Below are 57671 nucleotides of genomic sequence, written 5' to 3'. Positions count from 1 at the left end.
TTGAGTTTTTGCTCAGGTGCAACTCTGGCGTAAACTTTTATATTTTCCACTCTTTTTTCAAATTCCTCTAAGCTTAATTCTTCTAATTCCCTTCCTGTTATTAAAATTTCAGAAAGATTATCTCCTTCTTCCACAATTCCAAGCTCTTTGCCTATAGTAAGAGCTGTTAAAGGATGATCTCCTGTAATCATTACAACTTTTATACCAGCTGTTTTACAAAGTTTTATAGCCTCTTTAACTCCTTCTCTTGGAGGATCCATCATTCCGCAAAAACCAAGAAAAGTTAAATCCTTTTCTAGATCCTTAGGATCAGAAAAATTTTTGATCTTTTTATAAGAAAAGGCTAAAATTCTCATGCCTTCTAAAGCAAATTTTTCTGCCTCCTTTAGAATTTCTTTTTTAAGTTCTTCAGTTAGAGGTTTTATATCATCTTCTATTTCAACAAAGGTTGATTTTTCAAGAAGAACTTCTAAAGCACCTTTAGTAAAAACTAAAAATTCTTTTTCTGCTTTATGTACTGTAGTCATACATTTTCTAACAGAATTAAAGGGTATTTCAGCGATTCTTGGAAAAATTTTTTCAATTTCTTTTTTATCAAAACCCTGTTTTTTAGCGTATAGATAAAGAGCTATTTCTGTTGGATCTCCTGTAAATTGATTATCCTTAGTTATTTCTACATCATTATTTAGAGCTATATTAAGAAAAATTTTTTCTGAATCTTTTCCAGAGGAAAAGATTTTTCTTACAGTCATTTTATTTTGAGTAAGAGTTCCTGTTTTATCTGTGCATATATAGGTTACAGATCCAAGGGTTTCAACAGCTGGTAAATTTCTGACCAAAGCATTTTGCTTAACCATTTTTTTAGCACCAAGAGCAAGGGTTATGGTAACTACTGCAGGGAGAGCTTCAGGAACAGCGGCTACTGCCAGGGCAACCGCAGTAAGAAGCATTAATAAAGGTTCCTCTCCTCTTATTATTCCTAAAAGAAAAATAACTACGCAAATAATTATAGTTGCAATACCAAGCTTTTTCCCGAAGTCTGCGAGTCTTTTTTGAAGAGGGGTTTTACTTTCCTCTTCCTGAACCATCTGAGCAATTTTACCAAGCTCAGTTTCCATTCCTGTAGCAACAACCACTCCTTTTCCTCTACCATAAACCACTAAAGTGCCTTTAAAAGCCATATTTTTCCTGTCACCAATGGGAAGGTTATCTTCTGGAATGGGTCTTGTGTGTTTTAAAACAGGGACAGATTCTCCTGTAAGAGGTGATTCATCAATTTTTAGATCATAAGTTTCTATTAATCTTAAATCTGCAGGAACAATTTTACCTGCTTCAAGAATTACTATATCTCCTGGCACAAGTTCTTCAGAAGAAATATTTTTAACTTTTCCTTCTCTAATAACTGTAGTATATGGAGAAGCAAGTTTTTTAAGAGCCTCCATAGCTTTTTCAGCTCTGTATTCCTGAATAAAACCAATAACTGCATTGAGCAAAAGAATAACAACTATGGTAATGGTATCTGTAATTTCTCCTATAAAACCAGATATAATGGCAGCTATAATAAGAATTAAAATAAGAAAATCTTTAAACTGGGATAAAAAAATTTGAAGAGAAGTTTTTTTCTTTTTCTCTTTTAAGATATTATACCCATAAAGACTGAGCCTCTTCTTAACTTCTTCCTCAGAAAGCCCATTATATGAAGTTTTTAGAAATTTTAAAGTTTCTTCTACATTTTTTTGATAATAATTCATCTAAGTTAAGTTTGATTTTTCAAAAATTTTTTAAATTCTCTATAAATTTCTGGAAGTTTGGCAAATATAACAGCTGCTTTCCTCCAGATACTGGCTTTAATAGCAGGGATTCCTGCTACTTCTGCTCCTGCTGGTATTTTTCCTACTACTCCAGATTTAGCTGCAACTTTAGCACCCTTCCCTATTTGAGAATAAGGAGCAATCCCTACTTGACCAGCAAGCATAACATAATCCTCTAAAACCGCACTTCCTCCTATAGCAGTATGAGAAACAAGAATATTTTGCTTTCCTACTTTTACATTATGACCAACTTGCACCAGATTGTCAATTTTTGTGCCTTCTCCTATAATGGTTTCTCCAAAAACAGCTCTGTCAATGGTAGAATTTGCTCCGATTTCTACCTCATCCTCAATTTTCACACTTCCGAAGTGGTAAATTTTAATATTTTGGTAGCCATCTTCATAAGGCTCTTGAGCAAAACCAAAGCCATCTGCTCCTATAACTACCCCTGCATGGACAATACAGTTTTTCCCAATCTTGGTATAAGGATAAATCACTGCGTTTGGGAAAATAATTGTGTTTTCTCCTATTTCAGCATGAGCTCCTATAAAAACTCCAGGGAAAAGCACAGCCTCTTTTTTAATAACTGCTCCTTTCTGGATATAAACCCACGGATAAATAGCACAGGGTTCTTCTATCTTTACCCCCTCTTCTATAAAAGCCTGAGAACTTATACCCCAGAGAGGTTCTATTTCTTTTTTGAAAATTTCAGAAATTCTGGCAAAAGCTACTCTTACATCTTTTACTTCTATAACCGATTTGTCAGGAAAGTGGATTGCAAAACCTTCAGGACAAAGAATAGCTTTTGCTTTTGCTTTCTGAGCTTCGGCTACCCTTTTTAGTGAATCCACAAAAATAAGCTCTTTTTCCTTAGCTAAAGGAATAGCATTTATTCCTTCTATTTCAAAATCCTCTCCTATAAGATTCCCTTTTATTATCTTTGCAAGTTCTGAAATTTTGATTTTTTTCATATTTTAAACCCCAAAAATCGGCTTCACTTTATTGATTGTTTCTATTTTCTGGAGAGTAATTTTTCAAATTTTTTAATTTTAGTTATAAATGATTTCAAAAAGCCTGTAAAAATTTATGCTTTGTTTTCAAACTCCTTTACAAACTCCTCCAATTCATCAGGTTTCATATGCTTTCTTTCTTCTGTTTTCCTAATTTTTACTTCAACCTCTCCTGTTTTTTCAAAGGTTTTGCCTAAGATAATTTGTAAAGGTATTCCAACAAGATCTAAATCTTTAAATTTTACTCCTGGTCTTTCGTCTCTATCATCTAAAATCACATCCCAATTTTTAGAAAGCTGCTGATAGATTTTTTCTGCTTCTTCTTTAATTTTATCTTTTAAATAAACCACACCTATTTGATAAGGGGCAATCTGCCAGGGAAAAATAATTCCGTTTTCATCATGATTCTGCTCAATAGTAGCAGCAAGAATACGACTTACTCCTATTCCATAACATCCCATTATAAAAGGCTTCATTTTTCCATCTTTATCTAAAAACATAGCTTTCATTGGAAGACTGTATTTGGTTCCAAGCTTAAAAATATGTCCTACTTCTATGCCACGGATAAAACTTAAAGGGGTTCCGCACTTAGGACAAAGATCTCCTGGACAGGCTTTTCTTATATCTACTACTATGTCAGGTATAAAATCACGTCCCATATTAGCATTAATATAATGATACTCGTCTTCATTTGCTCCTATAACAAAATTTGGATAACCCTCCAGAGCCTTATCAACAACTATCTTTAATTTAAGTCCTTTAGGTCCGATAAATCCAGGGCTTGCCCCTACAATTCTTTTTATTTCATCTTCTCGTGCCATTCTTATTGATTTTTCTGGAAAAAGTTTTTCAAGTTTTACTTCATTTACTTCATGGTCTCCTCTTATACATACAGCAACAGCCTCTTTTTCATCCAGAATATAGATTAAAGTCTTAGTGATTTTGGAAACAGGAAGTCCCAAAAAATCAGCTACTTCCTGAGCAGTTTTAACTCCGGGAGTATAAACTTTTTCAAGAGGTTTTTCCGGCTCAGAAGGGTATTTTTCTCCTGAAATTGCAGGAGTAAGTTCTACATTGGAAGCATATCCACACTTTTCACAAAAAGCAAGCACATCCTCTCCGGTTTCAGCAAGCACCATGAATTCATGAGAAACATCCCCTCCAATGGCTCCTGTATGAGCCTCAACTGCTTTGAATCTGAGACCACATTTGGTAAAAATACTCACATATGTTTCATACATAAGATTATAACTATTATCAAGTCCCTCCCAATCTGCATCAAAGCTATAAGCATCTTTCATAATAAACTCTCTTGCTCTCATAATACCAAACCTTGGACGTATCTCATCTCTGAATTTGGTAGCGATTTGATACAGAATCAAAGGCAGATCTTTATAAGATTTGACATCTCTTCTTACCATATCAGTGATCACTTCTTCATGAGTAGGACCAAGACAAAAATCATGATCTTTTCTATCTTTAAAACGCAACAGTTCTTTCCCATAAGCATCCCAGCGCCCGGTTTCTTGCCATAGCTCAGCAGGTTGAACAATAGGCATAAGAACTTCCTGAGCACCAGCTTTATTCATTTCAGTTCTAACTACATTTTCTATCTTCCTCAAAGCTTTTAATCCAAGAGGTAAAAAGTTATAAATTCCTGAAGCAAGTTTTCTAATCATTCCAGCTCTAAGTAAAAGCTTATGGCTGATGGTTTCTGCTTCAGCAGGATCCTCTCTTAAAGTAGGAATAAAAGCTTTACTCCAGCGCATAAAAAACCTCCTATTTAAAAAACTATCCTTTCATGTTCTTTAGTCTTTAAATCCAAAATTACAAAGCTTGGAGCACCTTCTTTTCCTAAAATTTCTCCAGGATTTATTACTAAGGTTTTACCAATCTCTTTTATCTCATAAACATGAGTATGTCCACAAAAAACAAAATCATATTCCCCGGTTACTGCAAAGGCATAAGCTATTTTAGGATAATGCACCATAGCAATTTTATAATTTTTAATATCCAAAAATGCCTGTTCTCCATGAAACTTTATGTGAGGATATTTCTTTAAATGTTCCATCATTAAATACACATCTCCACGGTTATTTCCTAAAATCAAATGTGTCTCTTTTCCAAATTTTGCTAACACAGGTATCATAAAAGGAGAAATTAGGTCTCCACAATGAAAAAGCACTTCAGCCCCTTTGGTTAAAGCTAACTCTATAGCTTTTTCCAAATTAGGAATAGAATCATGGCTGTCGCTCATTATAGCCACTTTCATAAAATTTTTACCTCCTTTTTAAAAGCTCTTCTATTTTAAGTTTTTTCCAGATTTTATCAATTTTAGACTTAACCTCTGGACTCATCACTGCTTCCTCAGGCCATTCTCTCTGATATCCTTCTTCTTTCCATTTTCTTGTAGCGTCAATGCACATTTTAGAGCCAAAAGCAGGCTTAGGGCTTGCATGATCTAAAGCATCAACAGGACCTTTTACTACCATTATATCTCGCTCTGGATCCACATTTCCACTCATATAAAATAAAGCCTCGCTTATATTCTGAACATCAACCTCTTTATCAAATACTACTATTATTTTGGTAAACATCATCTGCCCAAGTCCCCAAAGAGCAGAAGCCACTTTAAAGGCATGCCCAGGATACCTCTTATCTATGGAAACAAAAGCTAAATTGTGAAAAACCCCTTCCCAAGGAAGATTTATATCTATCACTTCAGGTAAAATTTTCTTAATAAGAGGTAAAAAAAGCCTTTCTGTAACCTTTCCAAGAAAGCAGTCTTCCTGAGGGGGTTTTCCTACAATAGTTGCTGGATAAATAGCATCCTTTCGCATGGTAATACAAGTAACTTTAAAAACAGGATAATAATCAGGAGGAGTATAATAACCAGTGTGATCTCCAAAAGGTCCTTCTAAAGCTCTTTCATAAGGTTCTACATAACCTTCTAAAACAATCTGACTTTCAGCAGGGACTTCAAGAGGAACAGTTAAACATTTTACAAGCTCAACTGGCTTTCCCCTTAAAAAACCTGCAAGTAAAAGTTCATCAATATCTTCAGGTAAAGGGGCGGTTGCAGAGTAAATAACCGCAGGATCAGGTCCTATAGCTACCGCTACAGGAAGTTTTTGCCCGAGTTTTTCAGCTTTTCTATAGTGCTTTGCCCCTACTTTGTGAATCTGCCAGTGCATTCCTGTAGTATTTTTACTAAAAACCTGCATTCTATACATTCCTATATTTCTTACACCGGTTTCAGGATCTTTAGTAATTACGCAGGGAAGAGTAATAAAAGGCCCTCCATCCTTAGGCCAGCATTTTAAAATTGGAAATTTATAAAGATCTACCTTCTCACCTTTCCAGACTATCTCCTGACAAGGAGCTTTTTCAACCAGCTTAGGAAAGACATTTTTAGCTTTTAAAAGTTTGGGAACAAGTTTTAGCTTTTCAAGAAAGCCCTCTGCCTGCTTTATCTCCATAAACTCTATAAGCTCAGAGGCAAGCTCATCAAGGCTCTTTACTCCAAAAGTAAGAAAAATTCTTTTATAGCTTCCAAAAAGATTGGTTACTACAGGGATTTTGTGCCCTTTTACCTTTTCAAAAAAAAGAGCAGGCCCTTGAAGTTTGCAGACTCTGTCTGTAATTTCTGTAATCTCAAGCTCTGCTGAAACTTCAGTGCTTATTCTACAGAGCTCACCCTCTTTTTCCAGAACCTCAATAAATTCCTGCAAATTTTTATATGCTTTCATTTGCAATCATTTTACCATGCAATTAGTTTTATTTCAATTTTTATGGAAATTGTTTAGTCTCTCTGTTGATCAAAAGGACTTATCTCTCCGGTGACGCGCTTTTCCACTATATGAGTATAAATCATGGTGGTTTTCACGCTTTTGTGTCCCAGAAGCTCTTGAATAGTTCTTATATCGTATCCGGCTTTTAAGAGATGAGTAGCAATGAAATTGTATAAGGACTAGTTTTTCTTTTTTCCACACTTTATAAGAAACTTTCTAAGTTTTTTCCACATATTTCAGTTAACTAATATTACTATTGTAAGTGATTTCTTTTTGAGAATTAAATTTATGACTAAATAAAAAACAACACAAATTAAAGGAATTATTAAAAATCACTTGATTTTTAAAAATAAATATAAATTTTAAAATTTATTTAAGTTAATTTAAAAATAATTATTATTTTTAAAATTTGACATCTTAAAAATTTAATTATACAAGTAATTTTTATTAAATCTTACAATTTAAAAACAGCTCATCAGTTGAAAATATATGTTAGTTTTGAGATGGAGGATAAAATGTCTTCTGATATCGTGCCCGCTCCTGCAGTAGAATTAGTAGAAAGTTCAGAAGTTCCTTCATTGTTAGACAAGATCAGACCAGCGTGGAAGTCTAAAAATTTAATACAAAGGGTTAGAAGATTAATACATGTAGATCCAAGCAGTGCATGTCAAAGGATATTTAATGCAGCCATTCACGATTTAAGAGAAAAAATTATAATCGCTGGCATAGATATTGCGGCTGAAGCAGCGAAACAATACAAGTTACCACCTATAACCTCTAAAGAAGATATTGAGCGATATCCAACATCTAAAATTATAGATTTAGCATATCGCATAGGAATATTAACTCGTCCAGAGTGGAGAAGGTTGTGTCGTTGTTATGAAATAAGAAGAGATTTAGAACATGAAGATAACGAATATGAAGCCGGAATTGAAGATTGTGTGTATATATTTCAAACATGTATCAACGTTGTATTGGAAAAGGATCCTATTGACTTAATTCGAGTAACGGATGTAAAAAACTTAATTGAACAACCTGAACCAGCTATCCCATCTGCAAGTTTATTAGAAGACTATGAACGAGCGCCTCAACCTAGACAAGAAGAAATTTTAAAATTTTTAATATCGGTAGCATTAAATGAAAAACATCCAGAATTAGTAAGACAAAATGCCTTTACTTTTTTAAAATTTTTATCTGAACGTACTCAAAATTCAGTTAAACTTAATATTGCTCAATTTATACAAGAAAAAATTAAAAAGAAGGGAATATCCCTAACAATTATGAGAATAGCTTATGTAGCTGGTATTTTTCCCTATTTAAAACGCGCTTATTTAAAAGACTTCTTTCTGTCATTCTTTAAAAGAATGCAACAAGTTGGGTATAGATGGACTTCTTATCCTCACCATGGAACATTACTTAGGTCCTTAAAGGAAGTTGGAGGGTTATTATTTATACCTAAAGAAATTAGATATTTAATTCTTAAATGGCTTGTATTAGCGTACTTAGGAGAACCAGGGGGAGTAACTTCATGGGGTACTATAAGACATGTTTTTTATAGTGATACAGCTACTCCTATTATTGAAGAATTAATATCAGATGCGGCAGATATTATTAGAGAAGATTTTCAGAAATTAGAAAAAGACAAAGATATTAAAAGATCCATGATAAATGAACATATTCAACGCAGATTTGATAAGTTATTAGATCTTATTCAAAAATAAAACAACTAACAAACCTCTCCAGCGGACGGCGTTATACGCCGCCGCTGAGTTTAGACGTTAAAAAGGACAAACAAATGTTAATACCACTTGATATTTCATATGATAAATTTATAACAGATATTTTAAAAGAATTAGGTTTTACTCGAATTAGATATCTTGTAACTCTGACAGGTTCGTCTGGTTTAAGATACAAATTTAGTGCGATTGCCTTCAATGAAGAATTAAATCATTACTTGCTTGTAATGCCAGTTTATTCTAGTTTTTTAAGTGCCGAATCAGAACTAAAAGATATCTTATTGCCTTTATTAGATATTGGTGCCAGTTTTAAAGCAGATAATAAAAATTTAAGTTTTTTGATATACAATCCCATCTTTTATCTTAAAAAAACTGACAAAAATTATGACTTTGAGGAACATAGTAATTTTAATAAACTATGCAATGAATTAATGCAGTTGCCTGAATATGTTGAATGTAAAGAATTATTAAATCTCTTTTTAAAAGAAGAAGCTCATAGTCTTATTAAAGATTTTTATAGACCTTTTTTTATTTTAAATAATGCAATATTTTCTATAACCAATGACGGTGCTATGGCTATGAGTATATCACCTTATTATTTTTCTGAACAGTTGAGAATTTTTAAGCAATTTATTTATAATTGGGGTGGATTAATAATAGATGTCAATCATATTCCAAAGCAAAGCATAAAGAATTTTATTCAAAATCAGTGTGATAAAAAAACTTTTATTAAAGATAATTTGATTGACAGATATTTTTTTCCGCCAGTAGATGAGTTTTTACTAGCTTATAAGATTAAGTATAATATTAGTAAAAAGAAAGAATTAGAACAAGCTATAGATGTAGCCCAGCTATTAGGGCATAAAATTAGTCAACCATCAACCATAATGTCATCACAAGAAGAAATTATTAATGATCTTCTAAAACCGTCATTGTTCAAAAAGATTGTTGCACAATTTCAAATTCAAAATGTAGGTCACATAAAAAATGGTCAAATAAATATTGAATGGGATTGTACACTTAGAGCTTTAATCAACAAAGTTCATAAATTTATGGATATGATTAAGAAAATTAAATCGCTTAAGTTTTAACTTTTAACTAATCATCTTGACGTTTTTGATAACTAATTATTGAATAATTATGTTTCTAACAACTCTCTTCAGCGGACCGGCGATACCGTCGGCCGCTGAGTTTGGGCATTAGCCGCGCGAAGCGAAAGACATGCACCTACTTGTAGATGGCGCCCTGCTGAGGAGTGGCTGGTAGAGAGGTGAGTATAATGAGACAAGGAATCTCAAAAGCTGCAAATCCATGGCGGTTTTTTGCCCTTGCTCTTGGTATTTCATGGTTTTTCTGGATGTGGGTTATATTGATAGGCTGGAATGTTTTTACATTCCCAGCAATAATTCTCGGTGCCCTTGGATTGTTCGGCCCTGCAATTGCGGAAATCATCCTAATCTCTCACACTCACGATAAAGAAGAATGGCGAGATTACTGGCAGCGTGTATTTGACATCAGGCGGATTGGTAAAAAATGGCATCTGGTTATCTGGCTCACATTTCCTGTGCTGAATACTCTTGCCCTTCTGTTAAGCGTCCTTACCGGCTCCCCGTGGCCAGAGTTTGAAACAGCCAGAAATCTGCTGTCTGAACCCTGGAGAATTCTTCCTTTTGCCGTTTTTATCCTGCTCTATAGCCCATTACCGGAAGAACTGGACTGGCGTGGTTATGCTCTGGATGGGCTACAGGCGAGATATAATGCCTTTTTCTCAAGCGTTATCTTGGGCGTGGTATGGGCATTGTGGCATCTTCCTCTTTTCTTCATGAAAGGACAATAGCAGCACGACGTGTTAAAATTTGGCACATCGGATTTCTGGACGTTTATTTTTAGCCCAATCTTTCTTTCAATTCTATTCACTTGGATTTACAACAACACCAACCGCAGCACCTTGTCCGCTATCCTCTTCCATTTCATGTGCAATTTCAGTGGGAATTTCATTCCATTGACAAAGCAAGGCAGGCTATATAGTCTGATTTTGATTATTATCTTATCAATGGTAGTAACACTCATTTTTGGACCGAAAACTTTGACCCAGAATAGAAGAGGCTACCAAATGAGATCAGCAGAGAAAGGGATCCTAAGGCGTTTTTTCGGTAAGGGGATTTATCCATCTCAAATATCCTTCTGGTTGGATTTTCCTTTACGGAGACTTATTCTTTCTCCCCAGAAGCTGGCTGATAGGCTTCATCTCAAAGAAAATTTAAAAGTGCTTGAGATAGGTGCGGGTTCGGGTTATTTCAGCGTTGAAGTTGCACGCCGTATTCCACAGGGACATCTAGAATTGTTCGATATACAGCAAGAGATGCTTGAAAAAGCCCGTCGGAAACTTGAAGCAGCAGGATTGCATAATGTAGGATTTACTCTTGGAGATGCTATCAATCTTCCCTTTGGTGAGAATGAGTTCGATGTTGTTTTTCTCGTCGCCGTTTTAGGTGAGGTGTCAGATCCAGAAGCGTGCCTTCAGGGCATCTACAAAATTCTCCGACCATCAGGTCTTCTCTCCATTACCGAACAACCAGGAGATCCCGACTTCTTACCTCTACCGGTTGTCCGTTCGTTGGCTGAAAAACAGGGGTTTGAATTCGTCAAGAACTACGGCAAGAAAAAGAATTACACCGCAAACTTCAGAAAGCCTATTCGAATTAGGCAGGACCCTCATCAGGTTAGAAGTGGATGTCTTACTGACCGAGGATAGAGAAGATGCACGGCTAACATCGCTTGCAGCCGACCCCGCTCCGCTCGGTCGCTACGTTCTCTCGCTTCGCGGGGCGGTTGAAGCATATCGTTAGGAAAATAAAATCTTGACATTTTCTAAATTTTCAGGTTAGATTTTTAGATAAGAGATTTTAAGAAATCAAGGAAAATCTTATGCGTGTTATTTTAAAAGTTGAGAACAATAGAGAAGAAAGAGCCTTAATAAATTTTTTTAAACAATTACCTTTTGTTAAAATACGAGAAGCACAAAAATCTAAAAAAAACTAAAGTTTGAAGGAATCTTTTGTTTTTGAAAAAAATATTACAAAAAAAATTGAGAGAGAAAGCACGGAGAATGTAGAGATTATATGTGATACAGATATAAACTATAAAATATTTGAAAGGCAATAAAACTACTAAAAAGTTTTTTGATAAATTAAAAGAAAAAATATTGGATTAAGTGCCATTACACTAATGAAATTATTTTATGAGAGGGTGTCCACCCAATTGTGTAAATTTTTAAAAGTAGTTAAAGCAAACAAAAAGGAGATAAAGTTATAGATTTAGTTTTAAAAGGTAACCTTACTTTTGAAGAAGTTAAAAATCTTCCTTTATATTCACAGGTAAAATCTATAGATCTTACCCAAATTAATAAATTAGATACCTTTGGAGCAACTTATATTATAAAACTTTTAAAAATAAATCATCTTACTTTAGCTCAAGTTAAAGCTTCAGAAAAGCACCTTAAGTTTCTTGAAAGCCTTTGGAAGATTTATCCTGAAGATAAAAAAAGAGAAGTTAAAAAGTTCTCCTTAGATTTTATTTATCAACGCTTTCTAAGTTTTATCTACTTTTGCGAATACCTTGGACTTATTCTTATAGATAGTTTTAGAAATTTTAGACAGTTTGAATGGTCCTCTTTTTTTAAAGACTTACAAAGTTCAGGGCTTGGTAGCCTTGGAATATTGGGTTTGCTTTCTTTTTTAATAGGAATAGTAATCGGATATCAAAGTGCAGTACAATTAAAAACTTTTGGAGCTAATATTTATATTGTTAATTTAATTGGAATTTCAACTTTTAGAGAACTTGCCCCTCTTATTACCGGCATAATACTTGCCGGTAGAGTAAGTAGCGGTTATACTGCTAATATAGGATTAAGAAAAGTAAGCGAAGAAGTTGATGCTTTAAAGGTATTAGGGCTTTCTCCTGTAGTTCTTCTGACCCTACCACGTCTTATTTCTGCCACTTTCTTTACTCCTTTTTTAACTCTTTTTTCTGCCTTAACCATGCTTTTAGGAGGTGCTCTTGTTTCAGATATTATTCTTGATATAAATATTAGAGATTTCTTTTTTAGACTTTCTGAAATAGTGGCTAATAAACATTTTTTGGCAGGAATGATAAAAACTCCTTTTTTTGGATTTTACATTGCTATCATAGGAACTTTCTATGGTTTTATGACAGAAAAAAGACCAGAAAGTCTTGGCTATAGTGTTATGAAAAGTGTAGTTTCAAGTATAGCAGGAATAATTTTAATAGATGCCATTTTTTCTATAATTTTTATGTGGATAAAGCTATGACACCTATAATTGAGTTTAAAAATGTAGTTTCTAAATATGGAACTAAAGTTATTCATAAAAATCTTACTTTTAAAATTGAACCAGGAGAAATTGTAGCTTTAGTTGGAGGAAGTGGTTCAGGAAAAACTACAGTTATTAAGCTTATTTTGCTTTTATTAAAGCCAGCCTCTGGTAAAATCTACTTTAAAGGAAAGGATACTTCTCATCTTACACCTCAAGAAGAGCAGGAGATGAGAGATAGAATGGGGGTAGTTTTCCAATTTTCAGCTCTTTTTGCCTCTATGACAGTGGGAGAAAATATAATGTATCCCGTAATAAAAAGAAGAAAAATTTATAATGAGCTTATTAAAGAAAATGCTTTTTTAAAGCTAAAGCTTGCAGGCTTGGATGAGGAAGTTTTTTATATGTATCCTGAAGAATTATCAGGAGGAATGAAGAAAAAGGCTGCTCTTGCCAGAGCGCTTGCTCTTGATCCAGAATTACTTATTCTTGATGAACCAACCTCAGGTCTTGATCCTATTAGTGCTGAAGAATTTGATCATACTATAAAAACTTTAAGAGATCTTATGGGGATTACAGTCCTTATGGTAACACATGATTTATCTTCTTTAAGAATTGCAGATAAACTGCTGGTTCTTTCCAAAGGAGAAATAGCTTTTTACGGACATCCTAAGGAACTTTCTAAAGCCAGGGATGAATGGATTCAACAATTAATTTCAACAAGTAGAGGAGAATTTCTAAATGCTTGAGGGAAGAGTAAACTATATTTTAGTAGGTCTTTTTATTTTATTGATGGTAGTGGTTTCTGTTCTAACCATATATATTTTCACTAAATTTGGAGAGAAGGGTGAATATAAAAAATATCTTATTATAACCACGGAGTCTATCTCAGGACTCAAAGAAGGAGCAGGAGTTTATTATAAAGGTGTTCAGGTAGGAAAAGTAGAAAAAATCAGCATAGATCCTAAAGATCAAAATACTGTAAAAATAAAAGTTCTTATTGATAAAAAACTTAAAGTTATTGATGGAATGGTAGCTACTCTTGGAATTCAAGGTATAACAGGCCTTTCTTATATAAATATTGAGAAAAAAACAGGCTTTAAACTTGGTTATGATAAAAAAGAGAAACTTACAATTATACCCATGAAACCTTCTCAATTACAAAAAATAACAAGTTCTCTTCCAGAAGTTATAGAAAATGCTAATAGAGTTCTTTTAAGAATTCAGGAAATTTTAAGTCCCAAAAATACAAAAAAAATAGACCAGCTTATATTTAAAGCTGATAAGTTATTGGCTGAATTAAATCAGGCAGTTATTGAGACCCAAAAGTTTATTACTGAAGGAAAAAAGTTGGTTAAAGTAACTCAAAATAAAATCGAAACCTTAGATGTAGAAAAAATAAATGTTACCGTAGAAAAATATCAAAAAGTAGCTAAAGCTTTAGAAAAATTAATCTCTCAATTAAAAATTTTAACACAAAATGCTAATTATGAAACTTTGCCAAGACTGAACTCACTTTTAGAAAAGCTTAAAGAAACTTCTCAAGAATTAAGAGATCTTTCTCATAAACTTAGCACCGAGCCTTATTCTTTAATTAATATCAAAGAAAGCAAGCCCCATCCTCTGGAGGAAAGAAAATGAAAAAATTTTTTTGGTTAATTATTATTTTTATGCTTTCTGCCTGTACTTTAAAAACCACTCCTTATGAAACTATGCATCTTTTGGAAATTGGATCTACTTATAATCTTTCCTGTAACATAAGACTTTCTGAAATCAAAGTAGCTGATTATTTAAATACCGAAAAAATGGTTTACAGAGATGCTAAAGGAATGCATTATTTTGCCTTAAATAAATGGGCTTGTTCCTTTTCTTGTATAATTAAACAGGCACTTATAAACAGTTTTCCTTCTATTTATCAAAACCAGGGAAAAGATTTAAGTATTTATATTCTCTCCTTTGAACCTTATTTCAAAAATGAAAAGAAAGGAGAAATTAGATTTAAAGCTATAGTAAAACTTGAAAATAATGTAAAAACCTTTTATATAGAACATCATTTTGATGTCCAGAATTTTGAAGAACTTGTGTTTCGTATGAATAAAACTTTAGACCAGTTTTTAAGAGATTTGTATTTCTGGATTGAAGAAAATTGCTAAAAATTATAATAAAATCTATATTCCCAGCCAAGTAATTTTGCAAAAGCTAAAGATTTGGATTTCTTTATAAAAGAACTTATTTCTGGAGAGCTTATCAAAAATTATAGAAAAAAATAACATGGAATAAATACGAGAAAAATTTTAATAAAGAATTACAAATTAATTTTGATGAAACGTGCCTTTTGTGTAGTAAAGATAATCCAGACCGTTGCCATAGACGTTTAATAGCTGAATTTCTTAAAAAAATTTTTCTTAACAAATCTCTCTATCGGACGGGTTATAAAGCCCTTGGTGTTAAATCAGCATTACACCTCAGCAATGTTTTTTCTAAAGCTAAAATCTACCTCTACTGGATATTCTCCTGTAAAGCAGGCTAAACACACTTTATTCCTTAAATCTCCTATTGCATCAAGAAGTCCTTCAATACTTAAATAATAAAGTGTATTTATATCCAGATATTTTCTGATTTCTTCTACAGAATGTTTAGCCGCAATAAGCTCTGAAGAAGAAGGAAAATCTATACCAAAGAAACAGGGGAATTTAAGAGGTGGACAGGAAAGAAGAAAATGAATTTTCTTAGCACCAGCTTCTTTTATACTTTTAAGTCTATTTCTGCTGGTAGTGCCTCTTACTAAAGAATCATCTATAACAATAACTTCTTTTCCCTTAATAATTTCTTTAACAGGATTAAGCTTCATTTTTACTGAAATATCTCTTAATCTTTGAGAAGGTTGAATAAAAGTTCTTCCTACATAGTGATTCCTTATCATACAAAGTTCTAAAGGTAACCCACTTGCTTGAGAATAACCTATAGCCGCGTAATTTCCAGAATCTGGGAAAGGCATAACAAAATCTGCTTCCAAAGGACATTCTTTATAAAGATTTTTTCCTAAATTTTTGCGAACAGGATATACACTTTTTTGAAAAATATAGCTATCAGGTCTTGCAAAATAGATAAACTCAAAAATACAGAAGCTTTTATTAATTTTTTCCTTTTTAAAGGGATAATAAGAAGTCAGACCATCTTTATTTATTACTAAAATTTCTCCTGGTTCAATATCTCTTAAATACTGAACTCCAATGAGATCAAAAGCACAGGTTTCAGAAGCCAGCACATAGCCTCCATTGAGCATACCCAAAGCCAAAGGTCTAAATCCCCATGGATCTCTAAAAGCTATTAATATATCATCATATAGAAGAAGAACAGAATAAGCACCTTTTATTTGCTTCATGGTTTCTGCAATAGCTTCAACTAATCCTTTTTTGAGATTTCTAACTATAAGATGAACAATTACCTCACTATCCATAGTAGTCTGAAAAATATGCCCTTCTTCTTCCAAATTACAGCGGATAGAATAAGCATTAACCAGATTTCCATTATGAACAATAGCCATAGTTTTTTTAGCAAAATTAATACAAAAAGGCTGAACATTTTGAAGAATAGCAGACCCAGTAGTAGAGTATCTAACATGTCCTATAGCAATTTCTCCAGGGAGATTTTTTAAAATTTCCTCATTAAAAACTTCGTTTACTAAACCTATATTTTTCCATTCTTTAATTTTTTTCCCATTATAAACTGCTATACCTGCACTTTCTTGACCCCTATGCTGTAAAGAATAAAGTCCAAAGTAAGTATAATTAGCAGCTTCTTTTACTCCAAAAATTCCAAAAAGTCCACACATTTTACTCCTCCTTAACTTTCTAAGACTCCACCTACTGTAATTTCAGGTATTCTAAGAGTGGGTTGGGCATCTGAAACTGGAACCCCTTGTCCATCTTTTCCACATATACCAGGCTCAAAATGCAGGTCATTTCCTACCATATCAATTATTTCTAAAACCTTTGGACCATTACCTACTAAAGTAGCTCCTTTTATAGGATAGGCTATTTCTCCTTTATCTATATAATATCCCTCTCTAACCTCAAAAACAAAATCTCCTGTTAAAGGATTAACCTCTCCTCCTCCCATTTTTTTAACCAGAAGACCTTTATCTATACTTTTTAAAATATCTTCTGGTTTACAAAAACCTCTATCTATATAAGTATTACCCATTCTTGGGAGGGGAATATACCTATAACTTTGCCTTCTTCCATGTCCATTAGATTTTTTTCCATACTTAAGAGAAAAAAACTTATCATAAAGAAAATTTTTAAGAATTCCTTTTTCTATTAAAACTACAGGTTGAGAAGGTATTCCTTCATCATCATATTTATAATATCCATATAAAGTTTCCAAAGTAGCATCATCAATTACTGTGATAAGCTCACTTGCTACTTTTTCTCCTATTTTCCCAGAATATACAGATAATCCTTCTTCAGCATGATCTGCTTCTAATCCATGACCTACAGCCTCATGAATCATAGTTCCTCCTGCTTCACCTGAAAGAATAACAGGCATAACCCCTGCAGGAGCTTTTTTAGCTGAAAGCATTTTAAGGGCAAGCTCACTTGCTTTTTCAGAAAGATTTAAAAACTCGGGAAGTTCTTTGGCTTTTTCAAAAGCTAAGGTTCTTCCAGCTACTTCATAACCTCTCTCCAATCTTCCCTCTTTTTCTGCAACTACTATTACTCCAACTCTAAAATAAGGTCTTATTTCTTCTACCCATGTTTCCTCTGAATTTAAAATTATTATCTCTTTTTTTATCTCTGTTAAACCAATTTTATAATGTTTAATTTCTTTTAAATTTTTTATTCTTTTTTTTAAATTTTCTAAAAAATTAATCCTTGATTTTAAAATTTCAGAAATTTTAAAAAATGTAGAAACCTCAGAAATTTTTATAGATTTTGTTTGAAAAAATGTATTTTCTAAAGCTGTCTTTTTAATAACTCCTTTAGCAAGATCCTCTAAATAGGTTTCATCAAAATTATTTGAAAAAGAAAAGATATTTTGAAAATCCGATGTGATTTTCCTTAAAGCTATCCCTTTCTCTTCTCCCCAATTTATCTCATCTATTCTCTCTGGTTCCAAAACCAAACGTAAAGTTTGAGTATATTCTAAATAAATATCTGAAAATAAAGAATCCTCAGAAAGGATTTTTAATAACTTTTCTAAATTTTTAGGAAGTTCTTTTTTTAAGTCCATAAATTATTAATCCAGAATTAAGTTAATCTTATTTTAACAAATTTATATAATTTTGAAACTCCTTTTGATTTAAGCAACCCTTTCTTCCATAATCTCTAAGACTTAAAGCTGCTGAATACAGTCCTAATTTTAGAACTTTTTCATCTTCCAATCTCATTTTTATACCTGCCAAAATACCAGCATTAAAATAATCTCCTGCACCTGTATTATCTATAATTTTTTCTACTTTATATACAGGTAATTTTAAACTTTTATTTTTAGAGTAAAAAGCTGCTCCTTTTTTTCCTTTTTTTAAAAAAATTTTTTCTATACCCAGTTCATATAAGTTATCTAAGGAAATCCTTAGTTTTTGAAGTTCATATTCAGTTATAAATAAATACTGAGTGGCTTTTAGCCATGGAATTAAAAAATCTTTACCAAGATTAACATAAATTTCTCCAGGATCAAAAGAAATCCTTAGATTATATTTATTTAAAATAATTTTTTGAAATTTTTGTCCGGCTTTACTTGCAAAAGAAGAAAAATGAAAAAAACTTTTTATAGGTCTTTTTGGAATATTATCTAATAAAAATTTTTCGCTGTTTCCGGGACTTACTGCTATAAATCTATCTTTGTTTTTATCAAGTAAAATAAGAGCAAGACTTGTTTCCCCTTTTTTTAAAATATTTTCTGTATTTAAATTTACTTTTTCAAATTCTTCTAAAATATTTTTACCAAAATTATCCTCTCCTACAGCTCCTATGAAAGCTGTTTTAAACCCCCATAAAGACAAGGCATAAATAGTATTAGCAGAAGATCCTCCTCCACAGGCAAAAAGAAATTTTCCATTTTTTTCTAAAAAATCTAAGAATTTTAAAAACTGATCTCTCTCAAGAGATGTTTCTCTTCCAGGAATAATATCAATATCTTGGAACTTTATAGTTTGAAGATCTTCCACTTCAAAAAAAATATCCCAATTTAAAGCACCGCATCCAATAAAATCTAAATTTCCTCTTGACATTCTTTGGTCCAACAAACTCGGTTTCTACCCTCGGATTTAGCTTTATAAAGCATGGCATCAACTCTATCTATCAATGTTTCTATATCATCTTCTTCGCAATACCCTGCTACACCAAAACTAACAGTAATATGTTCTACTATTGGAAATTTATAAAGCTCGATTCTTTCTCTCAAATCTTCTGCCAGGTGAATAGCTTGATGAATAAAAGTATCAGGTAAAAGAATTATAAATTCTTCTCCACCCCAACGAGCAAAAATATCTGTTTTTCTAATTCTCTGTTTTACCATGTCTACCAGTGTTTTTAAAATTAAGTCTCCTACATTATGTCCAAATTTATCATTTACAGATTTGAAATGATCAATATCAAACATTATTAAAGAAAATTTACTCTTTTTTCTCTCCACCTTATCTATTTCTTCTTTTAATCTTTCTATAAAATAGCGTCGATTATAAATATGTGTTAGAGGATCAGTGATAGAAAGATGATATAATTCTTTTTCCTTAGATAAATCACGATAAACGCAATATAACAATTTTTTACCTTGATAAATAATAGGAGTTAAAGAAACTTCTACATAAAAATCTTCTCCTGTTTTTTTACGATGAATCCACTCAAATCTGTTATATCCCTTTTCAAAAGCTATACGGATCATCTCATTGGCTTTTTCATAGGAATCTCTTCCATCAAATTGAACAGGTGGACTGAGTTCTGAAGGATGAGGTCTTTTTTGTAGTAATTCTTCTCTGGAATTATACCCAAACAATTTAGCTGTACTATCATTAGATTCTATTATGGTATAAAATTCATCAATTAATAAAATAGGATCTTCTGATTTATACATTATATCTTTAAATCTTTTTTCACTTATCTCCAGTTCTTTTAAAAGATTTTTTTGTTCGGTAACATCTTTCAGAACAATCAAAATGTATATTTCACTATTTAGTTTGTTTAATTTTTTACAAAAAATCTCTATATATTTATTCTTTCCATCTTTCTCTATGATTTTAGATTCAGAAAGAATTTCATTCACATCTTTGTAATTTTTATACAATTGTACCCAAAAAGGATCTTTTCCCCATATTTTATTTTTTTGTAAATCCAACAATTTTTTAGCTTTTGTGTTATAAAACACAATTTCTCCAGATTCATTGAAAATAACAATAGCATCCCTAAGAGAATTTAAAGCAACTTCCAATAGTTTTTCTTTTTTTATCATAATTTTAATTTTAACTGATTTTGTGAAAAAATTCAAATATTAATTTTTATTAGCTTATTTTTATATATATTTTATACATTTTATATCTTTTATTTTTAGTAAAATTTAAAAAAATCTTATTAAGAAAATTTCAGAAAAATTTAAAGATTGGCAAAAATTAAAAATAGGATAAAATTTTTTAAAAGCTTGAAAAAAAGGAGGTAAAAAATTGAATCCTAAAATAGTATTTTTTGATACCACCTTAAGAGATGGAGAACAATCTCCAGGAGTTTCCTTAGATTTAAAACAAAAAGTGGAAATTGGTAAAGCTTTGGTTGAACTTGGAATAGATGTTATTGAGGCTGGTTTTCCTGTAACCTCTCCTGGTGATTTTGAAGCAGTAAAAACCTTGGCTAAGAAAGTAAAAGGAGCAACTATAGCTGCTTTAGCAAGGGCTAATAAAAAGGATATAGAGGTAGCTTATGAAGCCTTAAAAGAAGCTGAATCTCCAAGAATTCATACCTTTATTGCAACTTCAGATATTCATTTAACCTATAAATTGAAAAAAAATAGAGAACAGGTATTAGAGCTCGCCAGAGAAGCTGTGAAATATGCTTGTTCTCTTTGTCCTGATGTGGAATTTTCAGCAGAAGATGCTACCCGTAGTGATTGGGAATATTTAACTCAGGTAGTCTTAGAAGCTGTTAAAGCTGGAGCAAGAACTATCAATATTCCTGACACTGTAGGTTATACTGTTCCTCAAGAATATTATGATTTAATAAAATTTCTTATTGATAAATTAATAGAAGCTGGATACGAAGAAGATTTAAAAGCTGGCAATTTGCGTCTCTCAGTTCATTGCCATAATGATTTAGGATTAGCAGTTGCTAATTCTCTTTCTGCAATTTTAGCAGGTGCAACTCAAATTGAAGGAACTATTAATGGAATAGGAGAAAGAGCTGGAAATGCAGCTTTGGAAGAAATTATAATGACTCTTAAAACCAGAAAGGATTTTTTTGAAAAAAAACTGGGTTATCCTTTACAAGTAGATATAAATACCAGAAAAATAGTTCCTATCAGCCAATTAGTTTCTAAATATACTGGTATGATTGTTCAGCCAAATAAAGCTATAGTTGGAGCTAATGCCTTTGCTCATGAATCAGGAATTCATCAACATGGAGTTATTTGTGAAAGAACAACTTATGAAATAATTGATCCAGCAGAGGTGGGTTGGACAGGTTCTGCTATTGTTCTCGGTAAACACTCTGGAAGACATGCTATTGGTTTTAAATTAAAAAGTAGAGGATGGCAGTTTGATGATCAGGTTTTAAATTTAGTTTTTGAAAAATTTAGAACAGAAATTAAAGATGTGCTTAAGAAAATAGATGAAGAGTATGTTGAGGGAATCCTTCTTGATATATTCTTAGAAAAAAAATATAGATATTATTTAATTTCTTCTCAAGTTATCAGTGTATGTAGTGGATCTTTAAAACCCATAGCTCAAGTTGAAATAGAGGATAAAAAAGAAGGTAAAAAAGTTTCTGTAGGTTTAGGAGTTGGACCTATAGATGCAGCTTACAAAGCTACTGCAGAAGCTTTAGGTTATACTTTTAAAAAAGATACTAATAAGAAACATCTTAAGCTAATTGAGTTTAACATAAGTGCACTTACTGGTGGAACCTCAGCAGAGGGCGTATGTGGAGTTATTATTGAAAATGAAAAAGGTTTTAGAACAGCAGGACTTGGAAGAGATGGAGATATTGTAATTGCAAGCATTAAAGCCTTTTTAAAGGCCTTGAATCGCTTGGAAGCTTTTGAAGAAAAAGGAGAATATTTAAAAAATCAAATCTTATCTTTAAGAGAAAAATAACATAAAAGGAAACTTTAAAAGCTTCCTTTTATGAATTAGAAGACATTTTTTCTAAAAAATAGATCTTTTCTGTAGCTTTATTAGCCCATTCAGATTCTGGAGCTAAATAAATTATAGATTGCCAGATCTCTTTAGCAAATTCAGAATTACCTTCTCTAAAGTAAATTTCTCCTAAATAATATCTTGCCTCCCCAGAAATTTTATCTAATTTTAAAGACTGTTTAAAATAAAATTTAGCTGATTTTAAATCCCCCTCCTTAAAATAAATGAGTCCTAAATAGTTTAAAACTCTTGGATAACGAGGATTTTCTCTCATAGCATCTAAAAGAACATTAATAGCTTTCTTTTTTTCACCTAATTGATAATAAGCCCATCCTAAGTTAGTTTTAGCAATATAAGCATTTGTATAATATGGGTTTTGTAAGGCTTTTTTAAAATATTTTATGGCTTCTATGTATCTTTTTTGAAGCATCATCAATGAACCTAAATTATTATAAGCTTCTGAAAAATTAGGATCTAACCTTATAGCTTCTTTTAAATTTTCTTCAGCTTTATTAAATTCATATTTTCCCATGTAAACTACACCAAGAAGATTATATATTTCTGGATCACATTTATCAGTCTGTTTAGCTAATTTTAATTCTTCCAAAGCTTCTGTATATTTATTCTCTTGAATATAGATCTCAGCTATTTCTTTGTGAGATTTTGTTTTTTCTATATTGTATCTTTTTTCTGAAGCACAACTATACAGAAAAAAGCTTATTAATAAATACACTAAAATTTTGTATCTCATAATTTATCCTTTAATAAATTTTACATAAACCTTTCTTGTTCTGGGACCATCATATTCTGCAAAGAAGATCTTTTGCCAAGTTCCTAAAACAGGTTTTCCTTTTTCAACAATTAATACTATTGAAGGGCCTGTAAGACTTGATTTTACATGTCCTGGGGAATTTCCTTCTAAGTGCTGATAATCCAGATTTTCAGGGGCTATTAAATCAAACACTTTTAAAATATCATATTTGACTGCAGGATCAGCTCCTTCATTTACTATTATACCAGCTGTAGTATGTGGCACATAAATTATACAAATACCATCTTCTGGAGGAAGAACCTTAGCAACTTCCTGAGTAATATCTATAAGTTCTGTTTTTTTATTTGTTTTTATTGTAATTACTTCCATACAGATTTATAATATAAAATTTAATCTAAAAGTCAAGGTAAAAATGAAAAAAATAATTTTTTTGATTATAATTTTAAAAATTTCAATCTGCCGGGCTGGAGATTTTCTTTTAATTGATAAAGCTGAAAAAATTTTAAAAATTTATAAAAACAATCAATTAATAGCCTCTTATAAAGTAGGTATGGGTCTTGAAAGTCTGCTTCCCAAAGAAAAAAGAGGAGACTTTTTAACTCCTGAAGGGATTTATAAAATTATTAAAATAAGACCTTCCAAACAATATAAATACTTTTTAGCTCTTAATTATCCCAATCTAAATGATCTTTCTCTGGCTTATTATAAAGGAATTTTTAATAAAGAAACTTTTTCTAATTTATTAGATAAATTAAGAAAAAACAAAATTTTAAATACATCTCTTGGAAATGGAATAGGAATCCATGGTGGAGGAGCTTATCGTTTAGAAAAAAGAAATTCTTATATTTATAAAAATTATAACTGGACAAAAGGATGCATAGCTTTAAATAATAAAGATCTGTTAAAACTTTTAAATCAGATTTACATAAAAGAAAAAGTTATTATTATAAATTCTAAAAAATCTTTATTTGAAATTTTAAAAAAATTAGCTTATCCTGTTAAAATAAAACCTTTGGAATTTTGGCAAGGTGAGTTATATTTAAAGTTGAATAATTTTACCTTTATTAATTTTTATATAACTGAGTATTATAAAGGAATAAAATATCTTACTGTTGAAACTTGGTATAAAGGTTATTTAATAGAACGTTTGAAAACTAATGGTTTGGGGAAATTTAAAAATATACAGAAAGAAAAAAAATTAAAAAAATTGTTATTAGAAAATTTGGCAAATATATTAAATCCTTATAAAAATTTGGAATTTTAGATAAGGCTTATGGAATTAATTAAAACTATATCTCAAATGAAAAAAATTAGCAGTAAATGGAAAAAAGAGGGGCAAAAAATTGCTTTTGTTCCTACCATGGGTTTTTTACATGAGGGGCATTTAGCACTTGTCAGAAAAGCAAGAGAATTGGGAGATAAATTAGTAGTTAGTATTTTTGTTAATCCTTTACAATTTGGACCAAAAGAGGATTTTAGAGATTATCCCAGAGATTTGGAAAGAGATCTTTCTCTTCTGGAAAAAGAAGAAACAGATGTTGTTTTTGCTCCTTCAGCTGAAGAAATGTATTCACCAGATTTTCAAACCTATGTTGAGGTTACCAAATTAACTCAAAATTTATGCGGAGCTTTTAGACCAGGACATTTCAAAGGAGTTACTACTGTAGTTTTAAAACTTTTTAATATTGTTAAACCTGATATAGCAATTTTTGGAGAAAAGGATTATCAACAACTTCAGGTTATAAAACAAATGGTGAAAGATCTAAATTTAGATGTAGAAATAGTGGGACATCCTACGGTAAGAGAAAAAGATGGTCTTGCTATGAGTTCCAGAAATACTTATCTTTCCTCATTGGAAAGAAATTCTGCTCTGTGTCTTTATAAAGCTTTATTATTGGCTGAAAAATTAGTAAAAGAGGGAGAAAAAAATCCACAAAAAATAAAAAAGCAATTAGAAAATTTTATCCATGGTTTCCCTTTTACTAAAGTTCAGTATATTGAATTAGTAGATCCTCAAACCTTGGAGCCTGTAAAAATAATTGATAAACCTGTTCTTTGTGCCTTAGCAGTATATGTTGGAAAAGCAAGACTAATAGATAATAAAATAATAAACCCTTAAAGGGGGTTAAAGAAGATATGTATATTAAATTATTAAAAAGCAAGGTGCATCTGGCTAATATTACTGATAAAAATCTTTTTTATGAAGGTAGTTTAACCTTGGATAAAGAAATTATGGCAAAAGCCAATTTAAAGCCTTTTGAAGCTGTTTGGATTTATAATGTAAATAATGGAGAGCGATTTGAAACTTATCTTATAGAGGGTAAAAAAGGAGAAGTCATTCTTAATGGAGCAGCTGCAAGAAAAGGAGAAATAGGTGATAAAATCATTATTGTGGCTTTCTCCTGGGTTTTAGAAGAAGAGTTAAAAAACTTTCAGACTACTCTGGTTTATTTAAATGAATCTAATGAAATCAAAGAAATAAAATCTATTTCTTATTCTTAATATGCCTAAAATTTATCCTGTTAGCTTGGGTTGTCCCAAAAATAAAGTAGACTTTGAAAAACTTCTTTATATTTTAGGACAAAAAAATTATAAAATAGTGCTTGATCCAGAAGAAGCAGATATTATCTGGATCAATACCTGTGCTTTTATCAGACCAGCAGTTGAAGAGGCTTTAGATCATATTTTTGAACTGGGAGAAATTAAAAAAGAAAATCAAAAACTAATAGTTTCTGGCTGTTTAACTGCAAGATATGGTAAAGAAACTTTAAAAAAATTACTTCCAGAGGTAGATGAATTTTATGGTATAGAGCCTTATCAAAAATTTACTGAAAAGGAACCTCTAAATAGAATTCTTACAGAAAGTCCTTTTTATGCCTATTTAAAAATTGCAGAAGGATGCAATAGGAAATGTTCTTATTGCACCATTCCCAAAATTAGAGGAGCTTTCAGAAGTAAACCGGTGGATTTACTTATAAAAGAAACAGAAAATCTTTTAAAAAAAGGTATAAAAGAACTTATTTTGGTCGCTCAGGATATAACTTCTTATGGTAAAGATTTGGGAGAAAAAAAAGGACTTTTAAAATTAATAGACAAAATATCAAATTTACCCTATGATTTTAGAATCAGATTACTTTATTTATATCCTTCTGGAATAAATAAAAAGTTTATAAAAGATATTTTAGCCAATCCTAAGGTAGTTCCTTATTTTGATTTACCTATTCAACATGCCCATCCTGATATTTTAAAAAAAATGAAAAGACCTTCTAATTCAGACTATATAAAAGAAATTATCAGTTATATAAGAGATATTAATCCTTTTTCAGCTATAAGAACTACTGTAATTGTAGGATTTCCAGGAGAAGGAGAAAAAGAATTTGAGTTTTTATATGAGTTCTTGAAAGAAATTGAATTTGATCATTTAGGAGTTTTTATTTTTTATGCAGAAGAAGGAACACCTGCAGAAAAAATGTTTCCTAAGGTTCCTTACAAAGAGAAAATAAAGCGTAGAAAAATAATTATGAAACTTCAAAAAGAAATTTCCAAGAAAAGATTACAAAGAAGAAAAGGACAGGAAGAAGAGGTTCTGGTTTTGGGAGAAGATATAAAAGGAAGACTTTTTGGCATAGCTAAAATTCAAGCTCCTGAAATAGATGGAATTTCTTACATAGAGAATTCTAAAACTTATAAAGTATATCCTGGAGATTTGATTAAGACTAAAATTAAAAAAACAGGAGTTTATGATCTTTATGTAAAGCCTATAAAATAAATTTTACAATTTCTTCATCAGAAACAATATTTTCCAATCTTTCTCTTACATATTCAGATGTAATAACAATTTTAGTTGGAGCGATATCAGGTGCTTCAAAAGAGATATCTTCTAAGACTTTTTCAACTACAGTATAGAGCCTTCTTGCTCCTATATTTTCCATTCTTTGATTTATCTCAAAAGCAATTTGAGCCAGTTCTTCTATAGCTTCTGGGGTGAACTCAAGAGTAATGCTTTCTGTAGCTAAAAGTGCTTGATATTGTTTAATAATAGCATTTTCTGGCTCTGTAAGAATTTTAACAAAATCTTCCTTAGTTAAAGGATCAAGCTCCACTCTGATAGGAAATCTTCCTTGAAGTTCTGGGATAAGATCAGAAGGTTTAGCAATATGAAAAGCTCCGCTTCCTATAAAGAGAATATAATCTGTTTTTACCATACCATAACGAGTATTAACAGTAGTTCCTTCTACAATAGGAAGAAGATCCCTCTGCACTCCTTCTCTGGAAACATCAGGTCCGTGAGCATCGACTCTACTGGCAATTTTATCTATCTCATCAATAAATATAATTCCGCTTGTCTCTGTTCTATGAATAGCTTCTTTTATAACTTTATCCATATCTATAAGTTTAGAAGCTTCTTCCTTGGTTAAAATTTCCAGAGCTTCTTTTACTTTTACTCTTTTTCTTTTAGTTTTAAATGGAAGAAAGGTGGATAACATATCTCTGAGTTGCATTTCAATTTCTTCTAATCCTGAAGCAGCAAGAATCTCTATAGTAGGGGGCTTTTGACTGGCTTCTATCTCTATTTCTATATATCTTTCATCTAATTTACCTTCTCTAAGCATTTTTAAAAATTTTTCTTTGGTCAAAGGATCATATTCAACTTTAGAAGAAGTAGCAGGAATAAGAAGATCAACTATTCTCTCTTCTGCAATTTGCCTTGCTTTTTCTAAAACTTTTTTTTCTTCCTCCTCTCTCACCATTTGAACCGCAATATGAACCAAATCTCTTATCATGGATTCTACATCTCTACCTACATAACCTACTTCTGTAAATTTAGTAGCTTCAACTTTTAGAAAAGGGGAATTAGAAAGTTTAGCCAATCTTCTTGCAATTTCAGTTTTACCAACCCCAGTAGGACCTATCATCAAGATATTTTTAGGATAAATTTCTTCTTTTAAAGGACCTTTTAATTGCTGTCTTCTCCAGCGATTTCTCATAGCAATAGCTACAGCCTTTTTAGCTTTAGCCTGTCCTACAATATAACGATCAAGTTCCTTTACGATCTCTCTTGGAGTTAATTCTTTATTAATACTCATAGCTCCTCTACAATAATTTCAGAATTGGTATAAATACAGATTTCTCCAGCGATTTTAATAGCATTTTCTGCAATTTCTTTAGCAGAAAGATTGGAAAATCTGAGCATAGCTTTGGCAGCTGCTAAAGCCATAGGACCACCAGATCCAATAGCTATTACCTCTTCATCAGGTTCTACTACATCTCCAGCACCAGAAATAAGTAAAATATGATTTTTATCACAAGCAATAAGAAAAGCTTCCAAGCGTCTAAGGATTTTATCTGTTCTCCAGTCCTTAGCAAGTTCTACTGCAGCTCTAAGAAGTTGACCACTATAGGTTTCTAATTTTTTTTCCAGTCTTTCAAAAAGAGTGAGAGCATCTGCTGTAGAACCTGCAAAACCCACTAAAACTTGGCCTTTATAAAGCCTTCTAATTTTCCTCGCTTTATGTTTTAAAACAGTATTTCCCAAAGTAACCTGACCATCACCTGCCATAGCAATTTTATTATCCTTTTTAACAGCTATAACTGTGGTTCCTTTAAACATATTACAATTTATACCACAAAATAAGAAATAAAAAAGCCCTTGATTTTAAGAAATAAATTTTTAACATAATAAAATTAGAAAAAATTTAAAAAACAGGAGAAAATTCTATGGAATTAAAAAAATTAAAAAAAATTTCTGATTATGAATGGAAAATTCCGCAAAAAGGAGATATGAGGGTTCCTGGTTTAATTTTTGCCAGTAAAAAATTAATAGAGGAAATGGATGAGAAAGTTTATGAGCAGGTGAGTAATGTTGCCAGTCTTCCAGGTATTGTAAAAGCTTCCATTGCTATGCCTGATGCTCATTGGGGATATGGATTCCCTATAGGAGGAGTAGCAGCTTTTGATCCGGATGCAGGAGGCATAATTTCTGTAGGTGGAGTGGGTTATGATATTTCCTGTGGTGTAAGAACTTTAACCACACCTTTAATAAAAGAAGAAGTAAAACCCCTTTTAGAAAAACTGGTAAAAGAACTGTTTGAAACTGTTCCTACAGGAGTAGGATCTGAAGGGGAGATAAAGCTTTCTCCTTCTAAGTTAGATGAAGTTTTGGTGGGAGGAGCTAAATGGGCTGTAGAAAAGGGATATGGAGAATGGGAAGATTTAGAGTATATTGAAGAAAAGGGCTGTATGCCTGGAGGTGATCCTGATTATGTCTCAATGGAAGCTAAAAAAAGACAATATAGACAGGTGGGAACTCTTGGTTCAGGAAACCACTATTTAGAAATTCAATATGTAGCAGAAATATATGATAAAGATGTGGCTGAAGCTTTTGGTCTTTTTGAAAATCAGGTAGTAGTAACTTTTCACTGTGGATCTCGTGCCCTCGGGCATCAAATTGCTACAGATTATTTACCAGTTTTAGCTAAAGCAGCTAAAAAATATGGTATTCCTATTAAAGAAAAAGAATTAGTTTGTGCTCCTATTAATTCCCCAGAGGGACAAAAATATTTCAAAGCTATGATATGCGGGATTAATTGTGCTTTGGCTAACAGACAGGTTATAACTCATTTAGTAAGATTGGTATTTAAAAAATTCTTTCCAAGAATTCATTTAAAAGTTCTTTATGATGTAAGTCATAACACTTGCAAAGTTGAAGAGCATGAAGTAAATGGGAAAATTTTAAAACTTTATGTGCATAGAAAAGGAGCTACCAGAGCCTGGGGACCAGGAAGAAAAAAGTTGCCAATAGCCTATAGAAAAGTTGGTCAACCTGTGATTATAGGTGGATCTATGGGAACAGCTTCTTATATTTTAGTAGGGACTAAGGAATGTGAAAAAAAGTCTTTTGGTTCGGCTTGTCATGGAGCAGGAAGAACACTAAGCAGACATCAGGCTCTAAAGTCCTTTAGAGCTAATAAAATAATAGAAGACCTGAGAAAAAGGGGAATAATTATAATGGGGAAGTCCAAAAGAGGATTAGCAGAAGAAGCTCCTGAAGCCTATAAAGATATAAATGAGGTAATAGAATCTTCCTGTAAAGCAGGGTTGACTAAAAAGGTAGCTAAACTTCTTCCAATGGGTTGTATAAAGGGTTAAAAATTTTAAAATTAGGTTTAAAATTTTTAAAAATGATATAATAATATGTAATATTGCTTAATAATATAAAAGGGAGGTGTGTTATGAAAAGATTATTATTAAAATTAGCAGGGATTAGCGTAGCAGGGCTATTGGCTTTTGGTTGCACCTGTCCGGTTAAAGCTCCTGAAAAAACTGCTCCTAAATGGGCAACTGTTGATGATGTTACAAAAGTTCAGAATGAAATCAATGCCTTAAAAGCAGAAGTGGAGGCTTTGAAAACCCAATTAAATCAATGTAAAATAGATAAAAGTGAAGCTATGGAAGCTTCTCAACAGGCTATGGAGGCTTCTCAAAGAGCTATAGAAGCTGCTAATAAAGCAGAGGAAGCTGCTCAAAAAGCCGAAGCAGCTGCTGAAAAATGTGAAAGAATCTTTGAGAAAGGGTTAAAAAAATAAAAAATGTATCGTCCTTTTGAAAAATTAAGGGGATACTTAAGTATCCCCTTAAATTCTTTTAAAAAGAAAGAGTTTGGTTTTTCTGAAAAGCCAAGAGTATGCAAAGAAAGAGATTGGTTAGAAGTAATTGAAAAATCTCAGCCTTTGAAAGAAAAAAATTTCTTCTGGAGGTTTACTCCAAAAAAAGCTTTTTGGCAAAAAAGAAAAGATTGGCCTCCAGAAAAAATAGAAGTTAAAGTTTGGTTAACCTCTGAATATATAGAAGGCAAGGCTTCTGGTATAAGCAGGCAAATTATAAAAAACCTGAGAGAAGGAAAATTTTCAGTCCAGAGAACCCTTAATCTTAGAGGTATGTTTGTAGATGAAGCCAAATTTGCTTTTGAAGAGTTTATGAAAAGAGCTATTTTAAATGGAGATAAATGTGTTCTTATTATTCATGGACGAGGTCTTTCTTCAAAAAAAGAACCAGTTTTAAAAAACAAAGTAAAAGAATGGCTTGAAAAAGGTCCTTTTAGAAAATACATTTTAGCTTATTGCTCAGCCAGACCTTGTGATGGTGGTATGGGAGCAACTTATGTTCTTTTATCCTCTAAACCTATCAAAAGATAATGTTTCTTAATAGCCCTCGGACAAAATTTTTAATAACTGGGTTACCAGGAGTTGGTAAAACCACTCTTACTGAGTTTTTGTATAACTTCTTAAAAAACCATAAAATACCCTTTAATTTTTATGGATTTATTACTCTGGAAATTAGAAAAAAAGAAAAGAGACAAGGTTTTAAAATAAAACTTCTTGATTCCAAAAAGGAATACCTTTTAGCTAAAAAGAAAAATCTTTTGAATCCTTCAGAATTTAAAAATAAACCCTGTGTAGGAAAATATGTAGTCTTTTTAAATGATCTTGAAAATATAATAAGTGATTTTTTTGAAAAATTAAAAGATCCTAAAAGTTTTTTTATTATTGATGAGATTGGAAAAATGGAAGCTTTTTCTAATAAATTCTGTAAATTTATAGAAAGTTTACTAAATTCTCAAAATTATTTAATAGCAACTGTAGGTCTTGCAGATCACCCATTTCTTAAAAAGGTTAGAAACTATGAACCAGTTTTTTTATGCAAACTAACCAAAGAAAATAGAAATTTGCTCAAAGAACGGCTAAAACTTGAATTTGTTAGAAAAGGGAAACTTATTGTAATAGAGGGAATAGACGGAGCAGGTAAAACAACATTTAGCAAAGCTTTAGCTAAAATTTTAAAAGAAAAAGGTATAGATTGTATTTTATCAGCAGAGCCTACTTTTGGACCTTATGGTAAAAAACTCAGAGAATTATTGAAAAATGGGAACATTTCAGTTTCAGAAATTAATGAGTATTTTTTAAAAGATCGCAAATGGCATGTGGAAAATATTTTAATTCCTGCTTTAAATAAAGGTAAATGGATTATTCTTGATAGATATTACCTTTCTACTATAGCCTATCAAGGTGCACAAGGGCTATCTTTAAAAGATTTAATAATAGAAAATGAAACCATAGCGCCTCTTCCAGATTTAATAGTATTTTTGGACCTGCCTTTAGATTTGGCTTTTGAAAGAATAAACAATCGTAAAGAAGAGCTCAGTATTTTTGAAAGAAAAGAGTTTTTAGAAAAGGTCTCCAAAATTTATAAAGCCTATTTACCATGGTTCAGTCATGTAGTTCTTAAAGCAGAGTTGTCTATTGAGGAAAATTTGAATAAATTGCTAAGTTATTTAGACAGTAAATTTAAAGGTTCCTTTTCCTAAAATGTCATGTAAATGAAGAATTCCTACTAATTTATTATCAAAATTTACTACAGGAAGAACCGTGATAAGATGTTTTTCCATCAATTCTAAAGCTTCTGAAGCCAAACGGTTTTCCTCTATTATTTTGGGATTTTGAGTCATTACCTCTTCCACTTTTAAATCATCAATTTTTTGAAACTTTAACAGAATTCTTCTTAAATCTCCATCAGTAATTATTCCTGATAGATTTCCATAATTATTAACAATTAAAACACACCCCAATTTTTTTCTATCAATTTCTATAATAGCATCTTTTAAAAAAGTGCCTTCCTGAACCACAGGTATTTTATCATCTTTAAGCATAATTTCTTTAACTTTTACCTTTAATCTTTCTCCCAAGGATCCACCAGGATGATTTCTTCTGAAATCTTCAGATCCCAGACCTTTCAATTCAAAAAGACAAATAGCTAAAGCATCTCCTAAAGCAAGGGCTGCTGTGGTGCTTGTAGTAGGAGCAAGATTAAAAGGACAAGCTTCCTTAGGAATTTTAGAATTAATCACTATATCTGAAAGCTTAGCCAGATTACTTTCTAAATTTCCTGTTAATCCTATGATTTTTATGTTTCTTTTCTTTAAGATAGCAACAATTTCGCATACCTCCAGGGTATTCCCTGAATAGGAAATAGCAAGAACCACATCATCAGGAATAACCATTCCAAGATCACCATGTAAAGCCTCTACTGGATGCAGAAAAAAAGATGGAGTTCCTGTAGAAGAAAGAGTAGCAGAAATTTTTCTACCAATAAGCCCGCTTTTACCAACCCCTGTAACTACAACTCTGCCTTTAGTATTTAAAATTAATCTTACTGCTTTTACAAAAGAATTATCTAAATTTTTTATTATCTCTTCCAGACCCTCTTTTTCTGTGTTCAAAATCTCTTTAGCTCTGTTTAAAATTTCCTGATCTTTAAGCATAATTTTAGATTATTAATGTAAAATAAAAGAATTAGGAAATATTTCTGAAATATTAAGAGATTTATCCTGGTCCTGATCTATAAGAAAGGTCAAAACCTCTAAGGTTTTGTTAATCAGATCTGTAATCAATTCTTCTCTAACAAGGATTTCTGCTAATTTTTGTTCTGCCCATTCCAGTTCATTTAAAGGTAGGTCCTTACGAGGTAAATATTTATAAATTTGATAAAAAACTTTCCTTGCATTAATTCTCTCTTTTATATTAACCAAAATCTCTTCTGGATCAAAGGGATTTTTTTTTGTAATAAGGCCTTTAAAATATTTTAAATCTTCCTCTTGAAAATTCCAAAAGGAATCAATCCAATCTTTAAGACTGACAATTTTATCCATTTCTTCCATATTTTTTGAATGTAAACCAATTATAAAAAAAATCAAGCCTTTTATGTTTGATGTGGTTACAATTTTAAAATGTTACATTCAAAGGAGAAAGATTTTATGTTTATTAAATAATTGATTTTATAAAATCTTGACAAAGTATAAAATAATAATATATTATTATGTAACGCCGAGGTGGCGGAATTGGTAGACGCGCTGGCTTGAGGGGCTAGTGGACGTAAGTCCGTGCGGGTTCGAGTCCCGCCCTCGGCACCATATTTTTATTTCTCTTTCTTTGGATTTAAGATATCTTGTAAAGTCTCTCCTAAAAGAGTAAAAGCTAAAACTGTTATAAGTATAGCTAAACCTGGAAAAACAGAAAGCCACCAAGCCACTTCTAAGGTCTCCTTCCCTTCAATTAACATGTTTCCCCAAGACGGAGTAGGAGGTTGCACCCCTATTCCAAGAAAAGAAAGAGCAGATTCAATTAAAATAGCCTGTCCCAAACCTAAAGAAGCAGAAACCAAGATAGGGGGTAAAGCATTAGGAAGAAGATGTTTAAAAATTATCCTAAAAGAACTTGCTCCATAAACCTTAGCTATCTGAACAAAATCCCTTTCTTTAAGAGATAAAATCTCAGCCCTAACTAAACGAGCAACACCCATCCAGCTGGTTGATCCAATAACTATCATAATAGTTAAAATAGATGGCTCTAAATAAGCAATAATAGCTAAAATTAAGAAAATAGTAGGGAAACAAAGCATTATATCAATAAACCTACAAATAATTTGATCTACTATACCACCAAAATAACCTGCTAATGCACCTAAAAATACTCCTATACTCACAGAAATCCCTACTGCTACTATACTAACCTCTAAGGAAATTCTTGAAGCATAAATCATTCTACTAAAAACATCCCTTCCAAGTAAGTCTGTTCCCAGAAGATGTTTTAAAGATGGAGGTTGTAAAATTTCATTTACATTAATCCCAAAGGGATCATAGGGTGCTATATAAGGTGCAAAAATAGCTAAAATAGCAAGAATTGTAATAATACATAAGGAAATAAGTCCTATTTTATGATTTAAAAGTTCTTTTAAAATTTTCATTTTTTATGATTTAGTCTAATTCGTGGATCAGCTAAGGCATAGCCAAGATCTGCTAAAAAATTTCCTAAGAGTGTAAGAAGAGATATCAAAAATAAATTTGCCATAATAACAGGATAATCTCTTGCCATAACAGCCTGCCACATAAGTTGTCCCACTCCGGGAATTCCAAAAATACTTTCAAAAATTACACTCCCTCCAATAAGACCTGGTAATGATAGACCTAAGATAGTAATAAGAGGTAAAAGAGCATTTCTCAAAGCATGTTTGTAAATTACCACTTTCTCAGGTAATCCCTTAGCTCTGGCAAAAAGTATAAAATCAGCTTTTAAAACCTCTACCATAGAGTTTCGCACATATCTTAAAACACCAGCCAATCCCCCAAAAGTAGCTACAAATAAAGGACAAATTAAATGTTTTGTCCAGTCCCAAATTTTTTGCAAGGTCGTCATTTCTTCATAACCTATTGTAGAATGAAGACCTGAAACAGGAAGCCAGTGTAATTTTACTCCAAAAATCATCATTAATATTATAGCTAACCAAAAACTTGGCATAGCATAGCCTATAAAGGTAACTACAGTAACAGCCTTGTCAAAAATACTTTCGGCTTTCACAGCTGAATAAACTCCCAGGGGTATAGCTATTAAAAGTATTAATACTAAGGAAATAACATTTATAAAAATAGTAATGGGAAGTCTTTCTTTAATTTTATCCCAAACAGGTCTTTGATCTAAAGAAAAGGATCTGCCAAAATCCAGTTTTATTATCCCTTTCAACCAATTCCAGTATTGGATATAAAGAGGTTTATCTAATCCATACATTTTTACAAGTTTTTCTCTATACTCAGGGCTTATTTTAGGATTAAATTCTGTAAGAGGACTTAAAGGTCCTCCAGGAGCTAAATGAATAATAGAAAAACTAATAACAGTCATTCCAAAAAGAGTAATTAAAAAACTGAAAAAACGCTTCAATAAAAATGAAATCATGCTATTTTAAGTCCTTTTTTTCTTTCTGCTTCAGAGGATTTCAAATAAAAAGGTAACAGAGTCTCAGCATCTTTAAATTCTACTTTGTTTTGTTTTATTTTCAAATAAGCCAATTTAGCTACCAATTCAGCACTTATATTAACGGGAATTTCAGGCTTAATATAAAAATTTTTTAATTCCTTTTTAAAAAACTCATCCCAGATTTCTAAAGTTTCACTTAAAAATAGAGCAGGCTCATTTATATAATTAGAGATTTCTTTTAAAGAGATGCAACAAGGAGCTAATTTAGTATTAAGTTTGAAATCCTCCCATTGATAAATAGCTAAAAAAACTTCTTTGCTATAAGCATTTACTAAACTAACAAGGGGTAAAGAGTGATTAATAAAATTAGTGGCTAATATTTCTAAACTACATAAAGGAATTACAGGCTTAGGATAAACCAAATTTAATCCCTTTAAAACTGAAAGTCCTATTCTTAGACCTGTAAAACTACCAGGACCAACATCTATAGCATAATAATCAACCTCTTCTAAAGAAAAATTTAAAACCTCTGTAATAAAAGTTAGAGTTTTAAAAATAACTTTAGAATAGGATTCTTGAGAGGATAAAGAGACGCTGCTTAGAAGCCTTTCTTTAAATAGAGCTATACCTCCAGTTTTACCAGAGGTTTCTATGGCAAGAATTAAGGGAGCTTCCATCCGCTAAGTAATCTAATAATATCATTATAAAAAACAGCTATACTTAAAGCAATAATAAAAATTAAACCTATTTTAAAAATAATCTCCTGAGTTTTTAAAGATAGAGGTTCTTTTCTTATGGCTTCTATACCAAGAAGAACCAAATGTCCTCCATCCAGCATGGGAATAGGTAAAATATTAATAATACCCAAATTGATAGAGAGTAAAGCTGTGAAAGAGAGTAAAGGATAAAACCCTAATCTGGCTGTATCCCCTGCTATTTTACCAATAGTAATTGGTCCTCCAAGAGTAGAAAAAGGAAGTTGCCCTGTAAACAATTTAAAAATAGCTATAAAAGTTAAAGATGTTATCTCCCATACCTTTTGTAAAGCCCAAACAAAAGCTTTTATAAAATTGTATTTTTTATGAATAATTTCCTGGCTTGCCTTTATCCCTAAAAAGGGAATCTTTGTCTTTTTACCAAAAATGTTGTAACCTTCTTTATATTCTGGCTTGATATAAAGATCTAAAATTTTATTACCTCTTTTTATTTTCAATTGAACTGTATTTACTTTATTATTGGTTCTTAAATATAAAACAATTTCTTCAAAAGATTTGACTTTTTTCCCATTTACTTCTATAATCTCATCTCCTTTCTGAATACCAGCTCTTTTGGCAGGAGATTTTGGCAGGACCTCTCCTACTTTTGCTGGAATTATAGAAGACCCTGCTACGGCAAATAAAAACCAAAAAATAAAAATTGGTAAAACAAAATTAGCTAAAGGTCCTGCTATTACAATAACAGCTTTTTGCCAGGGTTTTTTAAAAGCATAGGCTTTTTCTTTTATTCCAGAAATTATTGCTTCAGGATGTTCTCCATATAGTTTTACATATCCTCCTAAGGGAACCAAGGAAATTCTATACTCTGTTTCTCCAATAGTAAAGCCTATTAAACGAGGGCCAAAACCTAAAGAAAAAATTTCAACTTTTACTCCCATTAATTTAGCAGCTAAAAAATGCCCAAATTCATGTATAAAAATAAGTATTCCTATTACAGCAAGAGCTACCGAAACAGTTGTTATCATTTTGTTTGTCCTCTAATAAGATCTTGAGTAAAGTTGCATATTTCTTTATGTATTTCTAAAATTTTGAAAATATCTAATGCTTCAAAATTCATAGAAGGTATTTTAAACTCCTTTAGAGTTTTTTCAATAAAATAGGGAATTTTATCAAAAGATATTTTTTTATTAAGAAATGCTTCTACTATTACTTCATCAGCTGCTTCCAAAATTAAAGGATAAAGCCCTCCTAAATTTCCAACCTCATAAGCTAACTTTAAACAAGGAAATTTTTCAAAATCCGGCTTTTCAAAAATTAGGTTTCCAATTTCAGCTAAATTTATATTTTTAACCGGAAGTTCTATTCTTTCAGGATAATTTAAAGCATAGGAAATAGCTATTTTCATATCAGGATAACTTAAGTGCATTAAAAAGCTTCCATCAATAAGTTCAATTAAACCATGAACCAAACTTTGAGGATGTATTAAAACTTCTATTTTTTCTAAAGGGAAATCAAACAAAACTTTGGCTTCTAAAACCTCAAAGCCTTTATTCATAAGAGTAGCAGAATCAACAGAGATTTTAGCTCCCATTTTCCAATTAGGATGAGAAACTGCTTCTTCAGGAGTGATCTCGGAAAACTTTTTCAAAGGTGTTTTATAAAAAGGACCTCCTGAAGCTGTAAGAATTAACTTCTTAATGTTCTTTCTTTTTTCCTTTTGCAATAGCTGAAAAAGAGAAGAGTGTTCACTATCTACAGGTATAAGCTCTGTATTGTATTCTCTGGCTATTTTTTTTAAAAATTCCCCTGCTACTATAAGACTTTCTTTATTAGCAATAGCTACTCTTTTTCCACTCTGCAAAGAATAATAAGTAGGAATTAAAGCCTTTATTCCTGAAATTCCTATAACAAAAATATCAGCTTCTTTTAAAGTTGCTAATATTTTAAGCCCTTCATCTCCATAATAAATTTCAGCTTTGTATTTTAAGGATTTTTTTAAATTTACAGCATCTTTTTCTTTTTCTACTGCTAAATAGGGAACTTTAAACTCTTCAGCAAGTTTTTTTAATGCCTTTATTTGTGATTTACAAGAAATAGCTAAAATTTTAAATTTTTCTGGATAAGTTTTAATAATATTTATAGTAGAACTACCTATGGAACCAGTGGCACCAAATATAACAACTTTTTTCATTCCAAATTACTTTTTAGAAGTATTTTCTGAAGGATTAACTTCTTTTTTAGGAGGAACTGGGATAGTCTCAGGAGGTGTGGGAATTTCTGATCGAGTTTTTACTTTGGTAGTTGCTTGAGGAATTTTAAACATAACAGACTTGTTTTTTTCTGTAATAAGTTTGGTAAGTAAAAGAGAATTTAAAAAAAACAAAACAATCAAAATCATGGTAACTTTATTTAAAAAACTTGTGGGACCCGCTCCTCCAAAAATGGTCTCAGCTCCTCTAAAAACTGCTCCATATTCAGAACCTTTTGTTACATTCACTAATACAATAAGCACTATTAATATAGATAAAATTATCTGAAAAATTAACAAAAATCCTTCCATAATTCCTCCCTTTTTATCTCATGGAAAATAAAGTAGCTCCTGGTAAACTGGCAACAGGTTCAGTTAACAACATCTCTCCATTTTTTATCCAAGTTTTTAATATTTCTGCAATTTTTCTTGCTTTAGGTAAACTGGAAACAGGACAGGTAGGTACTTCCTTTCCAAGGATATTTATCTTTCCACTTTTAAGTTCTGCATAACTTACTATTCCATAATTACGTTGAATACCATTAGGATAATCATAGGAATAATCTATTACTTGAGTAAAAAGATCTTCATCAGAAAGACCAGCCCATTCTGCTATCTGTTCATTAAGAATAGGTATAGGAATTCCTAAACCTACAGCCATAGAGCAACCATAACCTATATGACTTGTTCCTACTAACCATTCAGGACTCATCTCTTTAAGATTACCTATTACCATTAATGTTGCTGCAGGTTGAATAGGCACACCCTTAGGAGTTCGTTTAACTTCTGTTTTATATTGAGTTCCTGCCCAAATTACATAACCTTTAGTTCCACCTAAGAATATCCGAGTTCCTATTCCTATAGTTTTTAAATAAGGATCCTTTAATAAAGGTGATAAACATCCCGCTGTAGCATAATTAGCATTTCCTAAATTAGGCTTTAATACTCCCATATAAGTATAAAGCATCTTATCAGATAAATTTATGGCACAGCAATAATTTTGATAACAATTTCTTGGATTACATAAAACCGCATTTACTAAATCATGGATGGTTATTTCTGTTTCAAAAGATTTTCTGGGGTAACAATGTGTTCCATAACCAATAGCTCTTAAATGAATTTTTTTACCTGCTACAAGATCATGAATAACATGGCCTCCACCGTAAAGAAACTGGCCAGGAAATACTTTATTTAGAGGATCATCCTCTCTTGGTTCTGCAGCTCCAATATAAATATCTACTGCTGCGATTCCAGCATAAGCTGGAACATCATTTAGCCAAACTCTATAGGCTTTAATAGTGGGTGTAGTATGACCAAAATTAATAAAAGCTCCTGAAGAACACATAGGAGAAAAAGTTCCAGTGGTAACTACATCCACCTCTTTGGCTGCTTGAACAGGACCCACCTCTTTAACGAATTTACAGAACTCCTCTGCAGTTAAAACTACAGCTTCTCCTTTTTCTATTTTTTTATTTATTTCTTCTATAGTTTTTCTCACTTTAAATTCTTCCATCAATTTCCTCCTATTCTATCAAAGCAACTACCTTATGACCATAAGCTTCTAAATCAGAAGCTATTTTATCTAAGGCTATTTTTTCAAGTCTTATAAAATAAACCTTTTCTCCATCAAGATTAACATCCATTCCTATAGAAATAACCTTTCCTCCGCCTTTTCTTATAATTTCCAGAACTTCATCAAGATTTCCCTTATTAGGAATAACATCTAAACGAGAAGAAGCTCTTAAGATCCCCATCAATTCTATAAAGGCTTCTAAAATATCTGTTATAGTAATTATTCCTACCAATTTCCCCTGATTAACTACAGGTAATCCTCCAATTTTATATTTATAGATAATTTTTGCAGCTTCATCAATAGAGGTGTCAGGAGTTATAGTAATAGGATTTAAAATCATAACTTCCTTTAAAGGAAGTTGCAGCTTTTCTGGATACAAATAAGGTCTAAGATTACTTTCTGTAACAAATCCCGCTAATTTTCCTTTTTCCATAATAGGTAAATGCCTAATAGAATGTTTTTTCATTAATTGTATAGCTTCTTCTACTGTATTATTTGGAGTAGCAGTAATTAAATCTGTAATCATCCAATTTTTAACTTTCATCAAGGCAATACTCCAGATAATTAAATTTTATTTGAAAAACTATACCACAAAAATTTAAAACGCAAAGAGAAAAACATTTTTAGTTTATTTATCAATTTTTATACATTTTTCAGGAATTTTAGGACCTGGAATAGGAGTTCCTCTAAAATTAAGCACTGCTCTTATACTATAACAAGTCCTTTGAGAAGAGTCTATTTTATCCCAAAACTCTTTTTTATTCTTTATCTTTATAATCTCTGTTTTGCTATCTGTAATTTTCTCTATTTCATAAAAAATTGTTCCTTCTAAATAAAGTCCATAAATATCATGAACAGGTTTTTCCCAAGATAATATAACCATATTCTTTTCATATGGAATTATTTTAAAATTTTTGGGAAGTCCTGGTGGATTGTGCCAATAAACTGTTATTGGTTCTGTATATGAAGTTTTTACTAAAAAATCTTTTTCTATTTTTATTCTATAAGTGTAAGCATATCTATTTTTTACTTTATAGTCATTATAAATTATTAAATTTCCTGCAGAGTGTAATTTCGGAGAGAGTTTTATTTTATAAACTTTTTCTTTAGCTTTTGGAATATCCAAAGGAATCTCTTTTTTTTCTATAATTAATTTTTTAATTTTTGTTAAAGGATATCCTCCTCTTGTTTCAGTAGGTAAATTAATAAGTAGTTCAAAACCTGCCTGAGTTGCTTTAACCTCAAAATAAATATCCTTGGGGATACTCTGTTCTATAGATAAAGGTGGACTTTTTTTTCCACATCCCCAAAAGGCTAAAACTGAAAAAATTAAAAAATATTTCAGAAAAGCTTTCATAATTTTTCCATTATAAAAATTTTATTTTAAAAATTCTCGCGCAATGACATTGTATATTCACAGCCACAGGTAAACTGGCTATATGACAGGGATGAGTTTCTATATGCACTGCTAAACATGTGATATTTCCTTTAAAACCCAAAGGACCTATACCAAGAGTATTTATTTTTTCTAAAAGTTCTTTCTCTATTTTTGCAATTTCTGGATCTGAATTTAAAGCACCAATTTCTCTATATAAAGCCCTTTTGGCTAAAAGTGCAGATTTTTCAAAATCTCCTCCTATCCCTACTCCTACAATAACCGGTGGACAAGGATTAGGTCCTGCTTTTTTAACTGTTTCTATTACAAAATTTTTAATCCCTTCAACACCAGCTGAAGGAGATAACATAGCAAGAGCACTCATATTCTCACTTCCACATCCCTTTGGCAAAAGTTCTATTTCAAATATATCTTCTGGCACAATTTCATAATGAATTACAGCAGGAGTATTTGTTCCTGTATTCTTTCTGGTAAGAGGATCACAAACAGAAGCTCTGAGATACCCTTCTTTTTGAGCCAAAGCTAAACCTTCATTAATAGCCTTCTCTAAATTCTCAATCTTTATCTTTTCCCCTATTCTTACCCATACTACAGGAATACCAGTATCCTGACAAAGAGGAAGTGCTTCTTTCTCAGCTATTCTGCTGTTTTCTATTAATACCTCAAAAACAGCTTTTGCTAAAAGATTTTTCTCCTTTTTTAATGCTTCTTCAAAAAACTTTATTACATTTTCTGGAAGCTTTTTACAGGCTTTAATATATCCCTCTTTTACTGCTGATACCACTTCCTCATATAAAACCTTCTTGCTCATTTTTCATTTCCTTTTCAATTATTTTTGATATTAAAATAATTATACCTCTTTCCAAATATCATCCAAGTTTTTATTAAAATTTGTATTATAATTTAAAACATTATGAATCCATGTTTTGCATTGCTTCTTTCTATATTTATAATTCTTTTCATAATTCGCACTAAAAAGAGTGTTACTCTTGCTATATTAATAGGATCTTTTGTTCTTGGATTTCTTACTATTAAAGAAAAAACTTTAACAAGATTTCTTATCACTATTACTTCTAAAGACACTTTAGAACTTATAGTTCTTATTGTTTCTGCTTTTATCTTAGGATTCTCTATGCAAGAGTTTGGTCTATTCCAAAACCTAAGTGAGAAAATTGAAGCACTTACTGGTAAAATGAGTCTAATCATTTTGCCAGCTATAGTAGGATTTCTACCAATGCCTGGAGGAGCTTTAGTATCAGCTATAATGATAAAAGACCTTGTTTTAAAATATCAAGTGGATCCAGTAAAAGCCACTTTTATAAATTATTGGTGTAGACATCTATGGGTTGCTGTATGGCCTCTTTACCCAAGCTTTATCCTTGCAAAAACTATAACAAATGCCGAACTTTTAAAGATAATTGAAGCAGATTATTTAATAACTCTGGCAATGATAATTATGATTTTTATTTTTATGAAAGATTTCTTTAAAATGCGCACAAAAACTTCTTTTAATTTAAATGATCTTAAATCTGTTATTTCTTCTTTATATCCCCTTATTTTAATAATTATCCTCTCCTTCTTTTTTCACATAAAACTTCTGATTACTATTCCATGTACAATAGCCCTACTTTATTTTCATAAACACCCTAAACCATCACAAATAAAAGGGATTTTAAGAAATTCTCTTGATCCTGGTATCCTTCTTCTTATTATAGGAGTAATGTTTTACAAACATCTTATTATTTATACTAATTCTGCTCAAATATTTTTTGAGGATTTAAAAATGTTTCATATTCCTATTCCATTTGCTGCTTTTATGCTTTCCTTTATAATAGGTTTTGCAGTAGGTATAGAATTAGGATTTTCTGCTATAGTTTTTCCTTTACTTTTAAATTTCAGTGGTATGGGAAGTTTTTTTAATCCTTTAAATTTTATGTTAATTTTCGGTGGAGGATTAATGGGAGTTATGCTTTCTCCTCTTCATCTCTGTTTAATCTTGACTTCTAAATATTATAAAGCTGATCTGGTGAAAGTATATAAATATCTTACACCTTCTGTATTTTTAGTATCAATTATCCTGTGGATATTTTATCTTTTAAAAATATCTTTTTAAAACAAACAGACTCTCTTTGAGTCTTTCTTTTAATATCTGACTTTTTTCTAACTCTGATTTTATATCAAAAATAGCTTGAGCTAAATTTTCCCAGTATCCACAAAAAATAAGAATATTATGGCCACTTGCTATGCTTAAAATAATCCTCTCCTGAAGTTCCCACTTATTTAACGCCCCCATATTTAAATCATCTGTAAAAATCAGTCCTTTATAATTCAATTTTTTTCTTAAAAAACTTATCATTTTTTCAGAAAAAGTTACAGGAATATTTTCTATTTCTTTAATTAAAATATGAGTAGTCATAATAAAAGACATATTTTTTTTTATAAAAAATTTAAAAACTTTAAGACTTTCCTTATCAAGTCTTTCTTTAAAAGGAAGTTCTTTATGTGGATCTATTTCAATATCTTTTAATCCTGGAAAATGCTTAATACAAGTGAATATACTTTGTTTTTTATGTTCCTCTATAAAAATTTTAGCAAGTCTTTTAACAAGATCAGGATCTTTTCCAAAGGTTCTGTTTCTCAAAAAATCCTCTACTTTTTCATCCGCCAAATCTACACAAGGAGCAAGATTTAAATTAAGGTTGTAATTCTTTACTGTTTCAGCTATTTTTTTAGCCCAGGATCTTACTATATTTTCATCCTTTTTTTCCTGATATAAACTGGCTATTTCTAAGGGGGACTTGAAATCACCATCTATCCTACAAACCCTTCCCCCTTCCTGATCCACAGCCAAAAAACCCAGATTTAAATTCTGTTTAAGATTCTCTAAATAAGCTCTAAAATCTCTTTTAAAATGCTCTTTAAAAAATATAAAGTGCTTAAAATTTAAATCTTTATAAAAAGATTTTTCTTCTAAGCTAAGATCAAAGGATTTTATTAAAAATATCTGTCCTGTGTTTTTAAACATCATTTAAAATACTCACGGAAAAATTCCAGTGTATTTTCTATATCTTCAAGATTAGTATATCTTCCTAAGGAAAACCTTATAGTTCCTTCTGCTATTTCAGGCTTAACTTTTAAAGCTAAAAGAGTGTGTGAGCCTTTTCTATCATGGCAGGCAGAGCCTGTAGAAGCACAAATCTGATGAAGATCAGCTAAAATTTGAGTTCCCTTTTTTCCTACAAAAGAAATAGTTAAGGTGTTGGGTAGAGTTTTTTCTGGAATACCATAACGATAAAGCTCAGGATAAATTTCTTTTAAGCCTTCGTATAATTGTTCTCTTAAATAGATAAGCCTTTCTGCTTCAGCTTCCACATCTATTTTAGCTATTTCTGCAGCTTTAGCCAGAGCAGCAATAAGCCCTACTGGCTCTGTTCCTGGTCTTATTCCTCTTTCCTGTCCCCCTCCAAAAAATAAAGGAGAAATATCAACACTTTTTCTGATAAAAATAGCTCCTATCCCCTTGGGAGCATACATTTTATGTCCTGCTATACTTAAAAGATCACATCCAATTTCTTTTACATCAACCGGAATTTTTCCTACAGCCTGACAGGCATCAGTATGAAATATAATCTTTCTTTCTTTACAGATTTGGGCTATTTCTTTTACAGGCTGGATTGTTCCTATTTCATTATTAGCAAACATTACAGAAACTAATATAGTATCAGATTTTAAGCGTTTTTCTATTTCTCCAGGTTCTACATAACCCTGAGAATTAACAGGTATAAAATCTACATCAAAACCAAGTTCTAAAAGCTTTGCAGCCGGATTTAAAACTGAGGGATGTTCAAAAGCACTTACTAAAATATGCCCTTTTTCTTTGGCTAAAGCTATTCCAAATAGAGCTAAATGATTAGATTCTGTTCCTCCTGAAGTAAAATAGATTTCCTCTGGTTCAGCATTTATAAGTTCTGCTATTTTCTGGCGAAACTTTTCTAAATGTTCTTTTACAAATATACCAAATTTATGGCCTGAGCTTGGATTTGCAAAATATTCTAAGGAATAAAGCTTAAAAGCTTCTATTACCTCTGGTAAACAAGGTGTGGTAGCATTGTAATCTAAATAAATTAGATCTTTTATTTTCATAAAAATTACTCCTTATCTCATTTTTTACATCTTACAACTACAAAGGCTCCTATGTTTTTTAAAAAAGTGTTAGCAAGCTTTTTATCCAATTTTTTAGCAAAATTTAAAAAAGGAAAAAATGAAGGTAAATAAATAATACCTCTTACTTCTATTTCTCTAAATCCACAGGAAAGACATAATTTTTTAAGCTCACTGGGAGTATAAAAATTGGCATATCTATAAGCTGTTTCTACAAACAGGCTTTTAAGTTTTTTAAAAAAAAACCAGAGGCTTCTCTCATTCATAGTTCCTATAATAAGTTCTCCTCCTGGTTTTAAAATTTTATAAATCTCTTTTAGAACCTCTTCAGGCTTTTTTATAAACTCAAACATAGTAATACTTAAAACAAGATCAAAAGTTTCTTTTTTAAAGGGTAATTTATAAGCATCTGCTCTTATAAAAAAGCTTTTAGGGAATTTCTTTTTAGCAATTTTTAGCATTTCTTTGCTTATATCAACTCCTATCACTTCAAAACCTCTTTTAAAAAGTTCCAAAGTGTAATTTCCTGTTCCACAACCCAAATCCAAGGCTAATCCATTTTTACTTTTTAGCAAAGAAAAAATCAGGTCTTTTTCTGTAGTATCTACATAGTTTCCTACTTTCGTTTGATACCATTTATCATATTTATCTGCAATCTTATCAAAATAATTGGACACTTTTTTTCTCCGAAGAAAAATTAAAAGTCAACTGATTGATTTTAAAAGAACTTGGTCTTTTTAAAGGTTTACCTTTAATTATTATAAAATACATAGCTTTTTTTAAAGGTATTCCCAGCTTTTTTAATACTCCTTCATTTATTTCAGAAGTTTTTCTAATTTCTATAATCTTTTTAGCAGTTTTAATTCCTATACCAGGCACTCTTATTAATTCCCAATAATCAGATTTAGCAAGATCTACCGGAAAAAATTCAGGATGAGAAAGAGCCCATTTTAGCTTTGGATCTATTTCAAGGTCTAAATTTTCTTTATCAGAAAAAATTTCATCTAAGGAAAAACCATAAAATCTTATCAGCCAATCTGCCTGGTAAAGTCTGTGTTCTCTTCTATAAGGAGATTTGTCTATTTTAGGAAGCTCAGGATCATTATTAACAGGGATATAAGCAGAATAATAAATTCTTTTTACCAGTTTATTTTTATATAAACTTTTTGCTAAATTTAAAATAGTTTTATCATTATCAGGAGTTGCTCCAATAATAAGCTGAGTAGAGGAGGAAACAGGTTTTTCTATTTCAAGTTTTGCTTTTTTAATAAGTGCCAAGGTTTTTATAAGTTCGTTCTTATCCTTTTCAGGAGCTAAAAATTTCAAACTTTTTTGCGTTGGAAGTTCTATATTACAGCTTACTCTATTTGCAAGTATTACAGCTTTTTTTATTAGCTCTTCAGAAGTTCCTGGTAAAATCTTAAGATGAATATATCCCTTAAAATCGTAGATTTTTCTCAGAATTTCTATAGCTTTTATCATAAGCTCCATAGTGTCATCAGAGCTATGATAGATACCAGAACTTAAAAATAAACCTTTTATATAGCCTTTTTTATAAAGCTCTACACTAAGTTTTGCTATTTCTTCAGGAGAAAAAATAGTTCTCTTGATATCATTAGCTCTCCGATTATAGCAGTATTTACAATCATTTTTACAAATATTGGTATAAAGAATCTTTAAAAGAGGCATACATTTTCCATTAGAAAGGTATGTATAATAAATACCGTTCAAAAAGCTTTTATCAGTTTTAAATTCTTTTCCTGTGCCTGTGCAAATTTTATCATATTTAGCAGCCTGAGATAGAATGCTTAGCTTGGTAAAAAGATCATTGGTTTTAATTATAAAATTCAACATAAAAATTTTTTCCTTGGCTTGTTTTTTTTTATTTTCCTTTTATTGTTTTTAAATATTATATATTATAATAGAATCAGGCTAAGTAAAGAATAGGAGGTTTTATGCTTTTTTATGTTGCCAACGGTTGTCCCAATTGTCATAATATAATTTCTGATGAAAGACTTTTTAAAGGTCTTCCCTGTGATAAATGCTTAGATGAAGAATCCAAATTATCTCAATTTAATATAAATGAAATATGTTATATTTTAGATTCACAAAAAACTTTAAAAGATCTAAAAGTTTATTGTGAAGTAGAAAAAAAAGTAAAAATTTTTAAAGAAATTTTTAATCAAATCTTAAAAACCTCTCCTTCTTCTTTACAAATAGGATGGGCTAAAAGATTTTTTTTAGGTGAATCCTTTGCTATAGTAGCTCCCACTGGCACAGGAAAATCCACTTTTGGGTTGATAAGCAGTATTCTTACCACTAAAAAAGCCCTTATTATAGTCCCAACTAAAATGCTTGTAAAACAGGTAGAAGAAAGACTTTATAATTATTTAGAAAAAATAAAAGAGCCTTATTTAAAAACAAAACGAATTTTAAGTTATACAGGGACTAAAAAAGAGAAAGAGCTTTTGGAACAAGGTAAATTTAATATTTTTATCTGCACCTCTGCCTTTATGCATAGAAATTTTGATCTTTTGAAAAATATAGATTTTTCTTTTATTTTTGTAGATGATGTGGATTCTTTTTTAAAAAGCGGTAAAAATGTAGATAACCTATTTTTATTACTTGGTTTTTCCAAAAAAGAGATAGAATTAGCCTTAAAAAGAAATAAGAATGAAAAAGATTATGAAAAACTTCTTAAAATAAAGGAAAAACATAAAAACAAATTAAAGCAACTTATAGTTTCTTCTGCCACTCTTAAGCCTAAAACTAACAGAGTTCTTCTTTTCCAAAACCTTCTTGGTTTTGAGATAACCCGTTTTGTTTCTACTTTAAGAAAGGTAATAGACTCTTATATATCTGTAGATTTAAATAATTTAGAAAAAGAAAATTCAAAAGATAAAAAAGATCTTATTTTTTATAAACTTCTTGAGGAAGCTGAAAAACTTATAAAATATTTAAAAGAAGGTGGGCTTTTATTTATAGAAGAAGCTTTTGGAAGAAGTTATGTAGAAATTGCCACTAATTACTTAAAAGATAAAGGTTATAAAGTTATTTCTTATTTAGAGGCTAAGGAAAAAGATCTTTTAAATGCTTTAAAAAATAAAGAAGTAGATGTAGCTATAGGATTATGTCATATAAGTAATCCTTTGGTAAGAGGTGTAGATCTTCCTGAAATTTTAAGGTATGTCATTTTTTTAGGAGTTCCCAAGCATGTTTTTCCGCTTTCAAAAAGTAAAGAAGGTTTTTCACTTTCTATTTCTCCTCAATTTCTTCATAATATAACTCTTTCTTTAATGCCTCTTTTTGAAGATGAAGAAAGAATAACTGCTCTTTCTTATATAGCTTATTTAAAAAGATATTTAACTTTAAAAGAAGAACAAGTGTCTCAATATGAAGGTCTTTATAAGAAAATACTTTCTATAAAAGAGTTTTTGGAATCTAAACTTAACAATTCAGAATTTATAAAAAAACTTGAAAAAAGTGATGAGGTCTTTTTAGAAAGGGATGAAGATGGAAGTTATAATGTGATAGTAGGAAATGCCTCTTCTTATCTACAAGCATCTGGTAGAGTTTCAAGATTAACTACAAGAGGGCTTTTACCAGGGCTTTCTATTATTTTAGTTGATAATTTTAAGGCTTTAAATAGCCTTAAAAAACGCCTTAGGTTTTATTTAGGAGATGAGACAGAAATTAAAGAGATAAATTTTGAAGAGGCTTTAAAGCTGGATAAAAAAATAAAAGAAGAAAGACAAAAGTTAATTAAAGAAAAAATAGATTTCAAAAATTATCTTATTATTGTAGAATCTCCTCATAAAGCCAAAACTATTGCGAATTTTTTTGGAAAACCATCTATTAGAAGAATTAAAAATGTCTGGGTTTATGAAATACCTATGGAAAACACTTTGCTTTCTATTTGTGCTTCTTTGGGGCATGTTTTTAATCTTTCCAGAAAAAAGGGTATATTTGGGGTTTTAAAATCTAATGGAAATTTTTATCCTGTGTTTGGTACCATTAAAATTGACAAAGAGACAGGAGAACAGTATGTAGATGAAAAACCAAAGAATGGTAAAGAAATATTTGATAAAGGAGAAATCATTGAGGTTTTAAGAACTCTTTCTTTTTGCGCTGACAAGACCTTTGTAGCCTCAGATCCTGATGCAGAAGGAGAAAAAATTGCCTATGATTTATATATAAATTTAAAACCCTTTCAACCTAATATAAAAAGATTGGAATTTCATGAAGTTACAGAAAGAGCTTTAAGAAAAGCTTTAGAGTCTCCTCAAGAAATAAATTTGTATAGAGTTAAAGCCCAGTTAGCAAGACGTATAGCAGATAGGTGGGTAGGGTTTTCCCTCTCTCAACAATTATGGAAGGTTTTTAAAAAACATTATTTATCTGCTGGCAGAGTTCAAACTCCTGTGCTTGGGTGGATTATAGAAAGAGCAGAATTAGCTAAACAACACAAATACAGAATAAGTTTTGAATTAAATGGAAATAAATTTTCTATTGAACTTGAAGATAAGGAATTAGCTAAAAAAATTTTAGAGGAATTTCCCAAGCTTAATATAGTAGAAATTAAACGATTTGAAGATGAAATCTCACCACCTCCTCCGTACACTACAGATACAATTTTAGAAGAGGCCTTTCATTTTTTTAAATTTTCTTCAGCTTACACTATGCAGCTTTTACAGGAACTCTTTGAACTTGGATTAATCACTTATCATAGAACAGATTCTACAAGAATTTCAGATGTAGGACGCTATCAAGTAGCCAAACCATACATTACTCAGATTTTGGGAGAAGAATATTTTTTTCCAAGAGAATGGTATAGTGAGGGGGCACATGAAGGTATAAGACCTACCCGACCTTGGGATTTAACTGAAATTAAACTAAGAGTAGCACATGGTCTTTTAACTTTTAAAAAGCCTAAGGATAGTTTTAAGCTTTATGATATAATTTTTAGAAGATTTATGGCAAGCCAGACCAGAAAAACAAAAGTTTTAAAAGGCGTATTTGAATTTAGACTCCTTTCTTATTCTTGGAAAGAAACCCTTATTTTGGATATTATTGAACCTGGATATGAATACTTCTGGACCAAGCCCCAACTTTTCAAATCCTCAAAAAATTTATATCCTGAAAATGTGCAATATACTAAAGTTCCTAAGGTTTTTCTTTATAATCAGGGTTCTCTTATTCAAGAAATGAAAAAAAGAGGCCTGGGAAGACCCTCTACTTATGCTGAAATTGTCTCTACTTTATTACAAAGGTATTATGTTTATGAACTTAAAAATGGTGGATTAGTACCTACCCCCTTAGGAAAAGAAGTTTACAATTATTTAAAATCTAATTATGAAGAATATGTATCTGAAGAATTTACCAGAGAGCTTGAAAAATTTATGGATGAAGTTGAAGAGGGGAAAAAAGAGTGGATTGAGATCTGTCATAAACTTTTGCCTTTATTGAAAGTTTTGAATATAATATCTACTTAGAAAAAAGTTGTTTTTTATAAAATTCTAAGTATATTTAAGTTAAAAATTGCAGGAGGTATATTAAATGCAATTTAAAAATTTTTTTATAGGCTGTATTTTAGCTATTTTAATTTATGCTTTAAGCGCTTTCGGGACTCATACTTTGCTTCCTGAAAACAGTTTGCTATTTAGTTTAAGTACTTTTATATATTTATTAGCTGGTATAATTTATTTAATATACTGGATTTTTAAATGGGAATTAGGAGCATTAGTAGGTTCTACTATAGGCTGGAGTGGTTTTATATTAAATTTTTTAGCATTTATAGTTAGATGGATTCAAACTCATCAAGCTGGCTTTGGTTATATACCTTTATCTAATCTTTATGAATCTTTGGTATTTTTTGGGCTTTGTACTGCTGGTATTTATTTATTTTTAGAATTTAAATTACCTACAAAAATTTTTGGAAGTATAGTTTTTTTGGTAGCGAGCTTTATTATGTCTTATGCCTCTTTAAAAGCTGATGCAGAGATAAAACCCCTTCTTCCTGCTTTAAAAAGTAACTGGCTTATAGCACATGTTATTACATGTTTTTTAGGTTATGGTGCCTTTGCTGTAGCTTTTGCTTTGGGAATTTTTTATCTACTAAGTAGCAAAAGTAATTTTAAAAACTATCTTCCTTCTCCTACAACCTTAGATAATTTGATGTATAGACTTATTCTTTTTGGATTTTTCTGGCTTAGCTTAGGAATTATAACAGGTTCAGTTTGGGCTGAACAAGCTTGGGGCAGTTATTGGAGCTGGGATCCAAAAGAAACTTGGTCTTTTATTACTTGGCTTATTTATGGAGGTACTATCCATGCTCGTTTAACCAGAGGTTGGAGAGGAAAAAAAATGGCATGGTTAAGCATAATAGGTTTTGCCTCTGTACTTTTTACTTATTTTGGAGTAAACTTTTTATTATCAGGACTACATAGTTATGCTACACCTAATTCATAAATTAGGAGGTTTTTAACAATGTTATTAGTACAACATTGGATGACAGAAGAAGTTATAACACTTGATGAAAATGAATCTGTTATTAAAGCTATTCAAATTTTAAAAGAATTTAAAATCCGCAGAATTCCCATTACTAAAAATGGAAAATTGATTGGTATAATAACTATCTCAGATATAAGAGAAGCTACTCCTTCTAAAATTACAGCCTTTGATATTCATGAATTCTATTATTTACTTTCTGAAATTAAAGTTAAAGATATTATGACTAAAGATCCTATTGTAGTATATCCTGATGATACTGTAGAATATGCTGCTGTTTTAATGTTAGAAAATAAAATTTCTGGATTACCTGTAATTAATAAAGATGGTTTTGTAGTAGGAATTATTACTCAAACAGATATTTTTAAAATTTTTGTAAATATCACCGGAGTTTACCAAAGTCCTTATCAGGTGAGTTTAATAGTAAATTCTTATTTAGAAATAAAAAATGTTTTAGAAATTTTTGAAAAATTAAATATAGAAATTTATAGCTTATTAAGCTGGAAAGATGAGCTTTGTTATAGTGATGCTTGTAAAAGGAGAGTTTTTATAAGGTTTAAAGAGCCTGTAAAAGATGTTTTAGATAAACTTCATCAATCTTTGAATTCTAAATTTAAAATTATTACTTTTAGAAAAGATAATATAGAAAGATTGCCAAGAAAGCTTCAAAAATTAGAAGAAGAAATTTCTATATTCTAATTAAATACATTCAATAGATTTTCAGTGGTTGAGTTTTGTAAAATTATATTTTTTTCTTTAGGGATGGAAATATAAACTGGGAATTGTTGCGATACATGGTTAATACTTTTCATTACACTTAACCAAATAGGACAGGCTACTTTTCCACCGGTTTCTCCTCTACCTAAGCTTCTTTTTTTATCATACCCTACCCAAACTCCGCATGTATAAAAGGGGGTATAACCTATAAACCAGGCATCTTTATATTCCTGAGTGGTACCTGTTTTACCTGCCACAGGAACTCCTAAAGCTTGAGCACACTTTCCTGTTCCATACTCTACTACAGCCTGGAGAAAATCATTCATTATATAAGCGGTATATTCAGATATAACAGGTTTTATAATTATCTTGCTTTTATATATAGGTTTAGGATTTTTATAAATAAGTCCTGCATATATTTCTTCTATAAATTTAGGAGTTACCATATTTCCCATATTTGGGAATATAGTAAAAGATCTGGTTAATTCTAAAGGTGTTACCTCATAAGTTCCCAGGGCTATACTATAATTTAAAATTTTGTTAAATTTAAGATCAAGTTTATTTAATATATCTGCAATTCTATCAAGACCTAACATAAGTGCAATTCTGACAGCTACTGTATTTCTTGAATAAGCTAAAGCATCTTTTAAAGGAATAAGGCCTAAGTATTTTCCATCATAATTTCTGGGAGCCCAATCTTTACCATTATTTATTCCTGGCAAGTATAAAGGTTCATCAGGAACTATTGCATCAGGAGTTAAAATTCCATCATCTATAGCCTTTGCCCATAAAAAGGGTTTAAAAGCTGAACCAGGCTGACGCTTAGCGTAAATGGCACGGTTATATGATGATTTAAGATAGTTTTTTCCACCAATTAGAACTCTAACTCCCCCATCCTGATTATCTATACACACTACAGCTATTTCAGGAGATTTTCTATTTGGAAAAAGAGAATTCAAAGTTTTTATAGCATTTTCATAAGCTTTTTTTTGCCATTTTAGATCTAAGGTAGTATAAATACTTAATCCACCCTGTTTAATTACCTCAGAAGGCAGAATTTTTTCTAATTCTTCTTTCATAGCATCTATAAAATAAGCTGCATAAGCAGGAATACTTATATTTCTTGGATTTAATTTTATAGGCTGAGCAGAGAGTATCTGAGCTTTTTTCCAAGATATAAAACCTTCTTCTGCCATTCTTTTTAAAACGTAGTTTCTACGAGCAAGGGCTAATTTATAATTTTTTAAAGGATTATATTTACTTGGAGCTGCTGGAAGACCTGCTAAAACTGCTGCTTCACTAAGATTTAACTCCCAGACATGTTTATTAAAATAAGTTAAAGCTGCTGCTTCTACCCCGTAGGCTCCTTCTCCTAAATAGATTTGATTTAAATATATAGTAAGTATTTGATTTTTAGTTAAATATTTTTCAATTTGCCAGGCTAAAAATATTTCTTTTATTTTTCTTCTTATGGTTCTTTCAGGAGATAAAAGCAGAGATTTAACAACTTGTTGGGTTATAGTGCTTCCACCTTGAACTATTTTGCCATGTATAATATCTTTATATAAAGCTCTTAACATTCCTAAAAAATCTATACCTCTATGTTCATAGAAATGAGCATCTTCAGCTGCAAGAAAAGCTTTTATTACATGAGGAGGAATATCTTTTAAGGGAACATAAATTCTACGAACAGGACCCAAGAAAGCTATAATGTTTCCATTTATATCATAAACTATATTGGTTTGTTGAGGATGGTAATTTTTAAGCTTAGAGATACTGGGCAAACTGACTTTTAGATATAAAAAAGAAACGAAAATTAGAATAGAAAGAATAAAAAAGATAAATAAAGATAAAACACCTAAATATTTAAAAAAAAATCTCATATTATTTATTATTGATCAAAGTAAGGAACTATTAAATAAAAAAATCCCGGGCACCGACCTACTCTCCCAGGGCGGTAACGCCCCAGTACCATCGGCCCTGGAGGGCTTAACGACCGTGTTCGGAATGGGAACGGGTGTTTCCCCTCCGGTATAGGCACCCGGGAAATCTAAAATATTTTAAACAAGTGAATAGGGTATCCTTTGGATCTTTAAGCTGGTTCTGCAGCCAAGCCGCACGGGCTATTAGTACCGGTCGGCTCCACCCATTGCTGGGCTTCCACCTCCGGCCTATCAACCAGGTAGTCTCCCTGGGCCCTTCAGGGGACAGGTTACCCTGTCCACGGGAGGCCTTATCTTGGGGTGGGCTTCCCGCTTAGATGCTTTCAGCGGTTATCCCTTCCGCACATGGCTACCCGGCTCTGCTCCTGGTGGAACAACCGGGTCACCAGAGGTGCGTCCACCCCGGTCCTCTCGTACTAGGGGCAGCTCCCCTCAAGCCTCCTGCGCCCGCGGTGGATAGGGACCGAACTGTCTCACGACGTTCTGAACCCAGCTCACGTACCCCTTTAACGGGCGAACAGCCCGACCCTTGGGACCTTCTTCAGCCCCAGGATGGGATGAGCCGACATCGAGGTGCCAAACCGCTCCGTCGATGTGAACTCTTGGGAGCGATCAGCCTGTTATCCCCGGGGTAACTTTTATCCGTTGATCGACGGCCCTTCCACTCAGGACCGCCGGGTCACTAGGCCCGGGTTTCCCCCCTGCTCGGCCTATCGGCCTCGCAGTCAAGCCCCCTTATGCCCTTACACTCAACGGTGGATTTCCATACCACCTGAGGGGACCTTTGGGCGCCTCCGTTACCTTTTAGGAGGCGACCGCCCCAGTCAAACTGCCCGCCAGGCACTGTCCCTCGGGAGGCTAACTCCCGCAGGTTAGAACCCTGAGGCAGGAAGGGTGGTATCTCACCGGTGGCTCCACCGGAGCTGGCGCCCCGGCTTCACAGCCTCCCACCTATCCTGCACATCCTACCCCAAGATTCAATGCCAAGCTGCAGTAAAGCTCCACGGGGTCTTTCCGTCCCACCGCGGGTACTCGGCATCTTCGCCGAGACTACAGTTTCGCTGGGCCCCTGGCCGAGACAGCGCGGCAGTCGTTACGCCATTCATGCAGGTCGGAACTTACCCGACAAGGAATTTCGCTACCTTAGGACCGTTATAGTTACGGCCGCCGTTTACTGGGGCTTAAGGGCAGAGCTTCGCGGAAGAATAATCCTCCGCTAACCCCACCCCTTCACCTTCCAGCACCGGGCAGGCGTCGGGCCCTATACGTCCTCTTACGAGTTAGCAGAGCCCTGTGTTTTTGGTAAACAGTCGCCACCGCCGGTTCCCTGCAACCCGCCTCGGCTTCGGTCGCGAGGACCTACACCTACACGCGGGCACCCCTTCTCCCGAAGTTACGGGGCCAATTTGCCGAGTTCCTTAGCCAGGGTTACCCCACGCGCCTGAGCATACTCAGCCCGCCCACCTGTGTCGGTTTGCGGTACGGTCACCAGGGCTTCAACGGCCACGAGGTTATTTCTTGGCAGTGTGGTCCGAGCTCCTTCCCACAAGCCGTAGCTTGCGGTTACTTACTCCCCCTCACCCTCCGGACCGGGATTTGCCTCGGTCCATCATCGGGCTAGAGGTTTGGAGGGCCAACCATATAGCCCCGGAGCCCTTCCCTCCTGCGTCACCCCTTGGCCTCCACCCTGATGGCGGGGGAATATTAACCCCACTTCCCATCCCCTACGCCTTTCGGCCTCGGGTTAGGGGCCGGCTAACCCTGGGCGGACGACCCTTCCCCAGGAAACCTTGGGCTTACGGCGGGAGGGATTCTCACCCTCCTTATCGCTACTCGTGCCCGGATTCTCTCCTCCGGAACCTCCAGTAGTCCTTACGGACTACCTTCATCGGCAACCGGAGTGCTCCCCTACCGCCTGCGTGCTCTATGCACGCAGGCCCGCAGCTTCGGCGCCTGGCTTAAGCCCCGAGTAATTTTCGGCGCACCCCCGCTCGCCCAGTGAGCTGTTACGCACTCTTTAAATGATGGCTGCTTCTAAGCCAACATCCTGGGTGTCTAAGCAGGGGCACCTCCTTTCCCACTTAGCCAGGACTTAGGGGCCTTAGCTGGCGGTCTGGGTTCTTGCCCTCTCGTCCTAGGACGTTAGCGCCCTAAGACTCACTCCCGGGCTACGCTTGCCGGTATTCGGAGTTTGCCTGGGTTTGGTAGGCCGTTAAGCCCCCTAGCCCAAACAGTGCTCTACCCCCGGCAGCGACCACCCGAGGCTGCACCTCAATGCATTTCGGGGAGAACCAGCTATCACGGGACTCGATTAGCTTTTCACTCCTACCCACAGCTCATCCGAGGAGTTTTAACCCTCCACCGGTTCGGGCCTCCAGTGGGGTTTAACCCACCTTCACCCTGGCCATGGGTAGATCGTCCCGCTTCGGGTCTGCCGCCAGCGACTTAACGCCCTATTCGGACTCGCTTTCGCTACGGCTCCGCCTCAACGGCTTAGCCTTGCCGCTGACGACAACTCCCGGGCTCATTATGCAAAAGGCACGCCGTCAGGGAGCAAAGCTCCCCTCCGACCGCTTGTAGGCTGGCGGTTTCAGGTTCTATTTCACTCCCCTCCCGGGGTTCTTTTCACCTTTCCCTCACGGTACTAGTGCACTATCGGTGTGCGGGTAGTATTTAGCCTTGGAGGGTGGTCCCCCCTGATTCACACGGGATTCCTCGTGTCCCGTGCTACTCGGGATCTACACCCAGGGAGACCGCTCCCTTTTCGCCTACGGGGCTTTCACCCTCTCTGGCGGGCCATTCCAGGCGCCTTC

Annotated in this window: 52 protein-coding genes, 1 tRNA gene, 2 rRNA genes and 1 pseudogene (1 of these 56 running past the window's edge); 23 read left to right on the top strand and 33 right to left on the bottom strand. The window is 32.4% G+C overall.

The genetic code is table 11. The features are described 5' to 3' along the window. The 6 genes and pseudogenes from CC87_RS07160 to CC87_RS08930 form a co-directional block, all read right to left on the bottom strand. A protein-coding gene (locus tag CC87_RS07160) for a calcium-translocating P-type ATPase, PMCA-type (protein ID WP_038057614.1) crosses the window boundary here: on the bottom strand, window positions 1–1751 show its 5' portion. The gene continues 832 nt to the left of window position 1, outside the view; only the first 1751 of its 2583 coding nucleotides appear in the window; the start codon lies at window positions 1749–1751; the stop codon falls past the left edge of the window. A gap of 5 nt (window positions 1752–1756) precedes the next feature. After that, window positions 1757–2782 (bottom strand): UDP-3-O-(3-hydroxymyristoyl)glucosamine N-acyltransferase, encoded by a 1026-nt coding sequence (lpxD, locus tag CC87_RS07155; RefSeq protein ID WP_051920732.1) that lies wholly within the window; start codon window positions 2780–2782, stop codon window positions 1757–1759. Between the two features lie 113 nt (window positions 2783–2895). Beyond that, complete coding sequence (locus CC87_RS07150; RefSeq protein WP_038057612.1) at window positions 2896–4590, bottom strand: proline--tRNA ligase; 1695 nt, start codon at window positions 4588–4590, stop codon at window positions 2896–2898. A 14-nt stretch (window positions 4591–4604) separates the two neighbouring features. Beyond that, window positions 4605–5093, bottom strand: a complete 489-nt coding sequence (locus CC87_RS07145) for a metallophosphoesterase (protein ID WP_038057610.1) — start codon at window positions 5091–5093, stop codon at window positions 4605–4607. 7 nt (window positions 5094–5100) lie between these two features. Beyond that, window positions 5101–6570 carry a menaquinone biosynthesis decarboxylase gene (locus CC87_RS07140; RefSeq protein WP_038057608.1) on the bottom strand — a complete coding sequence of 490 codons (1470 nt, stop codon included), beginning with the start codon at window positions 6568–6570 and terminating at the stop codon, window positions 5101–5103. A 53-nt stretch (window positions 6571–6623) separates the two neighbouring features. Then, window positions 6624–6779, bottom strand: a pseudogene (locus CC87_RS08930) (tyrosine-type recombinase/integrase); the annotation flags it as partial. Window positions 6780–7127: 348 nt separating this feature from the next. On the opposite strand from CC87_RS08930, the gene CC87_RS07135 reads away from it, so the two are divergent. The 9 genes from CC87_RS07135 to CC87_RS09435 all read left to right on the top strand — a co-directional run bounded on the left by CC87_RS07135 (window position 7128) and on the right by CC87_RS09435 (window position 15209). Then, a complete protein-coding gene (locus CC87_RS07135; RefSeq protein ID WP_038057606.1) occupies window positions 7128–8333 on the top strand; it encodes a hypothetical protein in 1206 nt (401 codons plus the stop codon). 74 nt (window positions 8334–8407) lie between these two features. Further along, window positions 8408–9439, top strand: a complete 1032-nt coding sequence (locus tag CC87_RS07130; RefSeq protein WP_038057604.1) for a hypothetical protein — start codon at window positions 8408–8410, stop codon at window positions 9437–9439. Window positions 9440–9627: 188 nt separating this feature from the next. Then, the gene (locus CC87_RS07125) at window positions 9628–10185 is read left to right on the top strand and encodes a CPBP family intramembrane glutamic endopeptidase (protein ID WP_051920730.1); all 558 of its coding nucleotides are present in this window, start codon (window positions 9628–9630) and stop codon (window positions 10183–10185) included. Between the two features lie 276 nt (window positions 10186–10461). After that, window positions 10462–11103, top strand: coding sequence for a class I SAM-dependent methyltransferase (locus tag CC87_RS07120; protein ID WP_051920728.1), 642 nt, complete (start codon window positions 10462–10464; stop codon window positions 11101–11103). A 556-nt stretch (window positions 11104–11659) separates the two neighbouring features. After that, window positions 11660–12679 (top strand): MlaE family lipid ABC transporter permease subunit, encoded by a 1020-nt coding sequence (locus CC87_RS08925; RefSeq protein WP_038057602.1) that lies wholly within the window; start codon window positions 11660–11662, stop codon window positions 12677–12679. Continuing rightward, complete coding sequence (locus CC87_RS07105; RefSeq protein WP_038057601.1) at window positions 12676–13428, top strand: ABC transporter ATP-binding protein; 753 nt, start codon at window positions 12676–12678, stop codon at window positions 13426–13428. The genes CC87_RS08925 and CC87_RS07105 overlap by 4 nt, the downstream gene beginning before the upstream one ends. After that, window positions 13421–14320 carry an MlaD family protein gene (locus tag CC87_RS07100; RefSeq protein WP_038057599.1) on the top strand — a complete coding sequence of 300 codons (900 nt, stop codon included), beginning with the start codon at window positions 13421–13423 and terminating at the stop codon, window positions 14318–14320. The genes CC87_RS07105 and CC87_RS07100 overlap by 8 nt, the downstream gene beginning before the upstream one ends. Continuing rightward, window positions 14317–14832, top strand: coding sequence for a hypothetical protein (locus tag CC87_RS07095; RefSeq protein ID WP_038057597.1), 516 nt, complete (start codon window positions 14317–14319; stop codon window positions 14830–14832). Before CC87_RS07100 ends, CC87_RS07095 begins: the two co-directional genes overlap by 4 nt. A 113-nt stretch (window positions 14833–14945) precedes the next feature. After that, window positions 14946–15209 (top strand): DUF488 family protein, encoded by a 264-nt coding sequence (locus CC87_RS09435; protein ID WP_156955600.1) that lies wholly within the window; start codon window positions 14946–14948, stop codon window positions 15207–15209. On the opposite strand, the gene purF is transcribed toward CC87_RS09435, so the two are convergent. The 4 genes from purF to CC87_RS07070 are packed head-to-tail and all read right to left on the bottom strand — an operon-like array spanning window position 15138 to window position 20131. Further along, window positions 15138–16514: an amidophosphoribosyltransferase gene (purF, locus tag CC87_RS07085; RefSeq protein ID WP_038057593.1), complete on the bottom strand. Its 1377-nt coding sequence runs from the start codon at window positions 16512–16514 to the stop codon at window positions 15138–15140. The two genes, CC87_RS09435 and purF, sit on opposite strands and share 72 nt — an antisense overlap. Window positions 16515–16525: 11 nt before the next feature. Next, window positions 16526–17914 (bottom strand): TldD/PmbA family protein, encoded by a 1389-nt coding sequence (locus CC87_RS07080; protein ID WP_038057591.1) that lies wholly within the window; start codon window positions 17912–17914, stop codon window positions 16526–16528. A gap of 28 nt (window positions 17915–17942) precedes the next feature. After that, window positions 17943–18914 (bottom strand): PfkB family carbohydrate kinase, encoded by a 972-nt coding sequence (locus CC87_RS07075; protein ID WP_038057589.1) that lies wholly within the window; start codon window positions 18912–18914, stop codon window positions 17943–17945. Continuing rightward, window positions 18896–20131, bottom strand: coding sequence for a sensor domain-containing diguanylate cyclase (locus tag CC87_RS07070; RefSeq protein WP_051920725.1), 1236 nt, complete (start codon window positions 20129–20131; stop codon window positions 18896–18898). The genes CC87_RS07075 and CC87_RS07070 overlap by 19 nt, the downstream gene beginning before the upstream one ends. 208 nt (window positions 20132–20339) lie before the next feature. Between CC87_RS07070 and CC87_RS07065 the strand changes: the two genes are divergently transcribed. Next, complete coding sequence (locus tag CC87_RS07065; protein WP_038057587.1) at window positions 20340–21980, top strand: 2-isopropylmalate synthase; 1641 nt, start codon at window positions 20340–20342, stop codon at window positions 21978–21980. 28 nt (window positions 21981–22008) lie between these two features. On the opposite strand, the gene CC87_RS07060 is transcribed toward CC87_RS07065, so the two are convergent. Both CC87_RS07060 and CC87_RS07055 read right to left on the bottom strand, forming a co-directional pair. Continuing rightward, window positions 22009–22773, bottom strand: coding sequence for a tetratricopeptide repeat protein (locus tag CC87_RS07060; protein ID WP_038057585.1), 765 nt, complete (start codon window positions 22771–22773; stop codon window positions 22009–22011). Window positions 22774–22776: 3 nt separating this feature from the next. Continuing rightward, entirely contained in the window at window positions 22777–23163 is a 387-nt protein-coding gene (locus CC87_RS07055; RefSeq protein WP_038057583.1) for a secondary thiamine-phosphate synthase enzyme YjbQ, read from the bottom strand. Between the two features lie 43 nt (window positions 23164–23206). Between CC87_RS07055 and CC87_RS07050 the strand changes: the two genes are divergently transcribed. Genes CC87_RS07050 through rimO form a run of 4 tightly spaced genes read left to right on the top strand, consistent with a single transcriptional unit; the run spans window position 23207 to window position 26563 of the window. Beyond that, window positions 23207–24058 carry a L,D-transpeptidase family protein gene (locus CC87_RS07050; RefSeq protein ID WP_038057581.1) on the top strand — a complete coding sequence of 284 codons (852 nt, stop codon included), beginning with the start codon at window positions 23207–23209 and terminating at the stop codon, window positions 24056–24058. 9 nt (window positions 24059–24067) lie between these two features. Beyond that, window positions 24068–24913, top strand: a complete 846-nt coding sequence (panC, locus tag CC87_RS07045; RefSeq protein ID WP_038057579.1) for a pantoate--beta-alanine ligase — start codon at window positions 24068–24070, stop codon at window positions 24911–24913. A 17-nt stretch (window positions 24914–24930) separates the two neighbouring features. Beyond that, window positions 24931–25296 (top strand): aspartate 1-decarboxylase, encoded by a 366-nt coding sequence (gene panD / locus CC87_RS07040; RefSeq protein WP_038057578.1) that lies wholly within the window; start codon window positions 24931–24933, stop codon window positions 25294–25296. A gap of 1 nt (window position 25297) precedes the next feature. After that, on the top strand, window positions 25298–26563 hold the full coding sequence (gene rimO, locus CC87_RS07035; RefSeq protein WP_038057577.1) for a 30S ribosomal protein S12 methylthiotransferase RimO: 1266 nt from the start codon (window positions 25298–25300) through the stop codon (window positions 26561–26563). Here the strand turns inward: rimO and hslU are convergent. Next, window positions 26553–27881, bottom strand: coding sequence for an ATP-dependent protease ATPase subunit HslU (gene hslU / locus CC87_RS07030; protein WP_038057576.1), 1329 nt, complete (start codon window positions 27879–27881; stop codon window positions 26553–26555). The genes rimO and hslU overlap by 11 nt on opposite strands. Next, window positions 27878–28405: an ATP-dependent protease subunit HslV gene (gene hslV, locus CC87_RS07025; RefSeq protein ID WP_038057575.1), complete on the bottom strand. Its 528-nt coding sequence runs from the start codon at window positions 28403–28405 to the stop codon at window positions 27878–27880. The genes hslU and hslV overlap by 4 nt, the downstream gene beginning before the upstream one ends. Window positions 28406–28512: 107 nt before the next feature. On the opposite strand from hslV, the gene CC87_RS07020 reads away from it, so the two are divergent. The 4 genes from CC87_RS07020 (at window position 28513) to tmk (ending at window position 32158) form a co-directional block, all read left to right on the top strand. Beyond that, entirely contained in the window at window positions 28513–29943 is a 1431-nt protein-coding gene (locus tag CC87_RS07020) for an RtcB family protein (protein ID WP_038057574.1), read from the top strand. An 83-nt stretch (window positions 29944–30026) separates the two neighbouring features. Beyond that, window positions 30027–30380: an alanine-zipper protein gene (locus CC87_RS07015; RefSeq protein ID WP_038057573.1), complete on the top strand. Its 354-nt coding sequence runs from the start codon at window positions 30027–30029 to the stop codon at window positions 30378–30380. A 3-nt stretch (window positions 30381–30383) separates the two neighbouring features. Next, window positions 30384–30989 carry a Smr/MutS family protein gene (locus CC87_RS08760; protein ID WP_051920723.1) on the top strand — a complete coding sequence of 202 codons (606 nt, stop codon included), beginning with the start codon at window positions 30384–30386 and terminating at the stop codon, window positions 30987–30989. Beyond that, complete coding sequence (gene tmk, locus CC87_RS08755; RefSeq protein ID WP_051920720.1) at window positions 30989–32158, top strand: dTMP kinase; 1170 nt, start codon at window positions 30989–30991, stop codon at window positions 32156–32158. The genes CC87_RS08760 and tmk overlap by 1 nt, the downstream gene beginning before the upstream one ends. Here the strand turns inward: tmk and CC87_RS07000 are convergent. Beyond that, window positions 32126–33112, bottom strand: coding sequence for a KpsF/GutQ family sugar-phosphate isomerase (locus CC87_RS07000; RefSeq protein ID WP_038057572.1), 987 nt, complete (start codon window positions 33110–33112; stop codon window positions 32126–32128). The two genes, tmk and CC87_RS07000, sit on opposite strands and share 33 nt — an antisense overlap. A 12-nt stretch (window positions 33113–33124) precedes the next feature. Further along, window positions 33125–33508: a hypothetical protein gene (locus CC87_RS06995; RefSeq protein WP_156955596.1), complete on the bottom strand. Its 384-nt coding sequence runs from the start codon at window positions 33506–33508 to the stop codon at window positions 33125–33127. A gap of 165 nt (window positions 33509–33673) precedes the next feature. Here CC87_RS06995 and CC87_RS06990 point away from each other — a divergent pair. Further along, window positions 33674–33760, top strand: a tRNA-Leu gene (locus CC87_RS06990). A gap of 5 nt (window positions 33761–33765) precedes the next feature. Here the strand turns inward: CC87_RS06990 and CC87_RS06985 are convergent. The 10 genes from CC87_RS06985 to CC87_RS06940 all read right to left on the bottom strand — a co-directional run bounded on the left by CC87_RS06985 (window position 33766) and on the right by CC87_RS06940 (window position 42341). Continuing rightward, window positions 33766–34593 (bottom strand): ABC transporter permease, encoded by an 828-nt coding sequence (locus CC87_RS06985; RefSeq protein WP_038057570.1) that lies wholly within the window; start codon window positions 34591–34593, stop codon window positions 33766–33768. After that, window positions 34590–35576, bottom strand: a complete 987-nt coding sequence (locus tag CC87_RS06980) for an ABC transporter permease (protein ID WP_038057568.1) — start codon at window positions 35574–35576, stop codon at window positions 34590–34592. Before CC87_RS06980 ends, CC87_RS06985 begins: the two co-directional genes overlap by 4 nt. Then, entirely contained in the window at window positions 35573–36274 is a 702-nt protein-coding gene (gene tsaB, locus CC87_RS06975) for a tRNA (adenosine(37)-N6)-threonylcarbamoyltransferase complex dimerization subunit type 1 TsaB (RefSeq protein ID WP_038057566.1), read from the bottom strand. The genes CC87_RS06980 and tsaB overlap by 4 nt, the downstream gene beginning before the upstream one ends. Further along, entirely contained in the window at window positions 36259–37338 is a 1080-nt protein-coding gene (rseP, locus tag CC87_RS06970; protein WP_038057564.1) for an RIP metalloprotease RseP, read from the bottom strand. Before rseP ends, tsaB begins: the two co-directional genes overlap by 16 nt. Continuing rightward, on the bottom strand, window positions 37335–38504 hold the full coding sequence (dxr, locus tag CC87_RS06965; RefSeq protein ID WP_038057562.1) for a 1-deoxy-D-xylulose-5-phosphate reductoisomerase: 1170 nt from the start codon (window positions 38502–38504) through the stop codon (window positions 37335–37337). The genes rseP and dxr overlap by 4 nt, the downstream gene beginning before the upstream one ends. A 6-nt stretch (window positions 38505–38510) precedes the next feature. Further along, entirely contained in the window at window positions 38511–38873 is a 363-nt protein-coding gene (secG, locus tag CC87_RS08750) for a preprotein translocase subunit SecG (protein ID WP_051920718.1), read from the bottom strand. Window positions 38874–38886: 13 nt separating this feature from the next. Continuing rightward, complete coding sequence (locus tag CC87_RS06955) at window positions 38887–40074, bottom strand: homocysteine biosynthesis protein (protein ID WP_038057561.1); 1188 nt, start codon at window positions 40072–40074, stop codon at window positions 38887–38889. A 10-nt stretch (window positions 40075–40084) separates the two neighbouring features. Then, window positions 40085–40678 (bottom strand): CBS domain-containing protein, encoded by a 594-nt coding sequence (locus CC87_RS06950; RefSeq protein ID WP_038057559.1) that lies wholly within the window; start codon window positions 40676–40678, stop codon window positions 40085–40087. 84 nt (window positions 40679–40762) lie between these two features. Beyond that, the gene (locus CC87_RS06945) at window positions 40763–41491 is read right to left on the bottom strand and encodes a fibronectin type III domain-containing protein (RefSeq protein WP_038057557.1); all 729 of its coding nucleotides are present in this window, start codon (window positions 41489–41491) and stop codon (window positions 40763–40765) included. A gap of 10 nt (window positions 41492–41501) precedes the next feature. Further along, on the bottom strand, window positions 41502–42341 hold the full coding sequence (locus CC87_RS06940; protein WP_038057555.1) for a fumarate hydratase: 840 nt from the start codon (window positions 42339–42341) through the stop codon (window positions 41502–41504). A gap of 102 nt (window positions 42342–42443) precedes the next feature. Between CC87_RS06940 and CC87_RS06935 the strand changes: the two genes are divergently transcribed. Then, window positions 42444–43643 (top strand): DUF401 family protein, encoded by a 1200-nt coding sequence (locus tag CC87_RS06935; protein ID WP_038057553.1) that lies wholly within the window; start codon window positions 42444–42446, stop codon window positions 43641–43643. Here the strand turns inward: CC87_RS06935 and CC87_RS06930 are convergent. From CC87_RS06930 to CC87_RS06915, 4 genes are read right to left on the bottom strand one after another with little or no spacing between them, the layout of a single operon-like run. Further along, the gene (locus tag CC87_RS06930) at window positions 43626–44558 is read right to left on the bottom strand and encodes a glycoside hydrolase family 3 N-terminal domain-containing protein (RefSeq protein ID WP_038057551.1); all 933 of its coding nucleotides are present in this window, start codon (window positions 44556–44558) and stop codon (window positions 43626–43628) included. The genes CC87_RS06935 and CC87_RS06930 overlap by 18 nt on opposite strands. Beyond that, complete coding sequence (locus CC87_RS06925; protein ID WP_038057549.1) at window positions 44555–45673, bottom strand: cysteine desulfurase family protein; 1119 nt, start codon at window positions 45671–45673, stop codon at window positions 44555–44557. Before CC87_RS06925 ends, CC87_RS06930 begins: the two co-directional genes overlap by 4 nt. Before the next feature lie 17 nt (window positions 45674–45690). Beyond that, a complete protein-coding gene (locus CC87_RS06920; RefSeq protein WP_038057547.1) occupies window positions 45691–46368 on the bottom strand; it encodes a class I SAM-dependent methyltransferase in 678 nt (225 codons plus the stop codon). Further along, complete coding sequence (locus CC87_RS06915; RefSeq protein ID WP_038057545.1) at window positions 46352–47545, bottom strand: putative DNA modification/repair radical SAM protein; 1194 nt, start codon at window positions 47543–47545, stop codon at window positions 46352–46354. Before CC87_RS06915 ends, CC87_RS06920 begins: the two co-directional genes overlap by 17 nt. A gap of 101 nt (window positions 47546–47646) precedes the next feature. Between CC87_RS06915 and rgy the strand changes: the two genes are divergently transcribed. The 3 genes from rgy to CC87_RS06900 all read left to right on the top strand — a co-directional run bounded on the left by rgy (window position 47647) and on the right by CC87_RS06900 (window position 52897). Beyond that, entirely contained in the window at window positions 47647–51183 is a 3537-nt protein-coding gene (rgy, locus tag CC87_RS06910) for a reverse gyrase (RefSeq protein WP_038057543.1), read from the top strand. A gap of 64 nt (window positions 51184–51247) precedes the next feature. Beyond that, a complete protein-coding gene (gene ccsB / locus CC87_RS06905) occupies window positions 51248–52159 on the top strand; it encodes a c-type cytochrome biogenesis protein CcsB (RefSeq protein WP_084222229.1) in 912 nt (303 codons plus the stop codon). Between the two features lie 18 nt (window positions 52160–52177). Beyond that, window positions 52178–52897: a CBS domain-containing protein gene (locus CC87_RS06900; protein ID WP_038057541.1), complete on the top strand. Its 720-nt coding sequence runs from the start codon at window positions 52178–52180 to the stop codon at window positions 52895–52897. On the opposite strand, the gene CC87_RS06895 is transcribed toward CC87_RS06900, so the two are convergent. The 3 genes from CC87_RS06895 to CC87_RS06885 form a co-directional block, all read right to left on the bottom strand. Next, window positions 52894–54798, bottom strand: a complete 1905-nt coding sequence (locus CC87_RS06895; protein WP_051920715.1) for a penicillin-binding protein 1A — start codon at window positions 54796–54798, stop codon at window positions 52894–52896. The genes CC87_RS06900 and CC87_RS06895 overlap by 4 nt on opposite strands. A gap of 45 nt (window positions 54799–54843) precedes the next feature. Next, window positions 54844–54960, bottom strand: a 5S ribosomal RNA gene (rrf, locus tag CC87_RS06890). A 60-nt stretch (window positions 54961–55020) separates the two neighbouring features. Beyond that, window positions 55021–57671 (bottom strand): 23S ribosomal RNA (locus CC87_RS06885); the annotation flags it as partial.

The sequence above is a fragment of the Thermodesulfobacterium hydrogeniphilum genome (assembly GCF_000746255.1).
Lineage (GTDB): Bacteria > Desulfobacterota > Thermodesulfobacteria > Thermodesulfobacteriales > Thermodesulfobacteriaceae > Thermodesulfobacterium > Thermodesulfobacterium hydrogeniphilum.
This window is presented reverse-complemented; position numbering and strand designations above follow the sequence as displayed.

Excerpts from the sequence above, each read along its gene's own strand:
- CC87_RS07055 (WP_038057583.1), bottom strand. The coding sequence starts at position 23,163 with ATGGAAGTAATTACAATAAAAACAAATAAAAAAACAGAACTTATAGAT.
- CC87_RS07135 (WP_038057606.1), top strand. The coding sequence starts at position 7,128 with ATGTCTTCTGATATCGTGCCCGCTCCTGCAGTAGAATTAGTAGAAAGT.
- CC87_RS06925 (WP_038057549.1), bottom strand. The coding sequence starts at position 45,673 with ATGAAAATAAAAGATCTAATTTATTTAGATTACAATGCTACCACACCT.
- CC87_RS07080 (WP_038057591.1), bottom strand. The coding sequence starts at position 17,914 with ATGGACTTAAAAAAAGAACTTCCTAAAAATTTAGAAAAGTTATTAAAA.
- panC (WP_038057579.1), top strand. The coding sequence starts at position 24,068 with ATGGAATTAATTAAAACTATATCTCAAATGAAAAAAATTAGCAGTAAA.
- CC87_RS07100 (WP_038057599.1), top strand. The coding sequence starts at position 13,421 with ATGCTTGAGGGAAGAGTAAACTATATTTTAGTAGGTCTTTTTATTTTA.
- lpxD (WP_051920732.1), bottom strand. The coding sequence starts at position 2,782 with ATGAAAAAAATCAAAATTTCAGAACTTGCAAAGATAATAAAAGGGAAT.
- CC87_RS06955 (WP_038057561.1), bottom strand. The coding sequence starts at position 40,074 with ATGGAAGAATTTAAAGTGAGAAAAACTATAGAAGAAATAAATAAAAAA.
- rgy (WP_038057543.1), top strand. The coding sequence starts at position 47,647 with ATGCTTTTTTATGTTGCCAACGGTTGTCCCAATTGTCATAATATAATT.
- hslU (WP_038057576.1), bottom strand. The coding sequence starts at position 27,881 with ATGAGTATTAATAAAGAATTAACTCCAAGAGAGATCGTAAAGGAACTT.
- ccsB (WP_084222229.1), top strand. The coding sequence starts at position 51,248 with ATGCAATTTAAAAATTTTTTTATAGGCTGTATTTTAGCTATTTTAATT.
- CC87_RS07070 (WP_051920725.1), bottom strand. The coding sequence starts at position 20,131 with ATGATAAAAAAAGAAAAACTATTGGAAGTTGCTTTAAATTCTCTTAGG.
- tsaB (WP_038057566.1), bottom strand. The coding sequence starts at position 36,274 with ATGGAAGCTCCCTTAATTCTTGCCATAGAAACCTCTGGTAAAACTGGA.
- CC87_RS07130 (WP_038057604.1), top strand. The coding sequence starts at position 8,408 with ATGTTAATACCACTTGATATTTCATATGATAAATTTATAACAGATATT.
- rseP (WP_038057564.1), bottom strand. The coding sequence starts at position 37,338 with ATGATAACAACTGTTTCGGTAGCTCTTGCTGTAATAGGAATACTTATT.
- CC87_RS07120 (WP_051920728.1), top strand. The coding sequence starts at position 10,462 with ATGAGATCAGCAGAGAAAGGGATCCTAAGGCGTTTTTTCGGTAAGGGG.
- CC87_RS07020 (WP_038057574.1), top strand. The coding sequence starts at position 28,513 with ATGGAATTAAAAAAATTAAAAAAAATTTCTGATTATGAATGGAAAATT.
- CC87_RS06930 (WP_038057551.1), bottom strand. The coding sequence starts at position 44,558 with ATGATGTTTAAAAACACAGGACAGATATTTTTAATAAAATCCTTTGAT.
- CC87_RS06980 (WP_038057568.1), bottom strand. The coding sequence starts at position 35,576 with ATGATTTCATTTTTATTGAAGCGTTTTTTCAGTTTTTTAATTACTCTT.
- CC87_RS06995 (WP_156955596.1), bottom strand. The coding sequence starts at position 33,508 with ATGGAAGAAATGGATAAAATTGTCAGTCTTAAAGATTGGATTGATTCC.
- CC87_RS07125 (WP_051920730.1), top strand. The coding sequence starts at position 9,628 with ATGAGACAAGGAATCTCAAAAGCTGCAAATCCATGGCGGTTTTTTGCC.
- CC87_RS07140 (WP_038057608.1), bottom strand. The coding sequence starts at position 6,570 with ATGAAAGCATATAAAAATTTGCAGGAATTTATTGAGGTTCTGGAAAAA.
- CC87_RS07050 (WP_038057581.1), top strand. The coding sequence starts at position 23,207 with ATGAAAAAAATAATTTTTTTGATTATAATTTTAAAAATTTCAATCTGC.
- CC87_RS06945 (WP_038057557.1), bottom strand. The coding sequence starts at position 41,491 with ATGAAAGCTTTTCTGAAATATTTTTTAATTTTTTCAGTTTTAGCCTTT.
- CC87_RS06935 (WP_038057553.1), top strand. The coding sequence starts at position 42,444 with ATGAATCCATGTTTTGCATTGCTTCTTTCTATATTTATAATTCTTTTC.
- CC87_RS07060 (WP_038057585.1), bottom strand. The coding sequence starts at position 22,773 with ATGAGATACAAAATTTTAGTGTATTTATTAATAAGCTTTTTTCTGTAT.
- purF (WP_038057593.1), bottom strand. The coding sequence starts at position 16,514 with ATGTGTGGACTTTTTGGAATTTTTGGAGTAAAAGAAGCTGCTAATTAT.
- CC87_RS06895 (WP_051920715.1), bottom strand. The coding sequence starts at position 54,798 with ATGAGATTTTTTTTTAAATATTTAGGTGTTTTATCTTTATTTATCTTT.
- tmk (WP_051920720.1), top strand. The coding sequence starts at position 30,989 with ATGTTTCTTAATAGCCCTCGGACAAAATTTTTAATAACTGGGTTACCA.
- secG (WP_051920718.1), bottom strand. The coding sequence starts at position 38,873 with ATGGAAGGATTTTTGTTAATTTTTCAGATAATTTTATCTATATTAATA.
- CC87_RS06915 (WP_038057545.1), bottom strand. The coding sequence starts at position 47,545 with ATGTTGAATTTTATAATTAAAACCAATGATCTTTTTACCAAGCTAAGC.
- CC87_RS06985 (WP_038057570.1), bottom strand. The coding sequence starts at position 34,593 with ATGAAAATTTTAAAAGAACTTTTAAATCATAAAATAGGACTTATTTCC.
- CC87_RS07075 (WP_038057589.1), bottom strand. The coding sequence starts at position 18,914 with ATGTCAAGAGGAAATTTAGATTTTATTGGATGCGGTGCTTTAAATTGG.
- CC87_RS06940 (WP_038057555.1), bottom strand. The coding sequence starts at position 42,341 with ATGAGCAAGAAGGTTTTATATGAGGAAGTGGTATCAGCAGTAAAAGAG.
- rimO (WP_038057577.1), top strand. The coding sequence starts at position 25,298 with ATGCCTAAAATTTATCCTGTTAGCTTGGGTTGTCCCAAAAATAAAGTA.
- CC87_RS07000 (WP_038057572.1), bottom strand. The coding sequence starts at position 33,112 with ATGCTTAAAGATCAGGAAATTTTAAACAGAGCTAAAGAGATTTTGAAC.
- CC87_RS07145 (WP_038057610.1), bottom strand. The coding sequence starts at position 5,093 with ATGAAAGTGGCTATAATGAGCGACAGCCATGATTCTATTCCTAATTTG.
- CC87_RS07095 (WP_038057597.1), top strand. The coding sequence starts at position 14,317 with ATGAAAAAATTTTTTTGGTTAATTATTATTTTTATGCTTTCTGCCTGT.
- CC87_RS06950 (WP_038057559.1), bottom strand. The coding sequence starts at position 40,678 with ATGAAAGTTAAAAATTGGATGATTACAGATTTAATTACTGCTACTCCA.
- dxr (WP_038057562.1), bottom strand. The coding sequence starts at position 38,504 with ATGAAAAAAGTTGTTATATTTGGTGCCACTGGTTCCATAGGTAGTTCT.
- panD (WP_038057578.1), top strand. The coding sequence starts at position 24,931 with ATGTATATTAAATTATTAAAAAGCAAGGTGCATCTGGCTAATATTACT.
- CC87_RS07015 (WP_038057573.1), top strand. The coding sequence starts at position 30,027 with ATGAAAAGATTATTATTAAAATTAGCAGGGATTAGCGTAGCAGGGCTA.
- CC87_RS07150 (WP_038057612.1), bottom strand. The coding sequence starts at position 4,590 with ATGCGCTGGAGTAAAGCTTTTATTCCTACTTTAAGAGAGGATCCTGCT.
- CC87_RS07105 (WP_038057601.1), top strand. The coding sequence starts at position 12,676 with ATGACACCTATAATTGAGTTTAAAAATGTAGTTTCTAAATATGGAACT.
- CC87_RS08760 (WP_051920723.1), top strand. The coding sequence starts at position 30,384 with ATGTATCGTCCTTTTGAAAAATTAAGGGGATACTTAAGTATCCCCTTA.
- hslV (WP_038057575.1), bottom strand. The coding sequence starts at position 28,405 with ATGTTTAAAGGAACCACAGTTATAGCTGTTAAAAAGGATAATAAAATT.
- CC87_RS06900 (WP_038057541.1), top strand. The coding sequence starts at position 52,178 with ATGTTATTAGTACAACATTGGATGACAGAAGAAGTTATAACACTTGAT.